Origin of the sequence: Aquimarina sp. Aq78 (assembly GCF_900299525.1) — a bacterium.
In the GTDB taxonomy this organism is placed as follows: Bacteria; Bacteroidota; Bacteroidia; order Flavobacteriales; family Flavobacteriaceae; genus Aquimarina.
Map to the genome: position 1 here is coordinate 1 of NZ_OMKA01000007.1, position 57,671 is coordinate 57,671.

Here is a 57,671-nt window from a genome sequence, read left to right on the forward strand (position 1 = left end):
GTGCAAATATAAAAACCTTTTCCTTCCTAACAACATCTTTTATTAACTATTTTGAAACTTTTTTTTAATACTCTGATATAACAACATTTACATAATCTGCGAAATTAGAGATGGTACTACAACCCCAGATATAAGGTATATCAATCTAAACATAGAAATCTTTTTTCACCCCAGAAAAGTATAATACTATAGTATTTAATTGTTCATTTAAACACGAACAAAGGATTATATAGTCGATATTTTATTTAATAGAATTGCGCTTAGGTATAATCCGATTCCGAAAACGGTATGTGTAAGCAAGCTTTTTATCCTACCTATAGTTGGGTTTGGTATATCTGATAATGCAATCCCAAACCCAAATGCAGGCTGCATAATAAAAAAAGGAGCGACGATAGTAACAAGACCTATTAAAATGGCTGGTTGAAGAGTTGGATTAGCTAACCAATCTTTACTACAAACAAATACCAATAAAAATGCAAATGATATACCTATTATATAATGGGATAACCAACCTATTACTAATTCATTTTTTAACGAGGGAGAATTAAAAATTTTATCATGAAATATTTTTCCTTTAGGTATATAGCCAACCCAACGACCAAGAAGACTATAGTCAAGTGATTTTATTTTAAACAGATTTAATATATATGACCAAATATCCATTGTAAATGTAGCGCCAATACCAATAATCATTGTTTTCAATATCCAATTCATTTTAAATTTGTTTTTTGATTCATTTAGACAATTAAGAAGTAGATAATAAATAGAAGTTATTATTCATGTCTACAAAATTAGTAGTCACACGAACTACTGGAGCAGGACAAAATTGTAGTTTACTAGGATTTATCTAAAAATTTATGTCTAAACACTTTGGGTGAGCACTTCATATGTTTTTTAAAAAACCTGATGAAGTATGATGTATCATCGTATCCTAAATCATAGGCTATACTACTTACTTGATTAGAAGTAGCCAAAAGATATCTTTTGGCTTCCAAAATTATGTGTTCATTAATTAATTCGGAACAGGTTTTACCTACTGTAGATTTAGTGACAGCATTAAGTTGATATAAAGAAAGGTTCATCATTTCTGCATATTGAGCAGCCCGTTTACAGGTAATACTATGTGTTTCTAACAGTTCTGAAAATTCTTCAAGTCGTTCTTGTGAATATGGTGTACCACTACCCTTATGGTCTTTTCCGATATTCCGACTAAGTTCTGTAAGTAATATACTTAAGTTAGCGTTAATTACTTCCTGATATCCATCATCTCTATTTGTAAATTCCTGAAAAATCGCATCTAAAATGGATAGTGTTTTTTTAAAACTAGTCGTATCAAGCTGATAAAAGTTTAAACTACTTATTTTTCTTAACAATTCTATCCTTACCCTATCATTGGCAACATAAGAATTGGCATTAAAATTAAGTAAATACCCTGTGCATTCTTCATTTAGTGTAAGTTGATGTACCTGACCCGGGCGAATAAAAAATATCGAATGCGCACAAACATTGTAAGGAACAAAATCTATCTCATGAAAACCGGTTCCCTGCTCTAGCGCAAGTAAAAAGAAAAAATCATGTCTATGAAGGCTCTGGATCATAGGTTTTCCGCTCAACATCTTCTTAACATTCTTAATTGCAAAAATAGATTCATTTGAGTTCGCATTACCTTTTCTTACAGGAATGTCTTGCATTATACGTCTCAGGGATTTAAGTTTAACTTGTTTTTATGAGCATTAGATCATACACAAAGGCTTTATACCAAAAGAATACTCCTACTTTTTCATTGGCACTAAGATAATTAAACAGATAAAAATGTAGCTCTGTTATTTACTTAGTTTATTCCAAATTTTCTTAAATCTTTCTAAATTATCAGAGCTTAGATCTTCATTTGCCATCAGAATTTGCCCTACGTTTGTTCTGGGATTGAACATCATAAAAGCAGATGCTCCTAAATCTGAACCTGTATGACCTATTTTCCCGGATTTAAAGTAAGCCATAAAAAGCCCGGTATTAGGTTCTCTCGGATTAATATTCTGAACCTTGTTCTTTTCATCAAAATTCTTAGCATATAACTCACTCCATGATTTTTTAGTAAGTAATGTACTATTTCCATTATATCCTTTTATGAGTTCAATTAAGTAAAGAGACATGTCTTGTATGTTAGTTTTTAAGCTTCCATCGGGATATGTCACACAAGAATAAGGTTGTATAGCTTGATCTTTTTCATCATATAATATACTATGCTGTGTACCATTTATATTCTTATAAAACCAACCTGTATTATTCATCTTTAATGGTATGAATATATTTTCTTTAGTAAATTCATTAAAAGGTTTTGCACTAACTTTTTCAATTATATAAGCCGCTAATGTTGCTCCAATATTCGAATATTCATATTGCATTCCCGCTTTCTTTTTCAAAAAACTTTTCTTTACACTCTTCCTATTATGATTAAGATGCTCATATAAGTATGCCCTTAAAGATATTTTTGGAGAAAGCTCATAAGCATATGCTGATTCGTATATTTTCTCATTATCCATAATTCCAGAGGTATGGGTTGCCAGATGTCGTAATGTAATGATGTTTGAACCATCGATATGCGGATTAACAATTTTAAAGTCCAGATATTCATTAATATCTTTATCCAAATCAATTAATCCTTTCTCTTTGGCAATCATTAAGGAAACTCCAATAACTGTTTTACTCACTGACCCTATTGGTTGAATTGTATTTTTTGAATAGTTCTTCTTTTTTTCTTTATCAGCTAATCCAAATGTCTCTATTTCTAAGACCTTATCCCCATTAACTACAGCGGTAGCATAACCTGTAAATTTTCCATCTTGAGATGTACAACTCTGGATACTTAAAAAAGTAATTAAAATAAAAGTAAAATACGATTTCATAATTATTGTTTTTTTTGATTGATATATTCATTTTGAAATTACATACTACTCAAATATTACATATCACCCTATCGAGTAATTATTCTATTGAGATTTGACACAAATAAATATGAAAACTACAATCCAAACGCCCCAACTCTTCTGTTGGCACCTATTTTTATAATGTTTTTTGGAGTGAGGATTTGAATTGGGATGGAGATAAACCGGTTTCTTTTTTAAATATTCTATTAAAGCTAGTTTTGGATTTAAAACCAGATTCGTATGCAATACCCAGAAGTGTAATATTACTATACTCTGATGATTTCATTTTTTCCTTGACAGAGGCTACGCGATATTTATTCACATAATCATAAAATGTAGTCTTTAAATATTGATTTAAAAATGCTGAGAGCTTTTTATCAGAAATTGAAATTGCACTTGCCAACCTGCTTAAAGTAAGATCTTCGTCTAAATATTTTTCTCCAACAGACATTACATGCTCTAATGACAATTTTAGGTTATTCAACTCTTCATCGCTTATACCAGACAAATATTCGTTTTTTTTACCTTCTTTATCTTTTTCCTCTGGCGTGTTGATCAAAAAATCAGGGAGTAGGATTTTTGACTGTTTAACTCCATAATATCCTAAATATGCTATTAATATAATTACTGAAACTAATGTCAAATACGTAGTTTCAAAATTTAACTCTTTGACGTTAACCTCATATAAAGTAAATATCACATCCAGGCATGAAATCACGAGCACACCAATTAGCATTCGTTTCACCCAACCAAAATCATTTTCAGAAATGTTTGAAAAATTGAGTTTCATTGCACTTTTGTATGTGTTAAATAATTTTAATGAATATAATGTGTAAAAAATAAAATACATCATCAATAAAATGCCAAACAAATCACCATGATCATTGATGGTTTTTAAATAGTTAAAAACAAACTCTTTCTTAATGATTGAGATCAAAAAAGGAATGGACACACATAGCAAATAGAGCAAAGTGGGAACAAAATGAATATAGTATTTTCTTATTAGTTTTGTCTCTCCCTCAAATAGAGACTTGATATAAACATATATTAAAGGTCCGGTAAAAAATTCAATAATTTCATTAAACACAAAAGTGGTGAGAAATAAGGATTTTAATTTATGAATTTGTGCATACCCATGAATAATGTAAAATAGGGTTATCGAAAAAAACAAAAGAAGTAATCGTTGTGGTGATTCTTTGGTCTTAGATTTTATCAATAACAAAAGTATAATTGCATTGATAACAATTCCTGTGGTTAAAAAGAAGGTAATTCCTAGATTCATAGACTAAAAGTGCTGCATATTGTCTATTATACGATATCTTTTTCTGTCATATTCATCTTCCAACTCATCTTTTGAATATTCCTTAACAAGCTCTATTAGTCCTTCAGAGCATAATTCTTCTAAATCCTTGTATGAAATATCATTAAATGTAAAAGATTCGGATTTATCATTAATTTCAAGGGACCAGGGGTACCATAATAATCCATAATACTCCCAATAATATTCAAATTCAGTACAATTTGTTTTTTTGCATTTTTCCCGAATTTCAGAAATAATACTATTTAGCCTTTCATCCATGATTATAGTGTTATAATCATTTGTTCATATTCCTTTATTTTTGATTGTAGTCGTTTATTTAGATACTCATTTTTATTATTAAGGTTGGATGAAATTAATTTAGCTTCTTCACAGTACTTAATTATTTTATTTTTAGTCCAATGTTCTGGTGGGGTTTGGAGGTTTGTGATTCGGTCTGCTATTTTAACAATCCCAACTTCTTTTTGCAATTTATTTATACGAATCAAGCTATCCATCATTTTTTCTTGTTTAGATGGTAACTTCTCATCTTTTGTTAATGCCTGTACAGCTTCGGCAATAGGTTCGCCAAATACCTGTTTGATTTCTTCAAAATCTGTATCTGTATCTTCAATTGTATCATGCAAAATTGCTATTTGTATGGCAAAATCTATATCAAATGAATGATCAAAATTATACCCAAACAACACTTCCATAGCTACATTTGAAATATGTAAAAGATAGTTAGCGTTTGTTCCTGGAACTTTTTGTTTGCTGTGTTTTTCTCCAGCGAATTTGATTGCTTTTTGATATAATTCTTGTGTCATAGTAGTTTTATCATATACGTAATGGTTCTATGAATGAAAAGTAGCAGGTTTTCACATACTAACTATATTTTATGTTTATTTTCTTTGATCTTTAAAAACAGTATTAACATCTACCCAATACACTTCTCCTTTGGTCACTCCTTTCCACCCACTCTTTGGAGGGTTACTGTATCTTTTTGAAAAGAAAAAATACTTACCATCTGGTGACATATATGGGCAGAAATAAATCCAATCTTTCTTTAGCGGCTCACCAATATCTAAATGAACCGGAACTTGCCATTTGTTATTTTTTTTAAATGATATTGCAAAGCCTTTCTCATCCGTATACGTGTTTCCGGTAATCAAATAACTTTCATCAGGAGCCACATAGGTACCACGTTGGCCTTCTTCAGAATTTACCTCAGAACCAATATTCATTGGGGTATCGAATTTTCCTTCTCCTAGATATTGGGCTCTATAAATATCTCCTTTACCAAGACCTCCAGGGCGATTTGATGTAAAATATATACTCCCATCTGCAACAACTACCGGATAGGATTCTACATACTTTTCTGTTGATACAGGGTATCCAACCTTTGAAGCGATTTGCCATTTACCATCGATTTTTTGACTTCTATATATGTCTGGCTTACCTTTTTTCAAACGATCTTCAGGACTAACACCAAGGAAATACATGGTATCGCCATCTTGTGTGATTGATGGATCAATAGCAACGGATTCATTTTTTTGGTCGGTATACATTTGTATTGGTTGCGGCACAGCCCACTTGCCATTAATTAAATTAGAATGATGTATAATAAAGCTACCATCTATAATTCTTGTAAAAAACATTTCGGTAAACGAAGCATTAAATACCGTATTAATTTCTATAGCATTTGTATTTACAAAGGATGGAGCAAATAATTCAGGTACTATCCCTGGTAGTTTTTCATCTATATAGGAATTATTTGAGTTAATTGGCTTACAACTTTGTAAGATAAAAACGAATGCAATCATTGATAAGAAATAATACCTTCTTTTCATATTTTTTGATTTAAATAATTGTTAATAATTCATGCATGAAACGTTGCGCTCAGAAAGATACTACATTTATGGATTAGCGTAGAGCAGTGTTTTTTATATTTTGTTTTTAATTTTCCTATTCTAAAAGCCAAATTTTTAAATTTGAAGGTCTCTTTGAATAAGCACAAACTTTTAGATCTGGCGCTAAATTTTGTTATGATTTTACATATGATGTTGTGCGTAGTTTTTATTTCCGTTTTAATAAAATTCATTTTCCTTCACTACAATTGTTGTCAGCTCGACCATGTGTCCGTCAGGATCTTTTGTATAGATTGAATGGAAATAATAATGGTCTTGAATATTGAAGTCTAAATTTAATTCTGAATAGCGTTTTTTTGCTTTTTCAAAATTTTTATTTGTCACATTAAAAGCAAAATGATCAATTTTTATGTTTCTAGAGTTTAAATCAAGTTCCGAATCACTTAAATTGGCAGGGAATAAAGCAATTCCAGATTTTCCAGAAAGTAGAAAAATTGGAAACTCTCCCCATTCTGGGAGTTGATATTTCTTTAAGTCTAAAACTTTTTGATACCATTCGGTGGAAATTTTCAAATCCCTTACCCGAATAGCTACGTGGTCCAAAAATTCAATCTCTATTTCATTACCCATTATTGATCATTTACCAAATTACACACAATGTTTAATATATATCATAGTGGGAGCAAATATCACTTAACTATCGACATTTTCTGTGCAGATTTCATAACTTATTCATCTTTAAAATCACTGCGCCATTATAAATATACTAGAACCAATCGACTAATTATTAATCGGCTATGAGTAGTTTCGTGGTTTAGCACTTAACTTTGCAAGTGCACACTAAACTAAAAACCCGTAAGGATTTAGAAGTAGGTAAAAACAAACAGTTACTTATAATCATTTGTTGTAGTGCATTTTCATTCGGTTTTCTATTTCAGTCCAATGATCTTTTCTCATAGAATATAAAAATCGATTATACAATTTTGTTTTCCATCTAAAAAGATTATTCTTTCTTTTTAAATATGCTTTTGTACAAGATTCATTCAGCCATTTTTTGTCAAAACCACTCCATTCTCCAGCAACACTCATTAAATTTCCTTTCAACACAGGAAAAACCTCGTACAGGTCAATTTCTTTTAATTCTGAAATATGTAAATCAGAATTTAAAAAAATAGCAGTTATCGATTCGTAATTCTCGTCTTGTAATTCTGTGTCTAAATAAAATTCAGAAATTGAATTCCATATTGGGATTCTTTTCTCTAGTTCAAATTCTATATCAATTGAGTTATCTCTTTCCCAAGGGTTAATGAATTTTTCAAATTCAGCCCATTCTTCTTTTATTTTGTTGATCAATTCTATTCCAGCAAAAGCAATGGTTCGTTGGTGAGTGTAATAAATCACAAAGCTCACATTTTCATCAATGTAAAAAGTGTCATTTTCAGAAAAATCAACTATGTTCAATTCATCAATAACTTTAGTTTCTTTAGGATAAGTGAATTCATAAATTCCTCCAGTTTTCAGGTTGTTATAAATTCTATTTAATTTGTCGAAACCAAATTTTTCATTGAATTCAAAGCTATCAAAATAGCAAGTGTTTTCTTCAGTTACTCCGGAAAGAGGAATCCAAAAATCGAATGGATTTATTTTCCATTTTGTTTTTAATTCTTTTATAATTTCTTTTTCGGTTTTCATTTTCCTAAAGCACACTACAACGTATTTGTGTATGATTGGTTGCGCTATTTTAGCGTAAAAATAATTAAAACATTTGAAATTAATTGTCTGCGAGATTTGTCCGAAGGAGCAAATCCGTAAGCAATTAATTATACACCTTGTTATGTGCTTTTTTTATTCCATATTAACTTTTTGGAGTCTAAGAAATCAAATTCCGACTTTACTTGTTTTACTTTTCCTTTATCTTTGAGATAATCTAACGTTTGAATTAATTTAGGAGTATTGTCTATATAAACAGAGCTTATAGATTTGTACTCATTTGTGGTTTTCATATAATATTGGAAAAACCATAAATCTAGCACTCCATAAAACCCATTATACTTGAGATTAATATCAACAATTTGTCCTGATTTAGAGTTGGAAAAACAAACATCCCCACCATGAAATCGATAATTCCAATTTTTTGATAATTGATTTTTATCTATTGCTATTTGTTCTTTTATTTCTGTAAAAGACTTATTTGTATCGGTAAAACTATAGTCATATTTTTCTTCAAATCTCTTTATCAATTTTTCTGAAATCAATCTGTAACTTTTGATTGCTTCTTCTAATTGTTCCGAAATTTTTTCAACCTCAGTTTCAGAAAAAAGATTATAGAGATTATAAAATTTCAAGTCTTTAAATTCTCCTTTGTGGATCTCAACATTTAATGAGTCTTCAATATTTTTTATTTGTTTTTTTAAATTTCTATTAAAAAGAAAATTGAATTTGGAATTATAATCTATTCTAATTCTGTCATTTCTCATTAATTCTTCTTTAATTGTTTCTAAAGAAGGTATCTCTTTTGTTCTATTACAGAATATTTTTTTCAATTCTTTCATTATTGGAATTGCACATAACAATGACATATGTGTACTAATACATATATACTTATTAATTTTGTACACATTTTAATAAACGTTTCTAAAAATACCAAAACGATCTCACAAAATCAGATTTCGTGGCTCCGTTTTTTGACAGCCTTAATTAAACCCAGATCATGCAATCTAGCATTCTATAGTATCCTGTTGTTTTTAATCAGTTTCCAATCACTAATAATATCCCGATTATTAAAAGAACTACCCACCCCGGGTGTTTTCCTTTAGTTCCTATCAAAACTAAAAGAGATGACAAAAACATTGTGTACATGATTGACTGAATTATAAAACCAATACTAGTTGAATCTAGCTCACTTTGTTCTACTGAAATTTTGATCAATATCGCTCCGATACCCCAACCAAAAGCTGAAGCTAAATGCCAGGTTGCCCATAATATCCGCAAATGTCTTTCTTTCAATTCTACGGTTTTTTTTGACGGAACCAAACTTCCTTTATTTCTTTTGCTATTAAAAATCAAATATTCTCCAAGAATTGAGTGAACAATTCCTAAGAGAAAACACAGAATTCCTGCTATACATACATACACATTCATAGATCAATTTTTATCGTATTCTTTTCGGTCTCTTTTGTTTAGTATTGTGTGTTCGTACTCTATTTTCCTATCAAAATATGGTATTCTTTTGGTATTTCAATTCCTCTATATCCATTTGTTAATCCATAAAATAGTACCAGTGTTAATATAACACCAAGTACAAGTATTAAAACAGATTGTTTTTTAGGTGTAATCCCCAATACGTTATTTTTCATTTTGACATAATGAATGGCCGAAATATGACCAAAAAATGAAAATATAGCAAACCCATAATAGGGGATGAAAAATAAATTTATCGGAAAAGTATTCAATCCCGCTATTCCAAAGTAAATATTGGTATCTAAATCTAAAAATAATCTACCTGCGAATACTGCAGCAAGATGAAATAGGAAGAAAACGGCTAGATAAAATCCGCTCCATATTTGTAATTTTTCAAAAAATCCAGTGGTACTTTTTCTTCTCCTTAAAAATAGTCGTATCCCAGAAAAAATTTGAATGAATACTGCGATCAATAAAACAGTTTCTGCAACAACATTTCTGTATACTACACGAAATTTATCCATTAATAGAATGTGTTCCTCTACTCCAAAAAGACTATAACCATGGTTAAACAAATGAAAACTTATAAAAATTGTAATTGTTACCCCTGAGATATAATGAATTCGTCTCATAGTTTTTTCACAAAGGTGAATCTAAATTACATCGTATCATTTGATTTATATCAAATTCGGTTTTTTAGGTTTTCTTATTCTGCTTAATGTTTCAAGTGTAATTCCAATATATGAGGCGATATGTGTTAAAGGTATTCTTTGGGTAACATTTGGATAAATAGACAAAATATTTTCATACTTCTGTTCTGCCGATTGAAATTGGATTGATACAATTCGTTCTTGTTGCTGTAGCATGGTTTTTGTGACCACAATTCTATTTAGACGTTCAAAATCAGAATATTTATCTGATAGTCTTTCTACATTTTCTCTTGATATTTCTAATAATAAAGAATCTTCTAGTACTTCGATAAAATGAGGACTTGGAATATTAAGGAAGAAGCTATTTATTGAACATATAAAATCATTTTCAAAAGCAAACCAGTCAGAAATGTCTCTACCGTCCTTTAGATAGTATGCTCTTGCACATCCCTTTATTATAAAGAATGTTTTATCAGAGAATTGCCCTTCCTTAACAAGAATTGTATTCTTTTCTGGGGTTACTATTCTGGAGTTATTTGATAATTCTGATTTACAATCAGAGGTTAAAAGAGAATATTCCTTACTAATTAAATCGATTATTTCCTCTTTATTCATAATGGTTTGTCAATGATCAACAACAAGTTGTATATCAATTCATATTGTTATAAAGAAGCTAAGTTAGCAAAAAGTTACATGTCTAGACTCTACAACACTCGATTAAGAACATTCCTGTTCGATCTAATTTTAAGCCATTATTTACACTTAAAGTACGTTCTACACACAAAATTGTTTGCTTTTACAATAACAGAAAGTTGTACATAGAACAGTGATTGATGATAGGATTATTTTTTTCATAATCATTTTTGGTCAATATCTGATAGAACTGATATACACCCAAACTATAAATAGCACTTGTAACGGAACTCTAAACCACAAATACATTACCCCATTTCCATCATAAGTACCCTTTTGATAGTTTAGTTGATCTATAGATGCTTTAATGTTAGCCGGTAGCATCATCATAAAGAATAAGATTAATAACCAGGCCGTAATTGATCTAAGTTGCGAGACATGCAATCCAATTGCAGCAAGAATTTCTATGATTGCAGTACAATAGATCACTTCTTTTTTAAAGGGAATAAAATCTGGTATCATCATAGCCATTCCGTCTGTAAACATAAAATGCCCTAAAGCTGTAAAAAACAACATTATAGACATACCAATACGAGCAGAAAGGGCAAAGTCATATTCTCCCTTGTAGATTTTGAAGATTAATAATGAAATTGCAAAACTTGTGATCAGCACTATTAATGGTTTCATCTTTTTTCTACAAATGTCAGAAGATGAGTTTATCAAAACAATGAACCCAAGTTAAGAAATTCGTTTTCGGATTCTACTCAATGCTTGCGGAGTAATCCCAATATAAGAAGCGAGATATTTTAATGGTATTTCTCTAATGAGATGCGGTTGATCTGTGAATAACTTTAGATATCTCTCTTCTGCAGTTTCGTTTAGCAGAGATTGCTCTCTTTGTGATTTGGTAAGAAATAGGTTTTCTGCTGTTATTCTTCCTATAGTATGGCCAATTTCTGTTCGTTTATATATGTCTTGTAAATCATCAAACGTTAATCTCCAAAGTGTTGTTTCTGTTAAGGTTTCTGTCTGATAAGTACTTGGTGCTTGAGTTAGAAATGAATCGTAGGCACTCATGAATTGGCCTTTAAAGCAAAATCCAAACGTTAGGTCATTTTCTTCTCTGGGAATAAAAAGTCTAATAGATCCTTTCTCTATGAAATTAAGATAGTTTTCTGTTTCTCCAATTTTTAAAAGTGTTTCTCTTTTTTTGTAATTATTTTTTTTGAGTTTGGAAGAAAATATTTCCCAATCTTTATCACTTAGTTTAACTATTTGCTCGAAATACTCTCTTATTTGATTCATTAATATCTTTAAACCATATGATATCTTTACAAAAAGAAATTCCAAACCAAACCGAAACGCAATACTGCATCACGTGTTGCATATCCCGGTGCAGAAAACTCGTTGTTCTGTCTAAAGGCTTCGCCAAAATTTTCGACTTTAAAAAAGATTCTCGTCTGTCGCACCTTAGCATTAAAAAAGATATCAAACTGTGGGTAACCACCTATCTCCTCGATGTTTTGAACATAAAACTCTGACAAAACAGGATCGTATGCATCTGCTTTATAACTTGTAAAGTATTTAAAGGTTACCCCTGTTTGTAAATACAATGCTTTTTTAAACCAATGATCGTGATAATACAAGCTGTTTCTGGTTGTAATTTCGGGTACATTATAAATTTGATCTCCTCCCTGAACATCCTGGTACATCACGGTATTATCAAGACCTAGTTTCCAGTATTTCAATCCCTGAGTAAGTTTTACCTTCAATACATCAATACTTTCTGGAGCTTGTAGAGGTACAATTGCAGAATTTGCATCTTTTGTAAAATAGGTGTATTTACTAATCGTAGCATAGCTCGCTTCTATCTCGGCAATTTTCCTGGCTTTGATATTAACTTGTATTTTTTGAGTTTCAGTATTATCAAAATTATTTTGCCAGTTATAGTTTACATAATCACTTTGGTAGAGTAAAAAATTATAGTTCGGAGCAACAGATTTAGAACTTATTTTAGCCCGAATACCATAGTTTTCATTGAGTTCATATCCCGCACCTGCATTAAAATAATTTCCTGTAAAATCACCAGAAACAATTGCCATTCCATCACCAAATAGCTGAAACCCTTTATAGGTATTCTTATACTCACCCCCAACAGAATATATATCTCCTTTAATACGATTGGTTATATTTATTTGAGCACCAGAACTGTTTACCTGGTTTACAATCGCATTATACCCGTAGTTATAATTAGAGCTTCCTCCTAGTACACGTATATTTCCCAGCCATTTATTTGTAAAATCCACATACACTTGGTTACTAAAATCCTCTAGAGCTACATTATCTGCAATATTTGCAGTTACATAGGACGCTCCCAAAAGATTATTAGGAGCAATTGCTGCCTGATCATATTTAAATCTCTTATCCGTAAGGTCCATAATATGTCCTACCGACAAGGCTGTAGAAGAACTATCTGTTTTTTTAAATATTGCGTATTGATGATTTAGATAAAATCGTTTTCCGAGCAATATACTTTCGGCATTTTGAAAATTAACAGATACTGATCCTCTATCAGAAAATTCACTACTTTCTCCAACAAATTCGCCTGTACCCAAATACTGATTTAACCCTTCTGCCGATAACCCTCCATTTTCTTCATTAAGCAAATCTTGTGACACAAAATGTGTGCGCACTTTATATCGCTCATTTTTGGTCGAATAACTAGCTGTAGCTCTAAAATTACCTGTACTTGTTAAAGCATGTTGGTATTTCCCTAATGACCGCACACCTTTATAAGCGATCGAAAGATTAAGTCTTGGTGAAGTATTTACTGTAAAAAAAGCATCTAATTGTTGTCCTTGTTCAAAGGTAGTTCTAAAATACAACTCGGTAAGAGGAGTAGGTACCTGATAATATACTATATCCTCGGCTTCCATAAAATTGAAATGCCTGGCCCTGGCTCCCATTAGTGGTAATACATGATCTCTTTCTTCTCGCTTGGCTAAACTATTATAGGTTTGTCCAACATTATGAATAGGAAGCAACTCAAAATCATCTCTACGTAGATAATTGAACTTATAATCCTTTTGTATCGTTAATGTCGTATCCTGATATGTCGTATCACTTTTTATTGTAATGATCTTATATTCTGTAACCGGTGGCTTCTTTTTTTTTGTCTTTGGTTGTCTTAACGATTTTCTGGGTTCTTGAGATCCATCTCCTAGATTAGAATCACCTACTCTCTCCTGGTCTCTTTGCGCCCAAATCATCGAAACCGATAACAGTGCAACTATAAATATTATGTTTTTTCTCATTAGAATGCTAAACTGTGGCAAAAATATACTTTTTTAACGAAAGTAAATGATACTCATTGCTTGTATAAATTAACTTTTTTATTGAACTCGTTATTACTTAATGATTTTAATAATATGATTCTTAATATCTCTATACAACTTAGTAAAATCACAATAAGTCTTTTTGCGATTCTTATTAGAAGACTGATCATAAAGCTATGGTGTTACATTTAATTTTTAAGAATACGTTTACCCGCATTATGCATTAGAACTTCGTTATGAGGCTTGAAACTAATAGAAAATATGACATTTTCTTAGTTTTAGCATAGCATCGCTACAGTTAAACTGAAAAATGTAGTGCAACGGTATATTTTGAAATAGTTTCAAAACGTAATAGATTTTCTAATGTATAATGCGGGTTTAGCAAGAGTACTCTTTACCATACAAATAGGTTATTTATAAAAAAGGAATACCCATTAAAATTATATTTAATGGGTATCTCAATCAATAGCATTGGGGAGAAAAGGGCAAATTCAATCCAACTTAAATCTTTCGGTTATATTAGTGTTATATTTTAGGATATCGCTTTTTCACCATTTAATTACTTACTGTATTCATATCCATACAGTATTGTTATCATTTAGATTCTATCCAGGTAACCCCATCGATACTACTCCAAACATCATTCTTATTTCCTGCATTATGCCCTGCAATAACCCACATTTTGTTATCAAAAATTACTGAAGAATGGTCTCCCCTCTCAGGAAAAGCAGCATTGTTGGTAACATTGACCCAAGTAGCACCATCGGTACTGTTCCAAACATCATTACCACCATACCCACCAATAACCCACATCTTGTTATTAAAGACTACAGCTGGAAAATTCCATGAACTTGAAAAAGCGGCATTATCTATAGCTTGTGTCCATGTAATACCATCAGCACTTGACCAAACATCTTTCTTTTCTTCTCCTCCAAGAACCCATATCTTATTATTAAAAACTACAGAGGCATGTGAAACTCTTTCTGAAAAAGGAGCGTTACCTGTAGCTTTTTTCCAGATAATACCATCTGAGCTATTCCAGACATCATTTTTAAAATCTAGATATTTCCCCCCTCCTATTACCCAAATCTTATCATTAAACACTACAGAAGCATGATGCGATCTAGCTGAAAAAGCGGCATGTTCTGTAACTTTTGTCCAGGTAATCCCGTCTGAGCTATTCCAAACATCATTCTTATAATCTGATCCATTACGACCACCTATAATCCAAATCTTATTATCAAAAACTACAGAAGTATGATGTGATCTAGCTGGAAAAGTAGAATTTGTAACCCCTATCCAATCAAGACCATCAACACTATGATAAATATCATTAGAACCCCAAGAAAACCCACCAATTACCCAGATTTTATTATTGAAAATTTCTGAAGTATGGCCGTCTCTTATGGTTAATGGATTAGGTTCTCTTGTTGTAAAGCTAAAGGTTTCACTCTCTATCACGCCATTATTACTGTCTTTGGCTATTACTTTCCAATAGTATTGGGTACGTGTACTTAATGGTTGGGTTAGTTTAAAACTAAGTTCAGTTATATTTTCTGCATATAGTATCATTAAGTTTTCTACTGATCCCAGATATAGATCATACATTACCGTATCACCATCTACATCTGTAGCAGCTTGCCAACTAAAATCAGGTACCACATCTACATTTATAGCCTTATCTGCTACCGAGATCAAAGAAAATGAAGCTGGCGGGGTGTTTGGTTTTGTTGTAAAACTAAACGTATTACTCTCTACAACTCCCTTTTTACCATCCTTAGCAATTACTTTCCAATAGTATTGGGTAACCAGGTTTAACTGATCTATTATTTTAAAATGGGTATCTTTTATATTTCCTGCATATAATTTGGGAGATTCTTCTGTACCCAGGTATAAATCATAAGTTACCGTATCACCATCTGCATCTGTAGCGGCTTCCCAGCTAAAATCAGGAAGTACCTCTACATTTACTGCTTTATCTGCTACTTCGATCAACGAGAATGCTGTGGGTGGGGTATTTGGCTCTTCTGTATTTGGTTTTGTGTTATCATCATCTTTACTGCAAGACATAAAAAGAATGCTGCATAGTAGTAGAATATAGATTAATTTAATGCTGTTATTTTTCATGATTTTAGTTTCATATTTATTTTGACTGGTCAAAATAACTAAAGTCTACGCTCACTATTGATTCAATAAACAGCTCTAATCGGTCAATTGCGTTATAAAGAAATTTCTGCAGATGATTGATGTTCAATAATCGGTCAAGATGCATCACAAATCGTTCAAAATGCTCTTATACAAATAGATACTTTTGTGACTTGAAGAATTATTATAGCTTTGATAACTTAACCACAAACCAGGTATTATACATGAGGTTATCTAATATGGTATCGTTTTTTCAAAAAGCATTACAACTTGGTGGTGATCCAAAAATGCATTCTATAGAACTGAAAAAAATTAAATTCTTTAATTTTTTTTGTTATTGTTGGTATGTCATCGCTCTTTTTTGCATTATTTATGTTGTTCAGTTTTCTTCTCAAAGCTATGAAGACAAACTAATTTTCAGCATTATTCATTTGACTTATATCATTATAATACTTGCCATACAAATAATACATAGTTTTTCATTTTTAGACACCGCCAGAGTCTTATTTATGTTCACACTAATCTCTATTGTTTTTATTTCTACCAACATTCACCCCAAAAAACAGATTTATGAATTTGATTACTTATTTATTCCCCTAAGCGTACTGCTGTTTATCGATCAAAAAAGGGTTAATTATTTTATTATCTCTCTAACTTTTATGTGTTATTTACTGCCTCACTTTTATAACGATGGAATTGATTTCCTTAAGTTGTATAAAGGCTTATTTTTTGTTGTCTTTTTTATTGTAGTTAATTACTTTAAGAATATTAATTTACAGAGTCAAAAGGTCATGAAAGAAACGAACCAAGAGTTAGATGATCTAAATAGATTTCAGTCCCAGTTTTTTATTAATATCTCGCACGAACTACGCACCCCTATTACACTTTTAAAAGGGCATATTGATGCTCTAAAAACCTTTGACGATGCAGAAATTCAATATATAGAAAAGGGGATGGATCGGCAAGTGCAGAAAATAACGACTATGATAAATGATGTTTTAGATTTGGCTAAAATGGAATCTAAAAACTTCAACTTAAGATCAAAACCCATAAATATCTCACAATTATTAGAAAGAATCTCTCTGAATTTTGCTCCTCTTTTTAAACAAAAAGAGATTCGTTTTACTATACAGCAACATAAAAAGACATATAGAACAATGGGAGATCCTATGCTTCTGGAAAGAGCTTTTAATAATATTATTATTAATGCTATAAAGTATACAGATAAAGGTGGAGAAATAAGCATCAAGATTCAACAAAAAGCAGGCAATCTTAACATTTTTATTAAAGACACAGGAATAGGTATTTCTAAAAAAGATCAGGAAAAAATATTTAATAAATTCTATCAAGCCGATAACGACATCAACAGTGCCGGCGGAAGCGGTGTAGGGCTTGCATTCTGTAATCAAATCATAGAACTTCACAAAGGAAAAATAACGGTAAAAAGTACTTTAGGCCAAGGAGCTCGTTTTAAAATCTCTCTACCCGCAATAGAACATCTAGAACCTATCGATTCCTTAGAAGAAACCATTACTACCACTGGTCAATCCTTATTTAAACAAAATGAAAACGAAATAATAAAAGGAGTGTTTTTGTTGGTAGATGACCATAAAGAAATGCGAGATTACCTTAAACAATTATTACACCCTTGTTTTTGTTTAGAAGCCGAAAATGGTATCGAAGCGCTAGAGATGTTAGAAAAAGAATCTGTAGATTGTATTATAACAGATTATATGATGCCCAAAATGGATGGTTTAGAGTTTATACAAACCCTCAAAAAGAAACAAATACATATTCCAACAATGATGTTAACAGCCCGCGGTAGCACAAAAAGCAAACTAGAAGTGCTCCGTCTGGGTATTGATGATTATCTACAAAAACCATTTGAAAAGGAAGAGCTATTGATACGTATCAAAAACATACTTGCTAATCAAAAATCTAAATTAAATTATATAAAGAACACAAAGACTACTGCACCTGAAAGTGAAAACATTACAAATTGGCTGTTATTAATAAAAAACTATGTGTATCAAGAATGTAGTACTCCTCACTTTAACCAGGAAAGTATTGTAAATCATTTTCATATTTCTAAAAGTTCGTTTTATAGAAAAATTAAAAGTGAAACCGGTCTGACGCCTAATGAATTTATCACAGAGATAAAACTACAAAAAGCCCGAAATATCATAGAAAACGATACAGAAGTATCTGTAAAGAAATTAGCTTTAGAAGTGGGTTTTTCACATACTTCTTATTTTAGTAAGCTATTTTACAAAAGATTTGGTTGTCAACCTCATCAAATGGGAAATGCTGAATAATATCATTTCTCAAGATTCTTACGACCGGTTCAAAAACAAGAATTAGGATAAAAAAACTCCACCAGTGATGTAAACTGATGGAGTTACAACCGAAGAGAGACAACTCATATCCTCCTCATTTTGAATACAACTCTGAATTTCTTTTAAAATTTACAAGGCAATAAATTCGTTTAAACGAGTTTATTTGATCTTTTCTATAATAACGGTCTCCTCTGTACAATTTTCTACACGGCTGTAAATTTTTACTATAAGGTAATCATAGTTATCTTGGTCATTAGAAGAAGGAGTCCTCTTATACTGCCTAGTTTCGCCGGGTTTTATAATAGCATCAATGCCGAAAGACACCAAAGACCCACCAGCTGCTACATCATCGTTATTGCCAAATTGATCATCTTTTGAGAGATAGTTTTGTACGCTAACATTAGTTAGATCTATATAGCCATCTCCTGTATTATTCATATCCATTTCATATGTTAACTCATTAGTATCTGTTATCTTAAAATTAGTAACCGTGAGTTTGCCAAAATCTTCGCAAGACATTGCATCACCAATATAGGTAAATAAAGGAGTAGTCTCAAAAGTGACACCTTTTACCGTTACCACAACTGGCCCTGTAGTTGCATCTGGCGCAATTACTGTAATACTTTTAATAGAAGCATGTTTTACTATTGCTTCAACACCATTAAAAGTAACCTTATTTTCTTCTTTAATCTCACTAAAACCATTTCCTTTAATCCAAATATTCGTACCTACAAACCCTTCAGTAATGGATAAGGAAGCTACATCTATGGCCTGATCTGTTGTAAAACTAAAGATTCCACTTTCAGCTGTACCATTGTTGCCATCTTTGGCAATGACTTTCCAATAGTATTGGGTAGTTTCGCTTAACTCTTCTGTTGCTTCAAATTGTGTATCTTTTATATTTTCTTTATATAATTTGGGGTTTTCTTCTGCACCCAAATACAGATCATATGTTACTGTATCACCATCTGGATCTGTAGCGGCTTGCCAACTAAAGGTAGGAAGTAACTCTACATCTTCAGTTTTATCTGCAACCGCAATCAATGAGAATGCTGCTGGTGGGGTATTTAGCTTTTCTGTGTTTGGCTTTGTATTATCATCATCGTTACTACAAGACAAAAAGAGGATACTACATAGCAGTAGATTACATAGTATTTTAATACTGTTGTTTTTCATAGTTTTAATTTTCACATTATTTGACGTGTCAAAATAACTAAAACCTACTCTCACTATTGATTCAATCAACATCACAAATCAGTCAATTACGCTATAAAAACCTTTTTACTATTGACTGATATGCAATAATTGAGTAAAAAGAAAAAAAAACCATTTGTGAAATTAGCCCTGTAATAATTAGAGTTATAAAAGAAATGCTCATTAAAATCACATTAATGAGCATTCTGGTCAATAGTATTGGGGGGAAGAGGACAAATTTAATCCAATTTAGGTATTTTGGTTATAATACTGCTTAGTTACATATGGTTTTATAAGTAACACTATCATCTTTTCCCCATTCGCTTAAATAGGTAGCTGCAGGATCATCTACCTGGATACAGTTTAATAAGGAATTGTTTTGTGTAGAAACCTTCATATTAGCATTATTGCCATTTTTTACATTTAAACTAGATAATTGATTCGCACCACAATATAGCGTTACTAAAGCTGTGTTGTTGCTTACATCTAAACTACTCAATTCATTTGCCCAGCAATCTAGAAGCACTAAAGCTGTGTTGTTACTTACATCTAAGCTAGATAATTGATTTCTATGACAATGTAGATATTCTAAAGCTGTGTTATTGCTCACATCTAAGCTACTTAATTGATTAGTGTGGCACCATAGTTTTTCTAAAGCTGTATTGTTACTTACATCTAAACTACTTAATTGATTATTATAAAAATGTAGACGTTTTAAAGCTGTGTTCTTACTTACATCTATACTAGATAATTGATTACTGTGGCACCATAGTTCTTCTAAAGCTGTGTTGTTACTTACATCTAAACTACTCAATTGATTTGCCCAGCAATCTAGAACCACTAAAGCTGTGTTGTTAGCTACATCTAAGCTAGACAATTGATTTCTATAACAAGATAGCTCTACTAAAGCTGTGTTGTTACTTACATCTAAACTACTCAATTGATTTCTATAACAAGATAGCTCTACTAAAGCTGTGTTATTGCTTACATCTATACTACTTAATGGATTATAACTACAATTTAGACGTTTTAAAGTTATGTTCTTACTTACATCTATACTAGATAATCGATTACCAGAACAATATAGAGCTACTAAAGCTGTGTTGTTACTTACATCTAAACTACTCAATCGATTACCAGAACAAGATAGATGCCTTAAAGCTGTGTTGTTACTTACATCTAAACTACTCAATTGATTTACCCAGCAATATAATCTTTCTAAAGCTGTGTTGTTACTTACATCTAAACTACTCAATTGATTATAATCACAATGTAGAACTTCTAAAGCTGCGCTGTTACTTACATCTAAATTAGATAATTGATTTTCTGAACAGTCTAACTCAACCAAACTAGTAAAATACTCGATACCTGATACATTGCTAATGTCTTTTGATATGATATCCAAGCTTTCAACCACTTTTGCTTCCTCTATAGATATTTCATTGTCATCATTGGTATCAATTTTTGGATCATAAGACAATAACGCTTTCTTAAAATTGGCATCCGAAAAAATAATGATGTTAGAAATTGTAATTTCTATTGAAGCTTCTTTAATAATCTCACCATTCTTTACCACAGCAGTAGCCGTTAGTTTAGGATTGACCTCATAATCAAATTTGCTACCATCTTTTACGGTAAGTTTCCCTGTTTTAGAATCAATGGCAATAGCATCTTCGGGGTTTTGGGTTTTTATACTATACACCAACTCCCCTTGATTGGTCGTGGCTTCTATTTTACCCAGTTCTTCACCTGTTTGAAGATTATCTTTGATGGTTGCTAAAAAGTCTTTAACGGTAACGGTTGTAACCACACCCACAGAGTTATCATCTTTACTACAAGACACAAAGAGAATACTACATAACAGTATATTGTATAGTATTATAATATTATTTTTTTTCATCGTTTTAATTTTTATATTATTTGATGAGTCAAAATAACTACAATCCACTATCATTATTGATTCAATATGCAGCACTAATCGATCAATTATGCTATAAAAACTTGTGCAGATAACCGGTACGCAATAATCGGTCAGGAGGTATCACAAATCGTTTAAAACACTTATATATAATATAAACAGATACTTTTGTGACTTGAAGAATATTAGGAGGCATTAGTGGTTTTTGGTGTCTTTTTTCATGGGTAACTTGCCTCTATAGACTATGGTATAGCTACCATCTCAGGTTACTAATTTTAAAAAATAGTTTTTAGGTATTCTATGCATACTGTATCTTCGTATTATGCTTACATTAAAACTAAATCCTGATCTTCTCGAATGCGGTACTGATGAAGCCGGCCGGGGATGCCTGGCAGGTCCTGTCACAGCAGCTGCGGTAATTTTACCAGATGATTTCAATAATTCGATTCTTAACGATTCAAAACAACTTACCGAAGCCAAAAGAAATCTATTAAAACCTATAATAGAAGACTCCTCTTTGACCTATGGTGTGACACATATTTTTATGGAAGAGATTGATGAGATTAATATTTTAAATGCTTCAATTCTAGCTATGCAAAGATCAATCGAGCAATTAAAACCTCAACCAGAACATATCATTGTAGACGGAAATAGGTTTAAGCCATATCATAATATACCCTATACTTGCGTTATTAAGGGAGACGGAAAATATTTAAACATTGCAGCAGCCTCTGTATTGGCAAAAACATATCGTGATGAGTTTATGGAAAAAATACATGAAGAGTTCCCTATGTACAACTGGAAAAAGAATAAAGGATATCCAACAGTAGAACATCGAGATGCCATTCGTAAATATGGTATTACCAAATATCACAGGAAAAGCTTTAGGTTATTACCAGAACAACTTACACTAGATCTTAAATAATTATATCTTTGACGCTTACGGGAGAAAAACTCCAATTATATTTCGATCATTAAACAAGAATATCTATTTTGCAAACCAGGAAATTGAACTTTTTTATTTTGATAACTGAATTCAGGAATACAAAACGCATCGGCATAATGAAAAAAATAGTTGCAGTTCTCTTAGTTTTTATTGCTATTTCTTGTGACGATACATCGAAAAAATCAAATTCTTTACTGGATCATATTCCAAGAGATACCCAAATCATTATAAAAATTAATGACCTTGATGGTGCTACCAGTAAATTAAGGGATAATAATTTTATCAAAAACAATAATCAGATCGCTTTTTTTGAATACTTCAAAAACTTGTCTATCCTAGATCAAACTCATAAAACTGAAAGTATATTATGTTTCTCTCCACTAGGAAAAAACGATTATGAATATACTTATATTTCAAAATTTGACCCTTCTGTAATCAATGCCGATTCACTGAACACAAAACAGATTGAAACTATAAATTATTCTGAGAATACCATTTATAAAGTTACATCAAAAGGAAAATCATTTTTTGCTACCCGACAAGATAGTCTGCTTATCGCCTCTTCGTCTCAATTATTGATCGAAAATGCAATACGAATGCAAGCTGCTCCAATTCCTATTGATAAAGATTTACAAAAAGTATATGAAGTTTCTGGTACCGAGAATACACTATCTGTGCTGGTCAATGGAAAAAAACTACAAAACATCCACAACACTTTGTTGCCTAATACAGATCTGGAAAGTTTGAAAAATTTTAGCGGTTGGATATCTGCAGATGCTACTATAGGACAAGATGCAATGTACCTGGATGGCATTGCTATAGAAAAAGATTCGCTATCCAGTACCATTGGGATTTTTGATAACACTATCGCTCAAGAAAATAAGATTTCGAAAGTTACACCTGTTACCGCAAAAGGGTTTATCTCTTATACTTATGATGATTTTGATGTATTGAAAAAAAATCTATCTATGGCACAGGACAGGGAGTTAGAAGATATCCCTGGAGATCTTGATGATATATTATCAGGTGTTTCTGAAATAGGCATGATTTTTCTGGACAAAGAAAACATATTAGTTCTAAACTCTCTAAGTCCCGAAACTGCTCAAGAAAGTTTGGCAGGAGACAAAATAGATACCTATAGAAATACACCAATATACAGTTATAAAAGTTCCTCTACTTTTTCTCAAGTCCTTAATCCTTTGGTTAGCGATTTTGATGCCAAGTATTATTTTGTTCGGGATGATTTTATCATTTTCGGATCTTCTACCAAGGCTCTTAGAGATGTTATTGCCAATATCCTGAATCAGACATTACTCCATGATCAAGAGTATTACAAAGCAACTATAAAAGATTTATCTGATGAATCTTCGATATTAATAGCAGGTAATATCAAAAACATAAAAGAATATATATCTGAAAATGTTGAAGAAGAATATTCATCACAATGGGAAGCTCTTAAAAATAAAGGATATCAAATAGGAATAGTACAGGTTATAAAAGAAAATGATTTTGCTCATGTACATAGCATCTTACAAAAAAACAGAGCTAAAGGGGCGGCAACATCTGTGATGCAAACTGCATCAACCACTTTAGAGAACAAGGTACTAACCAAACCCATTCTTGTTAAAAACCACAGAACCAAAGGCATGGATGTAGCAGTACAGGACATCGAAAACAACCTATATCTAATTTCTGATAAAGGTGCCATTTTCTGGAAAAAACAAATCGATGGTGAAATACTCGGCGATATTCAACAAATAGATATCTACAAAAATGGCAGATATCAACTATTATTTAGTACTGCTAATACCATGTACCTGATTGATCGTGATGGAAAAGATGTAAAACCATATCCTAAGACATTTGAAAAACCAATTACACAACCACTCGCACTATTTGATTATGATAAAAGCAAACGTTATCGTATTGTTATTACCCAGGGTAATGAAATAAAAATGTTTGATGCTGAAGCAAAAGCTGTAACTGGATTTAGGTTTAAAAACACAGAAACAGATCTTATTTTACCGCCGAAACATATTAGAATTGGAACCAAAGATTATATTTTACTTTCCGAAAAAAATGGAAAGTTAACGATCCTAGATCGACTAGGTAAACCACGAGTTAATGTAAAAGAAAAAGTTGATTTTTCTAAAAACGAATGGTATCAATATCTAAACAAATTTACATCCACCACCAAAAGCGGAAAATTAATTCAAGTACAAAATGATGGTAATGCTGTAGAACAAAATCTAAGTTTACACGAGGATAATAGAATGGTAGCTACCAATAAGACCTTGGTTACTTTTTCTGAAAATAAACTTACCATAAAAGGCAAAACCCTTGAACTCGATTTTGGAGTATACACAGAACCTAAACTTTATTTTATTAATAATAAGATTTATGTTACCATTACAGATATACAAGCCAAAAAAGTATACTTATACGATAGCAATGCAGAGTTATTTCCTAATTTCCCGGTATATGGTAATTCTGTACTAAGTTTAGGCAATATGGATAAAGATCCTAATCTAGAATTTGTAGTTCAGGGAGAAGAAAATGGCGTGCTCATCTACCAAATAAATTAATCCATTGTTAAAAAAATAACAATAGTAGAAAATCCAAAATTTAGATTTTGGATTTTCTACTCACAGAACTCATTTTACACATAAAACCATAACACATAAGGCTTTACTAATTCTCCCTATACTACTTTAAAGAAATAAACTAATATATTCTCCTTAACATTAAATTAAGATTTCATGTAAATTATTATTATTTTATGTTAAATATCATTTTGAAGGCACTAAATTTCATTATTAGGAGTTGTACAGCCAACGACACAAATTTACTAACACAAACCAAACTCAATTATGAAAACAAGTATTTTTAACAAAATACTGGTACTCACGTTTTTACTCGTGAGTATTAGTGTTAATGCACAACTATGGAGTCCCATATCTCCTGCAAAAGCACAAGCCAAATCCAAAGAGCTTAGAAAAACAACTCCAACTAAGTATCAACTATTTAATTTAAACACTACAGAGTTAAGATCTATCTTGCAACGTACACCATCAAGGGTACAGCAAAAAAGTTCAAGTATTGTAATCCAACTCCCAACTGCAAAAGGAGTATTACAAAAATTTAGAATTCTTGAAGCTTCTGTTCTTGAAGAAGGACTAGCAAAACGATTTCCCAGTATCCAATCTTTTGTTGGTTATGGGATTGATGACCCTACATCTATTGCCAGATTTAGTTTTTCTAAAATTGGTTTACACGCCATGATAACTTCAGGAAATCATTCAACTATTTACATCGATCCATATACAAAAGATAAAGGAAGTTATATCTGTTATGCTAAAGCAGACTTACCTGCAGATCCTAATAGTTTTGAATGTCTTGTTGAAGAAAACGTTAAATCAAACTTTTCTAATCAGCAATTCAATGCTTTAAAAAATGCTAATGACGGTAAGTTAAGAACATTTAGACTAGCTATCGCATGTACTGGGGAATATTCACAATTTCATATAAACAACCAAGGAATAAGTTCGGGTGCTTCTGATCAGGTAAAAAAAGAAGCTGTACTTTCTGCTGTAAATACTACTATGACTAGAGTAAATGGTATTTTTGAAAGAGACCTTGCTTTAACCATGGTATTGGTAAATAATAATACAGATATTATTTTTCTAGATGCAAATACTGACAACTTAAGTAACAGTAATGCTGGTGCATTAATCAATGAAAGTCAGACTGTTTGTGACAATGCAATAGGTTTTAACAATTATGACATTGGACATGCATTTAGCACAGGAGGAGGAGGATTGGCGCAGCTTAGATCTCCTTGTACAAACTCTAAAGCACGAGGAATCACAGGAAGTGGTCGCCCTATCGGAGATGCATATGATGTAGATTATGTTGCCCATGAAATGGGACATCAATATGGTGGAAATCACACTCAAAATAATAGTTGCCAGAGATCTAATGCATCTGTAGAGCCAGGAAGTGCTTCTACGATTATGGGGTATGCTGGTATTTGTACTCCAAACGTACAAAATAATAGTGATGCTTATTTTCATGCAATCAGTATCCAGGAAATGTGGCAGAATATTTCACAGGGAAACAGTACATGTGGTGCTCAAAGTAATACTGGTAATGCTGCTCCTACTGCCAATGCAGGACAGGATTACACCATCCCGGCTTCGACTCCATTTGTATTAAAAGGTAATGGATCTGATGCTAATTCGGGGAATAATCTTACCTATTGCTGGGAGCAAATGGATGCACAACCTGCAACCATGCCACCTGTTGCTACGTCGACAAACGGTCCTGCTTTTAGATCTTTGACTCCAAATGCATCACCCGACAGATATATGCCAGCATTACCTACAGTTATTTCTGGACAAACGTCTTCTACCTGGGAGGTTGTTCCTTCTGTAAGCAGAACAATGAATTTTAGACTTACCGTAAGAGATAATGCATCTGGTGGTGCTAGTAGTGCCAGCGACGATTCAAAAATAACAGTTGCAGGTGCAGCTGGGCCTTTTGTCGTTAATGCACCCAATACTAATGTTAACTGGGCTTCGGGATCTACACAAACCGTTACCTGGGATGTAGCAGGAACAACTGCTAATGGTATTAATGCTGCAAACGTAGATATTTTACTATCTACCGATGGAGGAAATACGTATACAACAACAATTGCTTCTGCAGTACCTAATGATGGTTCTCATAGCATCACTGTTCCAAATGCTGTAGGAACACAGAACAGAATAATGGTTCGAGGATCCGGAAACATTTTCTATGATATTTCTAATGCTAATTTTGAAATCTCTGGAGGAACTGGTGGAGATACTCAGGCACCAACAACTCCTGATGGTTTAGCTGCTTCAAATATCACACAAACTACTGTTGATCTTAACTGGAATGCTGCTACAGATAATGTGGGAGTTACAGGATATGATATCTATCAAGGGAATACTGTAATTACAACAGTAACCTCTACTTCGCACCAGGTTACCGGGTTAACAGCTAATACATCATATAGTTTTAGAATAAAAGCTAAGGATGCAGCAGGTAATGAATCTAATTTCAGTAATACTGCCAATGCTACTACGCTCTCGCAACCAGACACTCAGGCACCAACAACTCCTGCTAATTTAGCAGCTTCTAATATTACAAAGACGACTGTTGATCTTTCCTGGGATGCTTCTACTGATAATGTAGGTGTTAGCGGATATGATGTTTATAGAGGTACTACAGTGATCACAACCGTTACTACTACTTCTTATCAGGCTACTGGATTATCACCAGATACTGCATATGACTTTAGTGTTAAGGCAAAAGATGCTTCGGGTAACGAATCTAGCGCCAGTAATACTGTAAATATTACGACTCTTCCAGATACAGGAGGTTCTTCTTGTACCGGAGAGATTTCATCATTCCCATATACCGAAGGGTTCGAAAATACTCTTGGAGCATGGAAACAGGCAACTGGAGATGATTTTAACTGGACTGTAGACGCTAACGGAACTCCATCAAGAAACACTGGACCTTCTAGTGCTGTAGAAGGAGCTTATTATGTATATATGGAATCGTCTACACCTAATTACTCAACCAAAAGAGCGATTCTTAATTCTCCTTGTTTTGATTTGACGGCTCAAACAAAAGCTAATTTCTCATTTAAGTATCATATGTATGGTGCTTCGACTATGGGTAGCTTAGCATTAGAAGCGAGTAATGACAATGGTGCTACATGGACTTCAGTTTGGTCTAAATCAGGAAATCAAGGAAATTCATGGCAACCGGCAACTGTAGATTTAAGTGCATACTTAGGTGCTACTGTACAATTACGTTTTAATGGTGTTACAGGTACTACCTGGCAAGGTGATATGGCAATAGATGATGTGAGTCTAAGCGAAGGAGGATCACAAACCACCTGTACAGATGTACTATTAACTCTTAATTTTGATAATTACCCACAAGAGACAAGCTGGCAAATTGCTGATAGTAACAATCAAGTTGTTGCGTCTGGAGGAACATATGATACTCAGCCTGATGGATCAACATTAACAATCACAGAGTGCTTAGAACCAGGAACTTATACTTTTACACTTAATGATACGTATGGTGATGGAATTTGCTGTGCATATGGTAATGGTTCCTATACACTTACATCAGAAGGAACTACAATAGCCTCTGGAGGATCTTTTGGAACTTCTGAAGCTACAACATTTACAATCGGTAGTCCTTCTGCAAGATCATTAGTAACCATTGATGGTACAATCACTACAAAACAACTAGAAATATCTGCATTCCCTAATCCAGTAGGAAAAGATCGTTTACTAAATGTAATCGTTTCTAAAAAAGATACTTCATATGAGATTGTAAGTATTCTTGGAAAAATCGTAATGAAGGGTAAATTAGTACAAAAAACAATCAATACCAGTGCATTACCATCGGGATTATATATTTTAAAACTTAACCCTGGAGGTGAAGGTAAATACAAATCTTTTCAATTTGTACAAGAGTAATATTCGATAATAGTTAATTATGGTAAGCGATGTATTGAGAAATACATCGCTTACTTTTTTAAAGCCAAATCCGGGTTAAAGTTTTATTTTTTCTTTAATGGTAAAGATTTTGTGAGAAACTTCAGGTATTCTAAACGATACATCAATATTGATTTCGTCTTTTGATTTTTGAAGCTCCAGATTTCCATCTTTAACTTTATAATATCCTGCCTCTCCTCTACAAAAACAGTGTTTTCCAAAAAGTAAATGTACCTGCTCTAACTTCTCCCCCTCTAAGTTTAGAGCCTCTGTAGTTTTATTGATTTCAAAATGTATTGTTTCAGAATAATCCCCATCTGCAGTACCTTCAGGTCCTTTGATTAAAAATTTAAATTCGATAACAATCCCATCTCCTTTTTCGATAACCGGGTAATATCTACCTGTGGTATCTTTTTTTAGTACCATCGAAGAATTCTTATGAAGTTTGATACTACAGTTTCCGCCTTCCGGGCAATGCTTCTTATCATTTTGATGTTCAGAAACAACCGCTATTTCTTTTGAAGAATCGACTGTATTTTGAGTTTTACATGCGCATACCAGCGTAAGAACACTAAGAAAAGTATATACCTTCATTTCTAATTATAATTTTAATCTTTTCTTTTGTAAAAAGATCAGATTGTTATTATGAAGTAGTTTAAACTTTTTTCAATTGGCTCCAAAACGCTCCTTTTCACCACTATTTTGTCTTTTTATTACTTCATAGCAATACTATGAAGTGCAAAAAAGTCTTCAATATGAATAAAAACTAACTGTTTTTCACTTCAATCAAAAAAGTTTAAACTACTTCTGTATATAAAAACCCAGGATTAACTTTTTTAGTATGAAAAACTGAAGATTTAAATTTTGGTTTTTTGTTTTACAAATTCTGCTTCAAAAAGTGTTTTAAAATGCTTTAGCAGCTTTTCTTTAACCTCATCTACATTTACATGATCTACTCCTAATTCGACTTGTAATGATGTAACTGTTTTGTCTTTAATCCCGCAAGGAATAATATGATCAAAATACCCCAGATTAGCATTAATATTTAATGCAAAACCATGCATCGTAACCCAGCGACTGGCACGAACTCCCATAGCACAGATTTTACGAGCAAATGGAGTACCCACATCAATCCATACTCCGGTTTCTCCTTCACTTCTTGTGGCATTAATATCATATTCTGCCAAAGTGAGGATAACCATTTCCTCGAGAAAACGAAGATACTTATGGATATCGGTAAAGAAATTATCGAGGTCAAGAATTGGATACCCTACAATTTGCCCAGGGCCATGATAGGTGATATCTCCCCCTCTATTGATTTTATAAAATGTAGCTTCTTTTTCTTTTAATTGCTCTTCTGATAATAACAGATTGCTAATATCACCACTTTTACCTAAAGTATATACATGTGGATGTTCTACAAAAAGAAAATAATTTGGTGTACTAAGCCCAGCATCTTCTCTTCGGTTTTTGATTTTTATATCCAAAATCTCTTTAAAAAGAGCTTCTTGATACTCCCAGGTTTCTTTATAATCTTTACGGCCAATATCCTGGAGTTGAATTCTTTTATTCATAGTTCACAAAGATACATCATAAAAAAAAGTGAAACGATAATTTTTTAATTTTCCAGTTCTACTTCGACATCCAATATCTTAGGGTTTTCCATAAGTTCGATAAACCCGACTTCGAGTACAAAACTCTTCATATCCAGACTAAATGTGGCTTTATCTGATGACATTTTTATTATTTTTCGCGGAAAAGTATACTTCAATTTATATTTAGAACTAGCTAAAAACATTCGGGCTTTCTCTAAGCTATCCATACTTTTTTTCACCTTCTCTTCATCAATAATCTCTGTAATCCTACTAAACTTATTGTTTTTAAAACTATATTTCACTTTGGTCCCTCCTTCTTCAGACATCATAGTTTCTAAGGGGTTTATTTTACCTGTCCCTGAACCTTTATTTGCTTCTCCTACAGCCATAGAAATTTTAAAATCACCAAATACATCTCCTAATTCTGAAACATCTTTAAAGTTCCTATACATGTCCATATTCATTTCTTGAGCTTCAGAATTTACGACCATATGCATTTCATAATCTTTTAATCTCTGCAATCTTTCCTGCATCTCCTTTGATAATTTGGAAATACTATCTTTATGTTCTTCTAAAAAATCTTTAAAAACTACTAATGAATCAACATTTTCTTTTTTCTTTTCTGAAACCTGCCCTTCTCCCATTTTCATAAGCTCTGATCCATCAAAGTTTATGGTAATTTTCCCTGTTCCATTTTCATTCAGGTTCAAATTCTCTGAAAATTGACATCCTACTATAAGTAAAGATGATACTATAGTTAACACACAAAGACTAAATCTTTTCATATATTTTTATTATTTATTTATACTAGAACAACTATATAACAAATCTATTTTTTTATTAAAAACTATAGATCGCATTTAGCCTTTCCACACACTCATGATCTGTGATGTAAAAGTAAATGAAATATTATAAAGTATTCAAAATAATGAGCTCTGAGTTAAGAATAAGTAATCTTTTGCTTAAAAACCGTATTTATTATTTTCACGTTTCTTTTTTTTGTATTTTACCTAGTATTTTAAAACAATCGTAGAATTATTTTTGTCTTTCAGTTTAAATATTGTAATTCTTTCTTCACACAAACAACCTAGAGAAATTCTATAGTTGAAAGTATATTATAATCATAAAATGAAAAAACAATTACATATATATGTGCTATTATTTTCTATTTCTTGTATAGGGTTTGCACAAAGTGGCCCTGGAGGAGTAGGAACGTCTGATGGTACTTCTTCTTTAAGAGTATGGTTAAAATCGGATGATATAGATGCTGATGGCGATAGTACCGATAACCCTATTAATGGAACTGCAGTTTCTACCTGGTCTGATAACAGTGGTAATGCCAATAATTTTACCCAGGCAGGAGCAAATCGGCCAACTTACAATACAACAGGAACTTTTAATGCTGTTAATTTTAATTCTGGCCTGGCTGCTGCACAATTTATGAACGGTACCATAACAGGGTCTTTTGCTAATGCAAGTGCTTATTTTGTAATAAACCCTGTTAATACCGGTAATTCTCATTCATTATTTGATAATACAACTGCTTCTTTACGAGTAGAACAATGGTTTAATACGAGTAGAGTTGGTTTTACTCGTTATGGTGTTGCAGATTATACTACCACAATAGCTTCTCCATTTGGTCTAAACAGTATAATATCATACCATAAAGCAGGAGGATCAACAAATCTTAATGTAAGAGTGAATGCGGCGACTCAAGTTTTAAATATAGGCTCTACTACTGCAGGTATTCCTTATGATAGAATTGGTAGAAATTCTAACGGTGCTGATGAAGCAAGTGGGGATTTTTTAGAAATATTACTGTATAACAATAGTCTTAATACTGCACAAACTATCATTGTAGACAACTACTTAAGTGCCAAATATGGAAGTATTCTAATCCCCATAAATGTGTATAATGAAGATGATATAGCTGCGGGAAATTATGACCATGATGTTGCGGGAATAGGAAGAATTGATGCGGCTAATCTCCATAATGACTCTCAAGGAACCGGTATCATAAGGATATTAAATCCATCTGGATTGGGCAATAATGAGTTCCTGATGTGGGGACATGATAATGGAGATCTACTTTTAAACAATGTAACAGATATTCCCACCAGCATACAATCGAGGTTAGATCGAGTATGGAGAGTAAGTGAAGTTAGTACATTAGGAGCACCTGTCGATGTAGGAAGTATTGATGTTAGGTTTGACCTAACGGGACTTAGTGGTATTGCTACACCTTATTTAATGCTTCTGGTAGATACCGATAATGATGGTTTGTTTAATGATGAAACTCCGATTTATGGAGCTACATCCCTGGGTGGTAATATTTATAGCTTTACAGGAATAACGGCATTATCAGATAATGTAAGGTTTACTCTGGCAACGGCTGTACGCAAGGTGATAACCAATAGAAATATTACATATCGAGCTAATAGAAACTAAAGAAATAATCTACTACAAAAAGTTAAAAACCATTTATTTATTCACGTCCTGCAGTACCCACTCAAGTTCTTTGTCTATTCCTTTTTCTGATTCGATATAAACATCTGGTTTAATCCCAAAACCATCGGGTTCTACAGTATGAGGTGCATTTATTTTCATTAACCCTACTCTCATATTTATCTTAGAATTAGGAAGTTCTACATATGCAAAAAAACCTGCGATAGTACCGTTATAGGCTCCGCCTGTTTCTTCTCCTACAAAAGTAGCGCGTTTGGTGGCTTTTAGATGAGTAGATAAAATACTACTCGCAGAGAAGCTTTCACCATCTATTAATACATAAATTTTACCGGTATACGAATTTGATTTAGGATTTCTGAGTTTACTATATTTAAATTTAAAATAAGGATCTCCATTTTCTTTTTTGACCTTAAAAAACTGGTATGTGGTTAATACCGGGGAGAATAATATAGCTCCGGTTTTTCCGATCCAGGATTTAGTATGAAAAAGCGGATATAAGAAACTTAGCCGCTTGGTCATTTTTGCCTCTTCAATAAACACATACTCTTTATCGGTTAAATAAGAATAGAGCTCTTCAATTTCTGCTAATCTACCTCCCAGATTTCCTCTTAAGTCTATAATGAGGTTTTTACTAGTTGCAGAATCTATTTTTGAGAAGCTTTCTTCATAAAAATCCTTATAATTTCCATTCGTAAAACTTCTTATTTTTATATAAGCAATAGCAGAAGTACTATCTGTTGTTATAAATTTAAAATTTCTATTATACTCTTTTTTGTATGTATCAAAGCCATATTTATTGTGCTGTTTACGCACCGCTTTATTCTTTTTCCTTGCTATTTTTTTATCTGCTTTGCTTTGTTTTTCTACTGGTACAGTTATGGTGTCTTTTTTTACAGTTTTTTTCTTTTTACTATATCCGGCATGTACATAACGAGAATAAATACTATCCCCAGTTTTTAACTTCACTAGCACGCTATCTTTTTGCTGATGTGTTCTGGCATAAAACACTCCAAAACCATGACCAATATATTTTGGGATAAATGTTCTATTATAACCATCTCCCGTATGTAGTTTTTGAAAAGATAACAATAGGTCGCTTGTTTTCTCATGATCAACACTCAATATCTCTGAACCCACTGCGAGGGTATCTTTTTTCTCATAATTCTTTTCGACATACACCTTATTGTCAACACTATGAAAAGCTAATGACTTAAAAGGATAGCTTCTTCTACCTTTTATTTTTTTCTCTTTTCTTGTTTGTTTTTTATAAGGAGGATAGATCGCTGTATGTCCCTGTCGTATACTAGCAATTACCGGTGCTAATCGTTTATAAAATGCAATGCTGGATATAGGTTTCTTTATATTTTTCTTTAGTGCGCTTATTTTTTCATCCAATGAATCCTTACTTATGTACCAATATAAATCCGGATGTAGTTTTTGTAATTTATGATATATAAAATCTATATCATCGTGTATTTCTTCTGGACTATGGAGTTCGCTAATTTGTTGATTATACTTTTTAACTGAAGAACAAGCTGTTAACGAGAGTACTAATACATACAAAAATAACTTTCTAATCATAAAGACTTGATTTTGGATTTGAATTTATACCACCAAATGCATGCCACAATTATTGCGTTATGGATTCATCACAATAATTCTGTTTTTTTACTGCGTTATTTGCTTTCTGTAGAAAAGTCAGAAGAGTTTTCTGTCATTTTGGATTATTAAGTATAACCAATGCTGCTATTACTCCTGGCACCCAACCGCAAATAGTTAACAACAATACTATTACGACAGATCCACAACCTTTATCTAATATTGATAACGGTGGAAAAAAAATAGCCAATATAACTCTCCAGATACTCATAGTTTGTAATGTAAAATAAATTAAATGTTATACTTATAAGTAGACGACAATTTTATTATGTTACAATATTACTGTAAAATTAATTTCTATATTTTTAACTTGGCTTGAAAATTAAAAACAATGAAACAAGCAATAACAAGTTTTGAAAATATTTAAATGCATGAAATTACCATTTCTAATACTATACTTTATCGTATTGATCAGTCCCAAAATACTTTTGGCGCAATATGAATTTTCTGGTTATGTCGATAAAAAAAACTGGTCGGGAGATATTTATTTATCATTGATAGAGGATTACAGAAAATTATCTGGGGTCTATCCCGAACAAATTATTCAGAAAACGGTAAGTGACTCCATGGGATATTTTAGCTTTTCAGGAGATAATCTTCCTTTGCAAAACCATATGTACAGGATTCACATAGAAGGATGTACTGAAGATGAAAAAAAACCAATTCATTTTAATGGATTTTGTCCTTACAGTAAAGAAATTCTATTTATTGCAAATAACACAGATGCTCTTACCTTACCTTTTTCTTTTGATAATGAAATGTTTTGTAAAATTATTTCGAATAATGAAAAAAGTAATGCTTTTATCAAGGTCGACTCTATCATAGGCGAAATGCGTTTTGCCTTTGCTTCATATAGAAGTGAAGCTAATCGTAAGATCAATGAAAAAAAGTGGTTTGCCACACTACAACGTTTTGTAAAAGATCAAAATGAACCACTCACAGAGCTTTACGTTTATGCTTTTTTATCAGATAAAGCCAATAATTTGTATGCTCATTATCTTGAAGATCTAAAGCAAAATGTATACTATGATAACCTATTAGAACGATTACAAAAAAAATACCCCAGTAGTACATATACCAAACGATATGAAGCAGAACTAGCTTCAGACAAATTTATGATTAGCCCCAAGGAAGTTTCATATAAAAACTTGTGGCTATGGATAGTGTTGGCATGTGCAATAGCACTAAATATTTTTCAATTTCTGAACTACCGAAAAAAGGTAAAAACGTCTCATAATTCTGAAAAAAATCTTACACAGCAAGAACAAAAAGTATTAGACCTTATTCTTGATGACAAGACTAATAAAGAGATTGCTTCTACCATGTTTGTGAGTATAAGTACTATAAAAACTCACATCAACAATCTGTATAAAAAGCTTGACGTGAGCTCAAGAGACGAAGTTAAATCGCTAAATATCAAGAAGTAACAAAAAATCCACCTGGGGTCTAGTCCCCTTTTCAAACCTGTTTTTATTGATTTTGTTCTCTTATGTTTTCATTTTTGATACCTCTAATCAAAATTTGAAATCATGAAAAAAGAATTCCTAATCTTAGCCAGCCTACTTGTAATGGCTGTAGTATCTTGTAAGGATGATGCTACCAAAAAGATAAACGTAGAAAACGTAGCCGTTTCTGAAAGTCGAGATGCGAAAGTCTCTGATTTTCCGGTAATGGACTTTGCGCAAACCAATCACAATTTCGGAACCATTAACGAGGGTGATATTGTAGAGCACAAATTTACCTTTACCAATACTGGCAAAGCGCCATTAGTTATTATAAGTGCCAAAGGTAGTTGTGGCTGTACTGTTTCTAAATGGCCCAAAGAACCCATTGCTCCGGGAGCCACAGGAGATATGATGGTCACCTTTAATTCTAATGGTAAACCCAATATGCAGAACAAACAGGTAACCATTACCGCGAATACCGAAAAAGGTAAAGAAATACTTAAAATCAAAGCTATGGTTACTCCCAGAGCTAAGGCGGTAAGCGGAACTCCAATAAGTAAATAATCGCTTTATACAAAAACAAGTTATATAACTCGCCAATCAATCAGCTCCTAATACAGGAGGAGTTATTCTTAAGCTCAAAGCGATCAGTTCTCGATGAGAGAAGCTATTCTTAAACCTTAAATCTCCTCCCGTTGGGAGGAGATTATATATTCTTTATTTACAACATCATAAACACCTTCTTAAAATGAAAACAATTATATGTATTATCATAACTATGATTTTATCCATAATAACACTTTCTGCTCAATCTTTTAATCATGAGGCCAAAGTAGAAGGAAGTTCTCCTATGCTTCTTGGTAAAATCAATAACCAGGGATTAACACAAGAACCATATAACGAGTGGTTTTCAAAAAACCATAAAGAATACATTCCAAAACAAAGCAGTATAGACTCCTTAAAAACACAATTATCTTCCTATACGATTTCTCTTTTTATGGGTACCTGGTGCGGAGATAGTAAACGTGAAGTTCCTCGTTTGTACAAAATATTAGAAGAAAGTAATTTCCCCATAGATCGACTTACCACTGTTGCCGTAGATCGAAGTCGGGAGGCATATAAACAAAGCCCCGGAGGAGAGCACGAAGGTTTGAATATACACCGGGTGCCTACTCTAATTTTTTATAAAGACGGTAAAGAAGTCAATCGTATTGTAGAATCTCCAATAAACACCATAGAAGAAGACATACTTGCAATACTTTCTAAAAACTATACTCCAAAATATAGCTCGGTAATTCTAATGGATGATTTACTTACCAAAAAAGGAGCGTCCTATATCTCTAAGAACACCAAAAAACTAGTAAAGCAATTTAAAGATAAGGCACAGAGTTTATACGAATTAAACACCTATGCCAGTGTTCTTTTCTATGCTGATAAAAAAGAAGAAGCTATAGCGATATTAGACTTTAATACGGCATTGTTTCCAAAAGAAGCGAATACCTATGTAAGTCTTGCCAATAAATATCTGTATATGGATGATACTGCTAATGCGATTAAGTACTACGAAAAATCATTAGAATTTGAAGAAAATAAAGAAATACAAAAAAAAATAAAGAACTTAGCACAACACTAAATATATCTAAGTAATCGTGATATGATTTCTAGATTTGACAATCTGAATTCAATACAAATTCATATACTAATCGTTAGTATTTATTAAAACATACCATGAAATATATAAAACAGCTAGTCTTAGTTTTTCTTTCATTTTTTTTCACTTCCTGCTCGAATTCAAAAACAAAAGAAAAGGCTGAAACATTAGTTCAAAATGAAGCCAGATTAAAACAAGAACTTGGTTTTATTCAACAAAAGATAACTGATAATCTTTATGTTTTAAAATCTAATAATTACAATACCAATGTTGGTGTTTTTATAGGGAATAAAGAAATCCTTTTGATTGACCCTATGACAGGCTCTAATAACCATCACACCTTACTAGAAAAAATAAGAGAACTATCTAATAAACCTATTAAATATGTAATCAACACTCATCATCATGAGGATCACAGCGGAGCAAATTCATTCTTTGCAGAATTAGGAGCAACAATTATTTCTCAAGAAAACATTAAGTATACTAGTGCTAAATATGATGTTATTTTTAAAGATAATTATACCCTCAACTTAGAGAATGAAAAAATTGAGCTTTATCATATTACTTCACATACTTTTGACGATGTGCTTATTTATTTCACTGAAAACAACACCATCTTTATGGGAGATACATATATGACTAATTTTTTTCCACACTATTATTACGGAGGCGGTGGTAAAGGCCATATAGAATTCATTAGCAAAGCATTATCTCTAGGAAATAAAAATACAACCATAGTTGCCGGTCACGGTAAATTATCCTCTGATAAAGCAGAGCTTAACACCTATAAAAAAAATTCAATAAAATGGATTGAAAGAATCAAAGAACTATCACTTATAGGTAAAAGCGCTAATGAAATAACTCAAGATATCGAAATTAAGGAGTTAGCATTAACTTTTAGTGGAAATAATAACGTGCATCCTCAAACAATTGAAAAAACAATTTCTGTTGACTACAATTCTATTATCCCGCTTCCAGAGGACGTACTAAAAAGTTACGAAGGAATGTATCAATATAAAAATGAGAAAATTGATGAATTAATTTTTCAAGACAAGAAATTAATTCTACGAAGAAAAGGTACATATATATTTGAGCTTTCTGCACTTTCAAATACAAAATTCCATATTAGAGGGCAAGTACCATATAGATACATCACTTTTTCTAATGGAGGAAAAGAATTAACTTATTTTAATGGAAAGGAAAACCAAATAGCAAAAAGAAAATAGTAAATACAAACAACAGCTAATCTACGTAAAACTAAAGTTCTACTAACCTTTTAATTTACAATGGACTCTATTTTATAATCACAATCCATTGATAGGTTTTAAAAATTCACATAAAATTATAGATGAACAGGTAACATTTTGCTTTGCTACCACAACACTTGTAATATTGTAAAACAATGATGTGAATCTGAGTTTGATGCAGAGGTCTCAATATAAAAAGTCGTCAAATCGGGTGATTTTTTGATGTCTTATAATTGAGGTTAAAAGTTTTTAATCAGACCTTTCTTTAACTTCTTCAAATAGGCTATTTTTGTCCCTTTAAAATGACGAATTTATGCAATTATCAGAACAAGAACTTGTAAGAAGAGAGAAATTAAACGCATTACGCAATCTAGGTATCGATCCTTATCCGGCTGCATTGTATCCGGTTGACTATACCTCGAAACAGATAAAGAGCAAGTTTGAAGAAGGTAAAAAGGTAATTATTGCAGGTAGATTAATGTCGAGAAGAATACAGGGTAAAGCTTCTTTTGCAGAATTACAAGATACAGATGGTCGTATACAAGTCTATTTTAACAGAGATGAAATTTGTCCCGGCGAGGATAAACTCTTATATAATGAAGTCTATAAAAAACTATTAGATATAGGTGATTTTATAGGTATAGAAGGAGAGCTTTTTACTACCCAGGTTGGTGAAAAGACCGTATTGGTTAAAAACTTTACACTATTAAGTAAATCATTAAAGCCACTTCCTCTTCCTAAGACAGATAAAGAAGGAAATACTTTTGATGAATTTAATGATCCAGAGTTAAGATATCGTCAGCGTTATGCTGATCTTGTGGTAAATCCAAAAGTTAGAGATACGTTTATTAAGCGCACACAGATTGTAAATACTATTCGTAGTTTTTATAATGAAATGGGCTTTTTAGAGGTCGAGACTCCTATTCTTCAGCCTATACCAGGAGGTGCTGCAGCACGTCCGTTTATGACACATCACAATGCACTGGATATTCCATTATATCTTCGTGTTGCCAACGAGCTGTATTTAAAACGTCTGATTGTAGGAGGGTTTGATGGCGTTTATGAGTTTGCAAAAGATTTTAGAAATGAAGGTATGGATCGTACTCACAATCCAGAATTTACCGTAATGGAAATGTATGCTGCTTATAAAGACTACCATTGGATGATGGATACTACAGAAAAGTTACTAGAAAAAGTAGCCGTAACACTTCATGGAACTCCCGAAGCACAATTTGGAGATAATATCATTAACTACAAAGCTCCTTATAAGCGTATTGGTATTCTGGATGCCATACAAGAGCATACTGGATATGATCTTTATAAAAAGAGCGAAGCTGAAGTTCGTGAAGCTGCCAAGGCATTAGGTCTCGATGTTGATGAAACGATGGGTATCGGAAAAATGATAGATGAAATTTTTGGAGAAAAATGTGAAGCTAGTTATATCCAACCTACATTTATTATCGATTACCCAGTAGAGATGAGTCCGCTTACCAAAAAACACCGTTCTAAAGAAGGGCTTACAGAGCGTTTTGAGCTTATGGTAAATGGTAAAGAATTAGCAAATGCATATACAGAGCTTAATGATCCTATCGATCAACGCGAACGTTTCGAAGATCAGCTTAAATTATCCGAAAAAGGTGATGACGAGGCTATGTTTATAGATCAGGACTTTTTACGTGCCCTGGAATATGGTATGCCTCCAACTTCGGGGATTGGAATAGGTATCGATCGATTGGCCATGTTTATGACCAACAATCAATCTATCCAGGAAGTACTATTTTTCCCTCAAATGCGTCCAGAGAAAAAACAAGTAGAACTTAATGATAACGAAAAAGCCATCTTTGAAATTCTTAAAAAAGAAAAAAGCATGGACTTATCTGCTCTTAAAAATGCTACAGGCCTAAGTAATAAAGGCTGGGATAAGGGAATCAAAGGACTTTCTAAATTAGGATTAACAAAAGTTACCAAGACCGAAGATACTCTAATCATAGAGGTTACCGAATAGACAAAGAACAAAGGTCCTTGTTTCAAAATAAGACGTTAACATTTTTTTAACTATATTTGCGGCTATTTTATAAATAACCTCAACTATTATGAAACAAGGATTACTAACATCTATTACCCTATTGTTTTGTCTAATTTCGTTTGCGCAAAGTGCAGATCTAGATAAAGAAAACTTTAAAGTTTCTTATGTAAAATTACCTACAAAACCTATTCTGGACGATACCAAAAGAACGTATTCAACTAATAATAGGGGAATTTCAATTTCTGGATTCTCTAAAGTAAAATCTGGAGGAACATTAGATTATAATTATACTTTTAATGGCACCGAAATCGGAGAAGTCAATATTAACAAGAACAAAATTGAGAAAAAGGACAAAGAAGGAAAAGTTGTTTCTGTACGCTACGAATACATGGTAGTTGTTACTTATTCATCTTCTGGATCCTTATCGCTTAATAATGCAGAAACTGCAGAAAATTTTCAAAAAACATATTCAGAAAGTACCACCTATAAGAGTAGTACTTTTAGCAGTTATACTAAGGCAAAAGATTATTACAATAATAATCGAACCAACTTAAGAAACAAATATAGAAGTGCTCATAAGAGTACTATTATAAGTAATATCAATACCTATACAAATCGTGCATATGGATATATCCCATATACAACCGAATATGAGTATTTATGGATTTTAGGTTCAAAAAAGCATCCAGAATTTCAGAAACACCATGAAGCATTTGATAAGGTAAAAGCGGCGTTTGATAATATCAAATACGATGAACCAATTGATGAGATCAAGAAAGAGATGGAGCCGATAATCGAGTATTTTAATAGTGTAATCCCAAACTACCCGGGAGATAAACGTAAAATAAGAAAAGTGCGATATGCCAGTTACTATAACATCGCAAATCTATACTATTATCTAGAGATGCCTGAGAAAGTAAAAGAATACGCTCAGAAAATCATTGATAATAATTATGATAAAAAAGATGGTAAGCATTTTATCAACAAGGCAGATAAGTTAATCAAGTCTTTAGAGATCAATAAAACAAATACCAGGCACATGAAGGTGCTTACAGAGGACCTGAGTAATGTACCCGATGAGGAAGAAGAAACTGAGACTGCAGATGTAGAATTAAATAAAGCATATTTGATCACCAAAGAAAATGATACCACACTGGTTGATATCAAATCCAGTGATATTGCTTCAATCGGATACAAGTTAAAAACGGTAGAATATGATCAAAACGGTACTCCAATCGGAAGCAGAGTAAAGAGTGCCAAAAAATGTAAAGAACTTGTATTTGTTGATGGGCTTCATTACAGAAATATCAAGTTTAAAGAATCTTCTATCAAATCAGGAGCTGTAGATGCCGGGCAAATGGTATTGGGCGGAGCCACAGATAAGCTTTGTAAAGTGCTTTTTGAGTCTGATAAGATCAATTTATATCTATTTAATGAATCTGAGATGGTTATTCTTCCTGCCGGAAGTGAAAAAGGAAAATCAACTATGGGAGCTGGTTTTGTTTTTGGTTTTAAAAAGAACCTTACCAAATATGCTGAAGGTTGCCCAACAGTAATTGAAAAAGTAGCAAATAAAGAGTACAAAAACAATCAGGAAAGTTTACTTAAGTTTTGTGATGAACTTACCAAATGTAGTTCGACGCCGGCTCAAGACGGAAACTAATAGTAAGATCAAAAATACTGTAAAAAATAAAAAACGCAACCTCATTGGTTGCGTTTTCCCCTTAATAAACAATTCTGGTTATACAAGAATTTCCCAGTCGTATTTGCATATTCTTTTCTAACAATGCAATAATGATATGCTAGTACACCTGGTAGTACTTCCCAAAATGTTATACTTATTTATGTATTCTCAATTTTAAATATTTGAATAGTACATATCAATATCCAAAATCAAGTATCAAATAATTCCCTTTTAATCATTTTTTTACGCGATAAATATAACATTACTTTTAGAAATAAATGTTATATTTTTATTAAATAACCGTAATTCACTTACGTTTATACCATCGCATCCCGGATTTATATCATATAAGCATTCCTAAAACTCACAAAACCTTGAAGTTTTATAATAAACAATTATATTTGAATATCTAAACACAAATCAGATGCCTTTTATAACAGACGAAGAATTACAGGGTTTTAAAGACCAAATAGAAAAAGTCGAAGAATCTAAGCGTGCTGTAGAATATACACGTGACAAAGCTGTAAAAGACGAAAAAGAAAACTCCCGAAAATTTAAGATAGCAACCATTATACTTGGTATTATCGCATTACTAGGTGTTGCAGGAACTGTGTATTTTATGAATTTTAATACTCCAGAAAACATGATTACTCAGAAAGAGCATAAATCTGAGGTTACTACGCGGGATACGAAAATAGCTGAGCTAACAGAAACGATTAAAAACCTATCCATGAATCAGGAATTAGGTTCAAATAGTACTGGAGGAGGAAATGGTCGTTCCTTGCAAGATGAATTGGTATATGCTGTACAAATCGGAGCTTTTGAAAGTATAGATTTGTCTATGTATTCTGAGAATTTTGTGAATTTCAGACAAATTAAAAGCGGTGGATATAATAAATATGCCTTAGGAAATTTTGAAACGCTTAATGAAGCCAAAAAATTTCGTAGACAATTAGTGCGACTCGGGTTTAGAAATGCTTTTATCGCTTCATATCAAAACGGAGAACGACTACAGATTGAAGAAGCTTGGTAGATACAAGTTCTGGTTATAATCTAGAAAAACCAGAATAACAATATAAAGGAAAACCCCGACGTCAAAACGTCGGGGTGTACCATCAAAACTAACTAATCAACTCAATACAACTAAACTTGTACTACAATATATTTTCTACCTGATTTCTTGTAGTATACTCCTTTACATCTGTAATATTTTACACCTCTTACTTTTACTGTCTTATATCCTCTGGGTAATGTAGTTACTCGCACTCCTGTAGGCACCGATACTCTTTTATAGGCTCTATTCTTTTTTATATACCACACACCATCACTTCTATAATAATGTACATTTTTATGTACTACAACTTTAGGGCGATGTACTTTGGTAACCACAACTCCTTGCACCGGACGTACTTTTACTGTAGTTGCACAAGACGTCATTAAAAAACCAAACAATACAACCGGTATCATTATTTTCATCACATTTTTCATATCCTTACTATTTTGATTTCTAATACTAAGACCCTAGGATTATAAAAAGGTTTAATTGGTACATATTAAAAATGTGATTTTTATCATTCTACACTTGTTATGTATTTTTATTCATCTTATAAAAAAGCGTCAATTCGAGTGGTTTTTCATAGTGAAATGGAGAAAAATTGTATCGAGAATAGCTTTTTTTATCCAAAATCCTATTCTCGATACACTTCTTCCTACGGTCAAAGCACTCGAATTGACGAATTTCTGATCAAAAAATATCGAAATGCATAACGACTCATTCTACATACTCCTGTATTGGTAGCCCTGCAATAATTACATCATCTAAGACCGATGCTCCATCTTTAACATACACCACTGCATAAACATCCTCCTCCTGTGCATTTCTATTTACCTCTCTATAGGCTTTTTCTGCATCGTATGCTTTGGTTTCTTCCATATAAAACCTATCAAATGGTAGTTCAAACAGTATTTCATCACTATACGTATTCGTTACTTTGGCCATAACATAATCACCATCAATATCAAGAGGTTCTCTACTTACCCGAACAACTTTTGCAAAGCCTTCCTGATCATTTTCTATATACACTCGTACCTCATCTCCATATACATAGGTAGTATCTGATGTTTTAAAAGAATTCATTTCAAACTGAAGTGTAATATACTTTCCTCTAAACGGATCTGTAGGATCAATCGGCCTGGTTTTAAATTTATATGCCGTTCCCGATATCAGGATATCCTCGTTATCAAAAATCATCTTTAGCGGAGTACCAATTTGCACTACTGCCAAGACTATAAATACTATAAAATAAATCGGTTTCATATCTCTATATTTTTAATTGCTATTTAACACGCTGTTGTTTTTTCAGCATGATATAATTGGTTAAAAAGAACCCTGCTCCTACCATTACAAATAAAATTCCTCTAACAACAAAGCTCATTCCGGTATCAAAAAACCTACAGATGATCAGTATCGAAATAATCAATAATCCATAATTAAGAATCCCGAAGTTAACTTTATCTGCTCCAATTTTTATGGCAGACATCCCCAGGGCAAATACCAATGCATTCATTAATACAACAGGTAAAATTCCTGTATCTGGCAGTAAGAAGTATACTAACCCAAAGACCACAAAAGCTACCTGAAACAGGTTAACAGCTCGTATTCCCTTTCTTATAACCGTATACCCCAAAACAGAGATACTTAACAAGGATACTACTACTGCTGTATAGAGCTCCTGGGTATCATAATTGAATGTCTCTGGGAGTTCATCCCATATCCAACGAAACGTAAAGATCATCAGCGATACTATAGTACCTAGCGAACCAATGATCAAAAAGCCATTTCTAAGTGTTCTTAACTCTTTAAATACAGGAAGTCTTCCTATAGAATACAAGAATCCAAACATGGTGATGTACATCACAAAACCAAGATCTTCACTACGGCCTATAAATGCACTTAATGCAATTGCAATACTTGCCGGAAAAATCCAGGTAAAAATGGTAACCGTATTGCTGGTCGTATGCTTTGTAATAAGAGTGTAGTAATATGGTAACACAGCCCCAATAAAAGCAATATACAACCAGGGAGTTTCTGTATTCCTATAGTTCCATAATCCAACTTCTACCGCGTAGTAGGTACTTAGCAGTATCGTAAGCAAGGCAACTGCATGCGATCGTAACAAGTATACCAATGGTAAGCAAAGTACAATCCAGGTAAGTAAAAAAGAACCTAATTCTCCCGGGATATTATAAATCTGACTTACCAATGCCATACATGCACCCACTGCGAAAAAAAGAAAAGTCCCTGATGCTTCTTTCCAGGTGGCACTTTTATTTTTTAGTATAGAAAAACCAGCAAAAATCTGACCCAATAGTAAAGGACCAAATGCTAAAATTGTTTTTGTTAATCGCGAAAAATCATCCCAATTGTGTGCCAGCATTAAAATAATACCCGACCCGACTAATAACGCTCCAAAAATCCCAAAGATCATAAATAGCTTATTAGGCTTTCCTGCATCTTTGGTAGCGTAGTATTGTCCTATTTTATCTGCAAGCTCTGGAGAGATAATCTTATCTCCTACCAGTGTTTGCAGTTCTTTATTAAATTTTGAACCCATAATATTATGTTGTTTAGTGAATTGATAACTCGTTGTGTAGTATAGCGCTCTAGCGTAAAAACTATTCTCAATACACTTCTCCCACGGTCGAAGCATTCAAATTGACAAGCTTTAGGCTAATACACAACGGGTTGTTTTATACCGATAAAAAGACAGCCGCAACCACACGGCCGTCTTCTTTAATCATCAAAACAAGAGACCTCAAGCCCCCCTAAGGTCCCTTCTTTTGATTTCATTTTCTTAACCCGAATTATTCCTCACTGTTTTCGATAAACTTCTTATCCCTGGTATTCTTCTGCACTGCAATGGCAGCAAATAAACTTAAGGCAAAAGACATCCCATAAAACCCTTTTTCACTAAGCTCCAGGTCGGCGTTCCATAAACCGATAATCAGCAATAAAATAGACGTGAGTGTGGTAAACCAACTAATCCCGTAATAGATATCGGTAACCGGGATTCCCTCTAGCCTATCCCTAACACTTTTTTGCACAGATACTGCAGAGAACAATCCAAATAGCAGGATCGTAAAATAGTACCCTTTCTCATTAAGCACCATACCCGCATTCCATAATCCGGTGCAATAGGATATCATTCCTATAAACAGTGCAGACCATGATGCTGATATAAAAGCCGGAGTTGGCTTTTGATCATATACTTTGTTTTCTTTCTTTTCTACATTTTCGATTACAGTATCCTCGGATACATCGTTACTAAATTTGTAATTCATAATAATTGATTTTGATGATTAAATAAAAATTCAATTGTTTATTTTGAACAGGACAAATGTGCGATGATATGCCTTGATATAAAATTCGATTTATCAAAAAAACTTACGATATATTTATGTTAATAATCTTATTATCTCAATATTCATAGTATCTTTATCAAAATTATACTTACGATACAATGCATGTTATTTCTTCTATAATCCATACCTTATCTGATGAGTCGAAGCGAAATTTCATCACGATATTGCGGCAAAAGAATAAAAGAAACGATACCAAAAACATTCAGCTATTTAAGCTTTTGGATACCACATCAACGGCTAAAGACCTCGATATCCAGATTTATGGAAAAAGAGCAAAGGGTGCCTATCATGCACTATGCAAAAGACTTTATGATACGCTGATCGATTTTATTGCCGCCAAAAGTTTTGAGGAAGAGACTTCAGAAGAGATGGAAACTCTTAAGCTCCTTAGAGCCAGCAGGAGTTTCTTTGAACAAAAACAATATAAAATTGCTTTTAAAACCATTGCCAAAGCAGAACAAAAGGCCAAAACCTATGCGCTGTTCAGTATCCTAAATGAGATTTACTATACACAGATTCAATATGCTCATCTTAATCGAGGAATAGTAATAGAAGCTTTATTTGCTAATTTTAGGAGTAATAAAAAATCACTACAGCAAGAGGAAAACCTAAACCTGTTTTATGCTACTGTACAGCATGAACTGATGAAACAAAGACGAGATGCTGTACCGATTATAAAAAACACATTATCTAAATTTGGATTATCGATCACACAAGATCTTACGTTTCGATCCTTATTTAAGATCCTGGAGATTACGAACCAAACGGCTCATATCACCAGGGATTATCACGCCATACTTCCTTTTGTAGAAGAAGTCTATACGCAAATAGATGCAAAAGAGGATGTAATCGACAAGCATCTCTTCTACCATATACAGATCTTATATTATGTAAGTAATTCTTATTTCAGGAATAAAGATTTTGATACCTCGCAGCAGTACCTGGTCCTTATGCATGAGCAGATGAAAAAACATCAGGACAAATATTATAAGCGATTTTTTCCGCAGTACACACTACTGCAGTCGCTCAATCTTAATTATACAGGTCTGGCAGAAGATGCTATTTTGATGTTAGACACTTTTGATTATGAGAAATACAAAGACCAGATCGCTTATATCCTGGATCTTAAATTAAGCCACATTGTTTATCATTTTCAGCAACAACAATTTAAAGAAGCTCTGGGTATTCTTAATGACTTTTACCACAGTGATCATTGGTATAGCGAAAAAGCAGGGCTTGCCTGGGTGATTAATAAAAATCTGATTGAAATCTTATTGCGTATAGAACTTGATCATATCGATGTCGTAGAATCCAGGGTAAACAGTTTTAAAAAGAAGCATGGTGCGTATCTTAAAAACAATAGTGAAACGCGGGCATCAAAATTCCTGAAACTAGTGACTATGTACTACCACAAACCAGAGATTGTAACCACTACAGCATTTAAGGACAAGATTTATAATGAACTCACTACTCCTACTCCCGAAGATGAAGACATTTTTGACATGAGTTTTTATGCCTGGATAAAGACTAAGGCCGAAGGTACTACGCTGTATGAAACCACTTTACAACTGGTACATCAATAAAAAAAAGAGAGGAGTTATACCAACAATCATATTAATTTACTAATTTCCTGAAAAATTAAAAATGCCATTAGATAATCTTGAATTTTTATCCATTACAGATCAAGCGCAGGATTTCCCGATGCATTATCACGATACGTTTTGCATTGCATATGTTCGTTCGGGAATCGAGCAAACACAATTACAAAACCAAACCTTATTATGTACTGCCGGTGCTATTTCTATTACACACCCTTACGAGGTACATACCACACCAGTTTTAGATAAAGATATTGGGGTAAGTTTTGATACGCTTTATCTCTCTAATGATGTAGTAAAATTCTTTCTTAATGGTAAGACTTTAAACTTTTCAGAACGTGTTATCCATGATAACACACTAATTCGATTGTTTTTTCAATTAAAAGAAGCCCAGGAAAAACACGACATAAGCATAACCGAGCAGTATTTAAAAAGCTTTATCCAACAACTAAGCCTGTACTCTACTGTTTCGGCTTATCAATATGATGATTGCATTCGGGATTTTAATACCATTACTTGTTATATCGAAAACAACCTTACTCAAAAAATCTCTTTAGAAGACCTGGCCAAAATCGCCAACATCAACAAGTTTAGTTTTACCAGAAAATTTAGAACAGAGACCGGTTTAACGCCGATAAACTATCTGTTAATGAAAAAGATCATGGCTGCCAAAACGGCTATTCATAAAAACTCAGAACTCACCCAGATCGCTTACCAGTATAACTTTACCGATATGGCTCATTTTTCAAGAACTTTTAAAAGGTATATTGGTATATCGCCCAAAGTATTTCAGGATCGGCTGACACCAGTTCTCGAATAAAATTACCTACCATTGACATGTTCTCTAACTTGTTGATTTTTATTTATATATTCTTACGTCACAACTTGTCCCGAATTTTCCTCGGGATCGAGTGATTTTATCAGTAGCGATAGCGGTTGATAAAATTGTACTTCGACAGGCTCAGCAGAGCTATCGAGATGCAATAAAACCTATTCCCACAATTGGGTCTCGATAGTGCTGCTGAGCTGGTTCTCGATACAATTTTTCTCCATTACATTACGAAAAACCACTACCGTTGAAGTATTTCATAATGATTTGTTTTTCATAAACTTATATACTCCTAAATTTCATCTAATTTCCTTTAATTTGGCTTTCTGTTCATTTTCTTTGTTCGCCCAAAGAAAACGAACCAAAAGAAAAGGCACTTTTTCAAGGTATTTTTCAATTTCATTGAAAACCAGATTTATTTTACTAAAATCTTTCCAAGGCTTCAAGATTTTTTAACGCAAAACAAATCTTATACTGGTGAAAAAAGATTTCAAAGCTCTGCTTTGGAACGTCAGCTTAAACACTGGGTAAAATTTATTGGATGTCTCGAACTGACGCTTTTTTAAACATTTTGGCTTCGGTCGCACTCAGATTATAAAATTGTCAATATTATACAAGCCTGTTACACAAGATGCCTCGTTCTTTGTAGAAATCATTTTATATATGAAGCATCTTATCGCAATCCTTAGTATCACCCTTCTTTTTTCATGTAAATCTGAAAAAAAAGATTCGCTATTCGCTATGACCCAAGATCAAATGGAAGAAGATTTTCAACTCTTTCAATCCATATATGAAGAAGCGAATGCTGGGCTTTATAAATACCATAAAAAAGAACAGGTAGATAGTACTTTTGCTGCGAACAAAGCTCAGATTTCAGAAAACACCTCCTATCGGGAGTTCTATACCTTGCTTTGGAATGTAATTAACTATACAGGAAGTTGCCATAACCGCTTGACTTACCCCCAGGCTGTGGATGATGCGTTAAATCCCAAAGACATTTTCTTTCCTATCCCATTAAAATATATCGACGGAAAATTCTATACAAATTACACCTACAATGGTATTGCTATGGGTAGCGAAGTCCTTGCAATAAATGAGATATCTATTAAAGACCTGGCAAAACGTTGCGGGCATTTTATAAGTACCGACGGGCATAACCAAACGGGTAAGTATACCGACTTAGACTCTGACTGGTTTGCTTTTTATATGTATTTGGTATTTGGGGAGCAGCAGCAATTTACATTGCAGTACAAAAATAAAGCTGAATCTACATCTGCAACCCTACAAAGTGTAGATTATATCACCTTTTTTAATAATTATCAAAAGCGTCATTCTGCGGCATATGATAATCGTATTACCAAAGACTATTTCTTTACCTACAAAGACAGCATCGGGTATCTAAACATCAACACCTTTGCTATGGGAGGTCCCAAGTCTGAAGGTCATAAGCAATACGCCACCTTTTTGGATTCTGTTTTTGTAGCAATAAAAGAGAACCATACCCAAAAGCTTATCGTAGATGTAAGAGGCAATGGTGGCGGTAATGATCCTAACGACTTATTGCTGTACTCCTATCTCACGGATCGAAGTTTTAGAGAAAACACCACTGCACACACCCTTTTTCAGGAAGTACCTTTTCCTGATTATTATCTCGATGATGATATCGATGAGCTAGCCAAAGAATTAAAAGAAGAGCATTCGGTTTTTAAAGATGGTAAATATTATCAAAACTCCACTTTTAATACTGCGTGGCAACCCAAACCAAATGCATTTACAGGCGATCTGGTACTCTTGATTGATCCTCCCGTAGCATCGGCTGGCTCTCTATTTGCCAGTTTGATAAAAAGTGACGATAACACTACTGTAATCGGGGAAGAAACATTAGGTGGATACTACGGACATACAGGACACATCCCCGTATATTATGAATTACCTCATTCTAAATTAGAGCTCAAATTCTCGATAGTTGATCTGGAGCAGGATGTCCAGCAACTACCCGATGAGCGATATGGTGATGGCGTACAACCCGATGATACCGTAGTACAAACCTACCCCGATTTCCTTACCCACAGAGACACACAACTAGAGTATGCGATTAAAAAGATAAGTTTGAAGTAACCCTTCGACTACGCTCAGGGTACGCGGTGGTTTGTTGTAATATAGTTACCCTGTCATTCCGGACTTGATCCGGAATCCACAATCACATCTCCCTTTTCATAAAAACACCTATATCTGTACCCTTCGACGTGCCTGTCCTGAGTTTATCGAAGGGCTCAAGGTACGTAGTCACCCGTTACACTATAGTTACCCTTTGTCATTCCGGCACTTCGTCTACGCTCAGCATAGACTTGATCCAGAATCCAAAATCATATCTCCCTTTTCATAAAAATACCCAATACAGGGTATTGAATCCCTTTAGAAGAATTACAACTTTTGAGTGTTCAATTACAACACATAAATATGAAAATCAATTATAAAGGGAATTATGAACAAGTTAAGTTAGCGGTCGAAGATGCTAATGAAGTATTATATTCTAATGAAATTTATGAATTAATAAGGCAACGTACTAATTTTAATTGTTCAGAAAAAACTCCGCAAGAAATTGCTGATATCATACAAAACACCAGCTTGGAAGTCGAAGTTAAACTATACAAACCAAGATGGAGATTTAGCAAAGTACTTGGATACTTTGTAAAGAGTAAACCAAATAATCTTTTTCTTAATTCCAGAAAATTATACCGGGATACAAGTTCGATAAGTAATACTATTGTACACGAGTATGTACATGCAGTGGATAATAATTTTGACAATACGATCATTGATTTTGGCCATAATTGCGGGACTTTAAAAAACACTGCCCCCTACGTTATCGGTAACATTGCAGAGATAATTATCGACGGAAACGAAATTGATGATATTGATTCTTCTTTAAAACATTTTGAAAGTAGAACTATGGTTCATTGTTTAATTGATGGCAACCAGCCTTTCTCGAAAAACGAAGAATTAATTATTGAAGAAACCAGAATTTACTAAAATGAAAAAATTGTTTATACCTAAGTAGTTTTTATGATGAAATAAATACTTGTAAACAATTATAAATAAGTACAAACGGGTATATGTGTACTGGTACATATATATATATATATCATTGTTAGCTGTAATTTAAGAATATGAAGAAAACAAATGATATGGAAGAGAAATCTGAAAAAGAGAATTCCATAGAAAATTTAAGCTTGAATGAGTTAATAGGAGATATTACTCAAAGATTAAGTTCAATTGAACATAATCTTTCGCAACAACAAAAAATAAAGGATAATAATTCTCTTCTAGAGTTCCTTAAGGTAATTTTCGGAGGATGGCCAGTATTTGGGTTGCTTTTTTTAATTTTGTTTTATGCTCCATTGAAAGAGGTTTTTAAGTCCATCCCTGATAAAATTAAATCTGCCAATGAAATCCAAGTAGGTAATGTATCTCTAAAAACAACTTTTAAAGAAGTGGCTGAATTTCAAGGTTTTGTGAACCTTGGTAATGTTATACCAAAGCTTTCAAGTTCATCTATTGAAAATCTTTTAAAGGCACCTAAACATTCTCAAGCCCTTATATCATTTACAAATTCTAGTGATATAGAATTCCATTCTCACATTAACATGCCGTCAAATGCAGCCCTTAGTTCTTTGACGGAGCTTGAATATAGTAAACTAATAACTCTTTCTGGTAGCATGAATAGGCAAAGTGAAGTTATTGATGGAAAAGAATTGAAAAACCTTATCAATGATATAAAAAATAAATTTCCGGGAAGCGAAGGCAAAAATTATAATAATAATGAAGCAAAAATTAGATGGAAACTTGATAATGAAATATCTAGAAGCTCTAATTTACCATTAATGAGCTGGAAACTGACTGAAGATGGTCAGAAAGCTGTTTCTATTATTTTAGAAGCTGTTTCTAAGGAACTTTCTGATGGTAATAATACACAATAAACACAGCTACAACAGGCTCTAATAGAGCTTTCAGCCTATTTATAAAGATCTCCAAATTTTTATATTTGGCTTTTAAGATTGATAAGTTAAAAACAAAATATAAAAATTCGACTCTGTGTTAATCCGAAAAGTTAGCGTCTATTTACACACACGCTTCGTTCCATATCGTATCCTGAGCCCCGTCGAAGGACAATACCTACTAACCCATACAGAAAACTTTCTCATCTACCATGTGGTTTCCCGTAACCGTAATAAAAAAGGTAGCAGTAGTTTTAGGGGATTAAAAAACACAAACGTGGATAGGCGTAGTTTTTATGATAAAATAAATGCTTGTAAACGATTATAAATAAGTACAAACGGGTATATGTGTACCAGTACACATATATCATTGTTGTGTTTCATTAAAAGAGACTGAAAAATATAAATGGGATATAAAAAGAAATGGGAAGATAATACTGACGAAATGCTGATCGAGTACCTCAATAAAGTGAATGATATAGTAAAACCGTTATTTAAAAAAATGGACGAATAGATATCTCAAATCTTGATCATAAAAGTGATTTAGAATATCTTCTTGCTCTAATATTGAACTGCAAGTTTGCTTCCAGTAATGACAAAAACAATCTGAGTTTTGGCGCTGATGATGTTATTGCAATTCAATTGGAAATTGAGAATAATGATTCACTAAAATATTGGGGGAAAATAAACTGGTTATCAAAACCTAATGATCACGAATGTCATAGATCTTATCAAGACCCATTTTATGGAACATTTAAATTAGAAAACAATCAACTTGAAATTGTGAAAGCTATGTTTGGTGATTATGATAAGAATGACTTGGACGGACAATACTGGATTGAATCTGAAATGAATTGGATGTATGATTTATAAAAAACGAAAACACAACACTATATATAGCAAATAGGGCGATTAGTGTTTAATCGTAAGGTTGTTGTCTATTTGCAAAGTCGCCAAATCTTTTGATTTGGTATTAAAGAGAAAAAATTAAAACAAAATACAAAAGATTTGGTTTGTGGCTAAACCGAAAATAATTGCTTTTTTTCTGCCCAACTTGCCATATATTTAACGTTGGCAATAATTTGAAAAAAAAAATGAACGTAACTAAAATTATAATTAAAAACCTTTATGGTTACCTAAGCAAAGAAATTGACTTTAATGAGGACATAAACCTTTTAGTCGGTATAAATGGTTCAGGAAAAACGAGTGTGCTAAATGCATTAAATTGGCTTTTAGTTCCTTCATTTCAGAATCTTTGTGTCAATGAATATGATAAAATAGAAGTTGATTTTAACTTTCAAAAAGAGAACTACAAAATAGTAAGTCGACAGAACGCAAAAGAAGTAACAATTGATCTAAAAAACCTTTCTTCTGGTTATGATTTTCCACAAATTAAAGCTGACTTTAAAATTCACCCAAAAAAATTAAATAAAAAAGACAGTTTAGTAGAAAAATTATCACTTGAATATGCCGGACTTACAGCTGAAAAACATGAAGAAGAAACTTGGAATTTTCTCTTTAATAAAATTCCTAATCCAATAGTTATTGGTTTAGATAGAAATTTATTTACTGAAGAAGGTGAAGAAATATCGTATCTAGAAGACCATAATGGAGTAATTAGAAAGCGCCTTTCTAATAAAAGTCAAGGAGTTAAAAGTCCTCTTGAAAAAGTAATGAGATTATCAGGAAGTGAGTATATGCGTTTTAAAAATAAAATTCTTGACCTGAATAGAAGACTTAATGATAAAATAATGCTCTCTTCTTTTGAAGAAACTGTAACAAACGATACAATAAGTGAAATATTAAAATCACCCAAAATACCATTAAAACAAGTCGAATCACTAGAAATTAAAGTTAAAGAGTATTTTCAAGAAAATGTACTAGACAGAAAAAGAGCTGGTTCTATTAGACAAAAACATGAAAAAGAATCCTTTGATAAAATTGAAAGATATTTTTCTAACCTAAAAGCTTTACTAATTCAAGTCAATCAAGAGAAAAAAGAAGCATTAGACATACTCTATATAACTAATCTAAATCAATTTAGAAAAATCAAGGAACTGATAAAAGATTTTGAAGATTTTGAGAATAAAAGTAAAAAATTTTTTGAACCCTTAAAACAGTATTTGGATACTGTCAACTTATTCTTGAAAGATTCATCAAAAGAATTATATTTCGACAAAAACACATCAAGATTAAAGTTCAGGATACTAGATAAAAACTTAAAATCAATTAAAGAAAACAGAGAAATCGAGAATTTATCATCTGGAGAAAAACAGATATTAATTCTTTTTACTTATATAAAATTCAATAACAAATTAGGTAAATTATTTATTATTGATGAACCAGAATTATCACTACATCCAAGGTGGCAAGAAAACTTTTTAGACGGTATTAAAACAATAATGCCTGATAATACACAATTATTATTTGCAACTCATTCACCAGCAATTGTTGGTAAAAACAAGTCTTATTGTAAAGTTTTATTGCCTTATTAAATGATAACAACAGAAGAAAGCATCCCAACAAGAAATACAAATTATCGATTAGCAGAAGATATTTTCTATGTACAATTCAATGAAATTTCTTTTTTTATTGAAGATGAAGACCAAGAAAATTTCTTTTTCTGTATTTTAAAAAACCTATTTCCTGATATCCAAATTGACAAAATTTTTCCTTTAAATGGAAAAGACAATGTAATAAATGAATCAAACGAAAATATTGGAAATAAAAAAAAGGTTTTTATAGTTGACAAAGATTTCGATGACATCTTAAATAAAATAAATTCTAATGAGAATTTATTTTATTTAGAAAGATATTCAATAGAAAACCATCTAATTGAAAAAGAAGCTATCATTGAATATATTATTGGAGAAAAGCCAAAATTGAAAAGAGCAGATATTGATAATGATTTTGATTTGGAAGGCCAAATTCAAAACATAAACAATAAGCTAAATGAATTGATTCATTTACATTTAGTAGTTCAAAATAAGTGTTCCAGTTTAAAAAATGTTTCATTAAATCATGAAAGATTCTTTGATTTTAATAATGGAGATTTCACTATAAAATCTAGTCAAATTGATGCTTACAAAGTCCAAATTCAAAATGAACTAAGTAATATTGATGGCAGATTAACCTTAACATCTCAATTGAATAAAGTAAAAAGGGTAATCAATATTAATAATAATGAACTCTGTATTAAACATGTGCCAGGAAAGTACCTTGTTAAAATGATTAAACAATTAATAGAATCTTTATTTGGACTAGTATCTCGAAATGTTGAGTCATTTTGTTATCGCATAGCTGACAACTGTTCTTTTACTAGTTTAAATGGATTAAAATTATCTATCGAAGAGTATATTAATTAAAATACTAATGCCAACAACGTATATAAAAAATAGCGGTTTTGATGCTTAAACGAAAGATAAATAATAAAATAAAGGTCTGTTATAATCCGAAAAGTTAGTGTTTAAAATTCGCTACTTTTCATATACAAGACCGTTAGCCACAATTAAACTCTCCAGTCCGAATTCAAGTAATTAAAACAAAAAAACAATGAAAATACATTTACTGGACAGTTATAAATCGTTAAAACCTTTTGAAAGCGAAGAGTTAAGTAAATTAACTATCATTACAGGTGAAAATGGTAGTGGTAAATCTCAACTTTTAGATTTAATCGGGAAAAATTTCAAAAAAGATAAAACTGTAAGTAGTATAAGAATAGATATAACTCCAAGTATTGATAAAATTCAAGTAGAAGGTCTTGTAAAAAACGGAACAACACAAGTAAGTCATGACCAATGGAAAACAATTGTGAAAAAGCAATTAGACTTGTATAAACAATTAACCACATCAGGAAAAGAACTTTTAAAATACATAATTGACAAAAATTTACAATCAAAAATAAATTCAAAAAATAGAAATCAATTTTTATCAACTGAAAGTGATTATCTTCTTCTAATAAAAAAAAATTATACTGAACAATTTAATACTACTTTAGATAAACTATCTAATTTAAATTATAATCATCAAAATTCTCTCTTAAATAGATTATACACAACTGCAAATGAAAATGTTTATCTT

49 protein-coding genes (1 of these 49 running past the window's edge) are annotated in these 57,671 nt (G+C 32.4%); 21 read left to right on the forward strand and 28 right to left on the reverse strand.

The window, feature by feature from the left end; all coding sequences use genetic code 11:
- Window positions 1-225: 225 nt before the first annotated feature.
- The 17 genes from DG435_RS08245 to DG435_RS08325 all read right to left on the reverse strand — a co-directional run bounded on the left by DG435_RS08245 (window position 226) and on the right by DG435_RS08325 (window position 16,014).
- Window positions 226-714, reverse strand: coding sequence for a DUF2938 domain-containing protein (locus tag DG435_RS08245; protein ID WP_106794968.1), 489 nt, complete (start codon window positions 712-714; stop codon window positions 226-228).
- A gap of 122 nt (window positions 715-836) precedes the next feature.
- Entirely contained in the window at window positions 837-1,691 is an 855-nt protein-coding gene (locus tag DG435_RS08250; RefSeq protein ID WP_106794967.1) for an AraC family transcriptional regulator, read from the reverse strand.
- A gap of 132 nt (window positions 1,692-1,823) precedes the next feature.
- A complete protein-coding gene (locus tag DG435_RS08255; protein ID WP_106794966.1) occupies window positions 1,824-2,903 on the reverse strand; it encodes a serine hydrolase in 1,080 nt (359 codons plus the stop codon).
- A gap of 157 nt (window positions 2,904-3,060) precedes the next feature.
- Window positions 3,061-4,206, reverse strand: coding sequence for a helix-turn-helix domain-containing protein (locus DG435_RS08260; RefSeq protein WP_106794965.1), 1,146 nt, complete (start codon window positions 4,204-4,206; stop codon window positions 3,061-3,063).
- A 3-nt stretch (window positions 4,207-4,209) separates the two neighbouring features.
- Window positions 4,210-4,503 (reverse strand): hypothetical protein, encoded by a 294-nt coding sequence (locus DG435_RS08265; protein ID WP_106794964.1) that lies wholly within the window; start codon window positions 4,501-4,503, stop codon window positions 4,210-4,212.
- A 2-nt stretch (window positions 4,504-4,505) separates the two neighbouring features.
- Complete coding sequence (locus DG435_RS08270; RefSeq protein ID WP_106794963.1) at window positions 4,506-5,048, reverse strand: HD domain-containing protein; 543 nt, start codon at window positions 5,046-5,048, stop codon at window positions 4,506-4,508.
- 75 nt (window positions 5,049-5,123) lie between these two features.
- On the reverse strand, window positions 5,124-6,071 hold the full coding sequence (locus DG435_RS08275; protein WP_106794962.1) for a PD40 domain-containing protein: 948 nt from the start codon (window positions 6,069-6,071) through the stop codon (window positions 5,124-5,126).
- A gap of 237 nt (window positions 6,072-6,308) precedes the next feature.
- Entirely contained in the window at window positions 6,309-6,719 is a 411-nt protein-coding gene (locus DG435_RS08280) for a VOC family protein (RefSeq protein WP_106794961.1), read from the reverse strand.
- Between the two features lie 267 nt (window positions 6,720-6,986).
- Window positions 6,987-7,781 carry a hypothetical protein gene (locus DG435_RS25835; RefSeq protein WP_199852733.1) on the reverse strand — a complete coding sequence of 265 codons (795 nt, stop codon included), beginning with the start codon at window positions 7,779-7,781 and terminating at the stop codon, window positions 6,987-6,989.
- Window positions 7,782-7,921: 140 nt separating this feature from the next.
- Complete coding sequence (locus DG435_RS08290) at window positions 7,922-8,641, reverse strand: hypothetical protein (RefSeq protein WP_106794960.1); 720 nt, start codon at window positions 8,639-8,641, stop codon at window positions 7,922-7,924.
- 196 nt (window positions 8,642-8,837) lie between these two features.
- The gene (locus DG435_RS08295) at window positions 8,838-9,230 is read right to left on the reverse strand and encodes a hypothetical protein (protein WP_106794959.1); all 393 of its coding nucleotides are present in this window, start codon (window positions 9,228-9,230) and stop codon (window positions 8,838-8,840) included.
- Between the two features lie 59 nt (window positions 9,231-9,289).
- Complete coding sequence (locus DG435_RS08300; RefSeq protein ID WP_106794958.1) at window positions 9,290-9,901, reverse strand: hypothetical protein; 612 nt, start codon at window positions 9,899-9,901, stop codon at window positions 9,290-9,292.
- Window positions 9,902-9,946: 45 nt separating this feature from the next.
- Window positions 9,947-10,534: a Crp/Fnr family transcriptional regulator gene (locus DG435_RS08305; protein ID WP_106794957.1), complete on the reverse strand. Its 588-nt coding sequence runs from the start codon at window positions 10,532-10,534 to the stop codon at window positions 9,947-9,949.
- Window positions 10,535-10,786: 252 nt separating this feature from the next.
- Complete coding sequence (locus DG435_RS08310; RefSeq protein ID WP_106794956.1) at window positions 10,787-11,239, reverse strand: hypothetical protein; 453 nt, start codon at window positions 11,237-11,239, stop codon at window positions 10,787-10,789.
- Window positions 11,240-11,290: 51 nt separating this feature from the next.
- On the reverse strand, window positions 11,291-11,857 hold the full coding sequence (locus DG435_RS08315) for a Crp/Fnr family transcriptional regulator (protein WP_106794955.1): 567 nt from the start codon (window positions 11,855-11,857) through the stop codon (window positions 11,291-11,293).
- Between the two features lie 26 nt (window positions 11,858-11,883).
- Complete coding sequence (locus tag DG435_RS08320; RefSeq protein ID WP_106794954.1) at window positions 11,884-13,866, reverse strand: putative porin; 1,983 nt, start codon at window positions 13,864-13,866, stop codon at window positions 11,884-11,886.
- Between the two features lie 615 nt (window positions 13,867-14,481).
- On the reverse strand, window positions 14,482-16,014 hold the full coding sequence (locus DG435_RS08325; protein WP_106795149.1) for a kelch repeat-containing protein: 1,533 nt from the start codon (window positions 16,012-16,014) through the stop codon (window positions 14,482-14,484).
- Window positions 16,015-16,823: 809 nt separating this feature from the next.
- Here DG435_RS08325 and DG435_RS08330 point away from each other — a divergent pair.
- Window positions 16,824-18,347, forward strand: coding sequence for an ATP-binding protein (locus tag DG435_RS08330; RefSeq protein ID WP_159025820.1), 1,524 nt, complete (start codon window positions 16,824-16,826; stop codon window positions 18,345-18,347).
- A 180-nt stretch (window positions 18,348-18,527) separates the two neighbouring features.
- On the opposite strand, the gene DG435_RS08335 is transcribed toward DG435_RS08330, so the two are convergent.
- Both DG435_RS08335 and DG435_RS08340 read right to left on the reverse strand, forming a co-directional pair.
- A complete protein-coding gene (locus DG435_RS08335) occupies window positions 18,528-19,544 on the reverse strand; it encodes an IPT/TIG domain-containing protein (RefSeq protein ID WP_159025821.1) in 1,017 nt (338 codons plus the stop codon).
- 292 nt (window positions 19,545-19,836) lie between these two features.
- Window positions 19,837-21,462: a leucine-rich repeat domain-containing protein gene (locus DG435_RS08340; RefSeq protein WP_159098249.1), complete on the reverse strand. Its 1,626-nt coding sequence runs from the start codon at window positions 21,460-21,462 to the stop codon at window positions 19,837-19,839.
- A gap of 340 nt (window positions 21,463-21,802) precedes the next feature.
- On the opposite strand from DG435_RS08340, the gene DG435_RS08345 reads away from it, so the two are divergent.
- From DG435_RS08345 to DG435_RS08355, 3 genes are all read left to right on the forward strand, one after another.
- Window positions 21,803-22,405, forward strand: coding sequence for a ribonuclease HII (locus tag DG435_RS08345; RefSeq protein WP_106795161.1), 603 nt, complete (start codon window positions 21,803-21,805; stop codon window positions 22,403-22,405).
- Between the two features lie 137 nt (window positions 22,406-22,542).
- Entirely contained in the window at window positions 22,543-25,011 is a 2,469-nt protein-coding gene (locus DG435_RS08350) for a hypothetical protein (RefSeq protein ID WP_106795160.1), read from the forward strand.
- 285 nt (window positions 25,012-25,296) lie between these two features.
- On the forward strand, window positions 25,297-28,953 hold the full coding sequence (locus DG435_RS08355) for a reprolysin-like metallopeptidase (RefSeq protein WP_108840587.1): 3,657 nt from the start codon (window positions 25,297-25,299) through the stop codon (window positions 28,951-28,953).
- Between the two features lie 75 nt (window positions 28,954-29,028).
- Here DG435_RS08355 and DG435_RS08360 read toward each other — a convergent pair whose 3' ends face one another.
- The 3 genes from DG435_RS08360 to DG435_RS08370 form a co-directional block, all read right to left on the reverse strand.
- The gene (locus DG435_RS08360) at window positions 29,029-29,565 is read right to left on the reverse strand and encodes a hypothetical protein (RefSeq protein ID WP_108840588.1); all 537 of its coding nucleotides are present in this window, start codon (window positions 29,563-29,565) and stop codon (window positions 29,029-29,031) included.
- A 263-nt stretch (window positions 29,566-29,828) separates the two neighbouring features.
- Window positions 29,829-30,545, reverse strand: a complete 717-nt coding sequence (gene lipB / locus DG435_RS08365; protein WP_106795177.1) for a lipoyl(octanoyl) transferase LipB — start codon at window positions 30,543-30,545, stop codon at window positions 29,829-29,831.
- Between the two features lie 44 nt (window positions 30,546-30,589).
- The gene (locus DG435_RS08370; protein ID WP_108840589.1) at window positions 30,590-31,351 is read right to left on the reverse strand and encodes a hypothetical protein; all 762 of its coding nucleotides are present in this window, start codon (window positions 31,349-31,351) and stop codon (window positions 30,590-30,592) included.
- A 343-nt stretch (window positions 31,352-31,694) separates the two neighbouring features.
- Here DG435_RS08370 and DG435_RS08375 point away from each other — a divergent pair, with 343 nt between their 5' ends.
- Window positions 31,695-33,014: a hypothetical protein gene (locus DG435_RS08375; RefSeq protein ID WP_108840590.1), complete on the forward strand. Its 1,320-nt coding sequence runs from the start codon at window positions 31,695-31,697 to the stop codon at window positions 33,012-33,014.
- A gap of 33 nt (window positions 33,015-33,047) precedes the next feature.
- On the opposite strand, the gene DG435_RS08380 is transcribed toward DG435_RS08375, so the two are convergent.
- Both DG435_RS08380 and DG435_RS08385 read right to left on the reverse strand, forming a co-directional pair.
- The gene (locus DG435_RS08380; protein ID WP_108840591.1) at window positions 33,048-34,613 is read right to left on the reverse strand and encodes a S41 family peptidase; all 1,566 of its coding nucleotides are present in this window, start codon (window positions 34,611-34,613) and stop codon (window positions 33,048-33,050) included.
- 133 nt (window positions 34,614-34,746) lie between these two features.
- A complete protein-coding gene (locus DG435_RS08385) occupies window positions 34,747-34,902 on the reverse strand; it encodes a YqaE/Pmp3 family membrane protein (protein WP_074410361.1) in 156 nt (51 codons plus the stop codon).
- A 160-nt stretch (window positions 34,903-35,062) separates the two neighbouring features.
- On the opposite strand from DG435_RS08385, the gene DG435_RS08390 reads away from it, so the two are divergent.
- The 7 genes from DG435_RS08390 to DG435_RS08420 all read left to right on the forward strand — a co-directional run bounded on the left by DG435_RS08390 (window position 35,063) and on the right by DG435_RS08420 (window position 43,777).
- Entirely contained in the window at window positions 35,063-36,118 is a 1,056-nt protein-coding gene (locus DG435_RS08390) for a response regulator transcription factor (protein WP_106794953.1), read from the forward strand.
- A 102-nt stretch (window positions 36,119-36,220) separates the two neighbouring features.
- Window positions 36,221-36,700 carry a DUF1573 domain-containing protein gene (locus DG435_RS08395; RefSeq protein WP_106794952.1) on the forward strand — a complete coding sequence of 160 codons (480 nt, stop codon included), beginning with the start codon at window positions 36,221-36,223 and terminating at the stop codon, window positions 36,698-36,700.
- 184 nt (window positions 36,701-36,884) lie between these two features.
- Window positions 36,885-37,769, forward strand: a complete 885-nt coding sequence (locus DG435_RS08400; protein ID WP_106794951.1) for a hypothetical protein — start codon at window positions 36,885-36,887, stop codon at window positions 37,767-37,769.
- 95 nt (window positions 37,770-37,864) lie between these two features.
- Complete coding sequence (locus DG435_RS08405) at window positions 37,865-39,013, forward strand: MBL fold metallo-hydrolase (protein WP_106794950.1); 1,149 nt, start codon at window positions 37,865-37,867, stop codon at window positions 39,011-39,013.
- 334 nt (window positions 39,014-39,347) lie between these two features.
- Window positions 39,348-41,039 carry a lysine--tRNA ligase gene (lysS, locus tag DG435_RS08410; RefSeq protein ID WP_106794949.1) on the forward strand — a complete coding sequence of 564 codons (1,692 nt, stop codon included), beginning with the start codon at window positions 39,348-39,350 and terminating at the stop codon, window positions 41,037-41,039.
- An 88-nt stretch (window positions 41,040-41,127) separates the two neighbouring features.
- Window positions 41,128-42,723, forward strand: a complete 1,596-nt coding sequence (locus DG435_RS08415) for a hypothetical protein (RefSeq protein ID WP_106794948.1) — start codon at window positions 41,128-41,130, stop codon at window positions 42,721-42,723.
- A gap of 445 nt (window positions 42,724-43,168) precedes the next feature.
- Window positions 43,169-43,777 (forward strand): SPOR domain-containing protein, encoded by a 609-nt coding sequence (locus DG435_RS08420; RefSeq protein ID WP_106794947.1) that lies wholly within the window; start codon window positions 43,169-43,171, stop codon window positions 43,775-43,777.
- Window positions 43,778-43,887: 110 nt separating this feature from the next.
- Here DG435_RS08420 and DG435_RS08425 read toward each other — a convergent pair whose 3' ends face one another.
- The 4 genes from DG435_RS08425 to yiaA all read right to left on the reverse strand — a co-directional run bounded on the left by DG435_RS08425 (window position 43,888) and on the right by yiaA (window position 47,085).
- Window positions 43,888-44,232 (reverse strand): DUF6515 family protein, encoded by a 345-nt coding sequence (locus tag DG435_RS08425; protein ID WP_106794946.1) that lies wholly within the window; start codon window positions 44,230-44,232, stop codon window positions 43,888-43,890.
- 283 nt (window positions 44,233-44,515) lie between these two features.
- Window positions 44,516-45,061 carry a GDYXXLXY domain-containing protein gene (locus tag DG435_RS08430; protein ID WP_106794945.1) on the reverse strand — a complete coding sequence of 182 codons (546 nt, stop codon included), beginning with the start codon at window positions 45,059-45,061 and terminating at the stop codon, window positions 44,516-44,518.
- A gap of 19 nt (window positions 45,062-45,080) precedes the next feature.
- Window positions 45,081-46,358 (reverse strand): DUF2157 domain-containing protein, encoded by a 1,278-nt coding sequence (locus DG435_RS08435; protein ID WP_159025785.1) that lies wholly within the window; start codon window positions 46,356-46,358, stop codon window positions 45,081-45,083.
- A 250-nt stretch (window positions 46,359-46,608) separates the two neighbouring features.
- A complete protein-coding gene (gene yiaA, locus DG435_RS08440) occupies window positions 46,609-47,085 on the reverse strand; it encodes an inner membrane protein YiaA (protein WP_024771879.1) in 477 nt (158 codons plus the stop codon).
- A gap of 179 nt (window positions 47,086-47,264) precedes the next feature.
- On the opposite strand from yiaA, the gene DG435_RS08445 reads away from it, so the two are divergent.
- The 9 genes from DG435_RS08445 to DG435_RS08485 form a co-directional block, all read left to right on the forward strand.
- On the forward strand, window positions 47,265-48,749 hold the full coding sequence (locus tag DG435_RS08445; RefSeq protein ID WP_106794943.1) for a hypothetical protein: 1,485 nt from the start codon (window positions 47,265-47,267) through the stop codon (window positions 48,747-48,749).
- Window positions 48,750-48,810: 61 nt separating this feature from the next.
- Window positions 48,811-49,584, forward strand: coding sequence for an AraC family transcriptional regulator (locus tag DG435_RS08450; protein ID WP_106794942.1), 774 nt, complete (start codon window positions 48,811-48,813; stop codon window positions 49,582-49,584).
- 672 nt (window positions 49,585-50,256) lie between these two features.
- Complete coding sequence (locus DG435_RS08455; protein WP_108840592.1) at window positions 50,257-51,711, forward strand: S41 family peptidase; 1,455 nt, start codon at window positions 50,257-50,259, stop codon at window positions 51,709-51,711.
- Between the two features lie 342 nt (window positions 51,712-52,053).
- On the forward strand, window positions 52,054-52,626 hold the full coding sequence (locus tag DG435_RS08460) for a hypothetical protein (RefSeq protein ID WP_106794316.1): 573 nt from the start codon (window positions 52,054-52,056) through the stop codon (window positions 52,624-52,626).
- Between the two features lie 137 nt (window positions 52,627-52,763).
- Window positions 52,764-53,573, forward strand: a complete 810-nt coding sequence (locus DG435_RS08465; RefSeq protein ID WP_106794315.1) for a hypothetical protein — start codon at window positions 52,764-52,766, stop codon at window positions 53,571-53,573.
- 585 nt (window positions 53,574-54,158) lie between these two features.
- The gene (locus DG435_RS08470) at window positions 54,159-54,464 is read left to right on the forward strand and encodes a hypothetical protein (protein WP_106794314.1); all 306 of its coding nucleotides are present in this window, start codon (window positions 54,159-54,161) and stop codon (window positions 54,462-54,464) included.
- 221 nt (window positions 54,465-54,685) lie between these two features.
- The gene (locus DG435_RS08475; protein ID WP_108840593.1) at window positions 54,686-56,086 is read left to right on the forward strand and encodes an ATP-binding protein; all 1,401 of its coding nucleotides are present in this window, start codon (window positions 54,686-54,688) and stop codon (window positions 56,084-56,086) included.
- Window positions 56,087-56,956 (forward strand): DUF4435 domain-containing protein, encoded by an 870-nt coding sequence (locus tag DG435_RS08480; protein ID WP_106794312.1) that lies wholly within the window; start codon window positions 56,087-56,089, stop codon window positions 56,954-56,956.
- Window positions 56,957-57,143: 187 nt separating this feature from the next.
- Window positions 57,144-57,671 carry the beginning of an AAA family ATPase gene (locus tag DG435_RS08485; RefSeq protein WP_106794311.1) on the forward strand. Its footprint extends 1,455 nt past the window's final position, so the window shows 528 of its 1,983 coding nt (coding positions 1-528); its start codon is at window positions 57,144-57,146; the stop codon falls past the right edge of the window.

Coding starts and splice junctions, on each gene's coding strand:
- DG435_RS08350 (WP_106795160.1), top strand. CDS start 22,543: ATGAAAAAAATAGTTGCAGTTCTCTTAGTTTTTATTGCTATTTCTTGT.
- lysS (WP_106794949.1), top strand. CDS start 39,348: ATGCAATTATCAGAACAAGAACTTGTAAGAAGAGAGAAATTAAACGCA.
- DG435_RS25835 (WP_199852733.1), bottom strand. CDS start 7,781: ATGAAAACCGAAAAAGAAATTATAAAAGAATTAAAAACAAAATGGAAA.
- DG435_RS08265 (WP_106794964.1), bottom strand. CDS start 4,503: ATGGATGAAAGGCTAAATAGTATTATTTCTGAAATTCGGGAAAAATGC.
- DG435_RS08300 (WP_106794958.1), bottom strand. CDS start 9,901: ATGAGACGAATTCATTATATCTCAGGGGTAACAATTACAATTTTTATA.
- yiaA (WP_024771879.1), bottom strand. CDS start 47,085: ATGAATTACAAATTTAGTAACGATGTATCCGAGGATACTGTAATCGAA.
- DG435_RS08295 (WP_106794959.1), bottom strand. CDS start 9,230: ATGAATGTGTATGTATGTATAGCAGGAATTCTGTGTTTTCTCTTAGGA.
- DG435_RS08460 (WP_106794316.1), top strand. CDS start 52,054: ATGAAAATCAATTATAAAGGGAATTATGAACAAGTTAAGTTAGCGGTC.
- lipB (WP_106795177.1), bottom strand. CDS start 30,545: ATGAATAAAAGAATTCAACTCCAGGATATTGGCCGTAAAGATTATAAA.
- DG435_RS08340 (WP_159098249.1), bottom strand. CDS start 21,462: ATGAAAAAAAATAATATTATAATACTATACAATATACTGTTATGTAGT.
- DG435_RS08270 (WP_106794963.1), bottom strand. CDS start 5,048: ATGACACAAGAATTATATCAAAAAGCAATCAAATTCGCTGGAGAAAAA.
- DG435_RS08260 (WP_106794965.1), bottom strand. CDS start 4,206: ATGAATCTAGGAATTACCTTCTTTTTAACCACAGGAATTGTTATCAAT.
- DG435_RS08455 (WP_108840592.1), top strand. CDS start 50,257: ATGAAGCATCTTATCGCAATCCTTAGTATCACCCTTCTTTTTTCATGT.
- DG435_RS08245 (WP_106794968.1), bottom strand. CDS start 714: ATGAATTGGATATTGAAAACAATGATTATTGGTATTGGCGCTACATTT.
- DG435_RS08445 (WP_106794943.1), top strand. CDS start 47,265: ATGCATGTTATTTCTTCTATAATCCATACCTTATCTGATGAGTCGAAG.
- DG435_RS08355 (WP_108840587.1), top strand. CDS start 25,297: ATGAAAACAAGTATTTTTAACAAAATACTGGTACTCACGTTTTTACTC.
- DG435_RS08290 (WP_106794960.1), bottom strand. CDS start 8,641: ATGAAAGAATTGAAAAAAATATTCTGTAATAGAACAAAAGAGATACCT.
- DG435_RS08480 (WP_106794312.1), top strand. CDS start 56,087: ATGATAACAACAGAAGAAAGCATCCCAACAAGAAATACAAATTATCGA.
- DG435_RS08390 (WP_106794953.1), top strand. CDS start 35,063: ATGAAATTACCATTTCTAATACTATACTTTATCGTATTGATCAGTCCC.
- DG435_RS08430 (WP_106794945.1), bottom strand. CDS start 45,061: ATGAAACCGATTTATTTTATAGTATTTATAGTCTTGGCAGTAGTGCAA.
- DG435_RS08320 (WP_106794954.1), bottom strand. CDS start 13,866: ATGAGAAAAAACATAATATTTATAGTTGCACTGTTATCGGTTTCGATG.
- DG435_RS08435 (WP_159025785.1), bottom strand. CDS start 46,358: ATGGGTTCAAAATTTAATAAAGAACTGCAAACACTGGTAGGAGATAAG.
- DG435_RS08325 (WP_106795149.1), bottom strand. CDS start 16,014: ATGAAAAATAACAGCATTAAATTAATCTATATTCTACTACTATGCAGC.
- DG435_RS08255 (WP_106794966.1), bottom strand. CDS start 2,903: ATGAAATCGTATTTTACTTTTATTTTAATTACTTTTTTAAGTATCCAG.
- DG435_RS08465 (WP_106794315.1), top strand. CDS start 52,764: ATGAAGAAAACAAATGATATGGAAGAGAAATCTGAAAAAGAGAATTCC.
- DG435_RS08275 (WP_106794962.1), bottom strand. CDS start 6,071: ATGAAAAGAAGGTATTATTTCTTATCAATGATTGCATTCGTTTTTATC.
- DG435_RS08415 (WP_106794948.1), top strand. CDS start 41,128: ATGAAACAAGGATTACTAACATCTATTACCCTATTGTTTTGTCTAATT.
- DG435_RS08345 (WP_106795161.1), top strand. CDS start 21,803: ATGCTTACATTAAAACTAAATCCTGATCTTCTCGAATGCGGTACTGAT.
- DG435_RS08360 (WP_108840588.1), bottom strand. CDS start 29,565: ATGAAGGTATATACTTTTCTTAGTGTTCTTACGCTGGTATGCGCATGT.
- DG435_RS08330 (WP_159025820.1), top strand. CDS start 16,824: ATGAAAGAAACGAACCAAGAGTTAGATGATCTAAATAGATTTCAGTCC.
- DG435_RS08400 (WP_106794951.1), top strand. CDS start 36,885: ATGAAAACAATTATATGTATTATCATAACTATGATTTTATCCATAATA.
- DG435_RS08380 (WP_108840591.1), bottom strand. CDS start 34,613: ATGATTAGAAAGTTATTTTTGTATGTATTAGTACTCTCGTTAACAGCT.
- DG435_RS08420 (WP_106794947.1), top strand. CDS start 43,169: ATGCCTTTTATAACAGACGAAGAATTACAGGGTTTTAAAGACCAAATA.
- DG435_RS08375 (WP_108840590.1), top strand. CDS start 31,695: ATGAAAAAACAATTACATATATATGTGCTATTATTTTCTATTTCTTGT.
- DG435_RS08335 (WP_159025821.1), bottom strand. CDS start 19,544: ATGAAAAACAACAGTATTAAAATACTATGTAATCTACTGCTATGTAGT.
- DG435_RS08385 (WP_074410361.1), bottom strand. CDS start 34,902: ATGAGTATCTGGAGAGTTATATTGGCTATTTTTTTTCCACCGTTATCA.
- DG435_RS08280 (WP_106794961.1), bottom strand. CDS start 6,719: ATGGGTAATGAAATAGAGATTGAATTTTTGGACCACGTAGCTATTCGG.
- DG435_RS08425 (WP_106794946.1), bottom strand. CDS start 44,232: ATGAAAAATGTGATGAAAATAATGATACCGGTTGTATTGTTTGGTTTT.
- DG435_RS08315 (WP_106794955.1), bottom strand. CDS start 11,857: ATGAATCAAATAAGAGAGTATTTCGAGCAAATAGTTAAACTAAGTGAT.
- DG435_RS08305 (WP_106794957.1), bottom strand. CDS start 10,534: ATGAATAAAGAGGAAATAATCGATTTAATTAGTAAGGAATATTCTCTT.
- DG435_RS08310 (WP_106794956.1), bottom strand. CDS start 11,239: ATGAAACCATTAATAGTGCTGATCACAAGTTTTGCAATTTCATTATTA.
- DG435_RS08475 (WP_108840593.1), top strand. CDS start 54,686: ATGAACGTAACTAAAATTATAATTAAAAACCTTTATGGTTACCTAAGC.
- DG435_RS08405 (WP_106794950.1), top strand. CDS start 37,865: ATGAAATATATAAAACAGCTAGTCTTAGTTTTTCTTTCATTTTTTTTC.
- DG435_RS08250 (WP_106794967.1), bottom strand. CDS start 1,691: ATGCAAGACATTCCTGTAAGAAAAGGTAATGCGAACTCAAATGAATCT.
- DG435_RS08370 (WP_108840589.1), bottom strand. CDS start 31,351: ATGAAAAGATTTAGTCTTTGTGTGTTAACTATAGTATCATCTTTACTT.
- DG435_RS08395 (WP_106794952.1), top strand. CDS start 36,221: ATGAAAAAAGAATTCCTAATCTTAGCCAGCCTACTTGTAATGGCTGTA.
- DG435_RS08450 (WP_106794942.1), top strand. CDS start 48,811: ATGCCATTAGATAATCTTGAATTTTTATCCATTACAGATCAAGCGCAG.